Origin of the sequence: Accumulibacter sp. (genome assembly GCF_023806565.1) — a bacterium.
GTDB lineage: Bacteria > Pseudomonadota > Gammaproteobacteria > Burkholderiales > Rhodocyclaceae > Accumulibacter.
Genome location: NZ_JAMTDV010000132.1, coordinates 1 through 57,671, shown reverse-complemented (window position 1 = coordinate 57,671; position 57,671 = coordinate 1). Strand labels below are relative to the sequence as shown.

The following is a 57,671-nucleotide window of genomic DNA, read 5'->3' as shown; positions in this document are numbered from 1 at the left end:
TGATGCTTGCCAGACCAAGGCGGACGGCTGGGCTGCCCGTGGCCGTTGCCGGCTTTTCCAGCGTTGCCTCCCAGGCGCTTGCCTCGACCGTTACCGGAAGTACGACGACGCCGTGGCGGCGGGCGTCCTGGACCAGTTGCGCAGGCGCGTAGAAACCCATCGGCTGGCTGTTGAGCAGCGCGCAGAGAAAGGCCGCCGGATGGTGGCGCTTGAGCCAGGCCGAGACGTAGACCAGGAGGGCGAACGAGGCGGCGTGTGACTCGGGGAAGCCATATTCGCCGAAACCGCGAATCTGGGCGCAGACGCGTCGCGCAAAGGCTTCGTCGTGGCCGCGCTGGCGCATGCCGGCAATCAGCTTTTCCTCGAAGGGTTGCAGCCCGCCCTTGCGTCGCCAGGCAGCCATTGCCCGACGCAGTTGATCGGCCTCGCCGGGGGTAAAGCCGGCAGCGACGACGGCCAGTTGCATCACCTGCTCCTGGAAGATCGGCACCCCGCAGGTGCGGCCGAGAACGGCGGCGATCTCCCGCGGCATCGGGTCGATCGCTTCCTTGCCGTGCCGGCGGCGCAGGTAGGGATGCACCATGTCGCCCTGGATCGGTCCCGGCCTGACGAGCGCCACTTCGATCACCAGATCGTAGAACCTGCGCGGCTTGAGGCGTGGCAGCATGGCCATCTGCGCGCGCGATTCGATCTGGAAGACGCCGACGGTATCGGCAGCGCAGATCATTTCGTAGACGGCCGGGTCTTCGGGCGGGACGTCCTGGATTTGGCAGCCGATCAGGTCGAGCGCACGGTGGATCGCCGAAAGCATGCCAAGCGCCAGCACGTCGACCTTCAGCAGGCCGAGGGAGTCGAGATCGTCCTTGTCCCACTGGATTACCGTGCGTTCGGGCATCGCGGCGTTCTCCACCGGAACCAGGCGGGCCAGCGGACTGCGCGAAATCACGAAACCACCGACGTGTTGCGAGAGATGGCGAGGAAATCCGTGCAGCGCTTCGGCCAGCGTCAGCCACTTGCTCACCCGTGGCGCCGCCGGGTCGAGGCCGACGGCGCGCAGGCGTTCGGGCAGTTGCTCGCGCCGGTCCCACCAGGCCAGCGAGGTCGTCAGTGCGTCGATCTGCGCGTTGCCGAAAGCGAGAGCGCGGCCGACGTCGCGCAGCGCGCTGCGTGTGCGGTACGTGATCACCGTGGCGGTCAGAGCCGCGCGTTCTCGTCCGTACCTGGCGTAAAGATACTGGATCACTTCCTCGCGTCGTTCGTGCTCGAAATCGACGTCGATGTCGGGTGGCTCGCCACGTTCGCGGGAGAGGAAACGCTCGAAGAGGAGATGGGAGCGGGCTGGATCGACCTCGCTGATTCCCAGGCAATAGCACACCGCCGAATTCGCTGCCGAGCCCCGCCCCTGGCAGAGGATGTTGCGGCTGCGGGCAAAGTTGACGAGGTCGTACACGGTCAGGAAGTACGGCTCGTAGGAGAGTTCGCCGATCAGCAGGAGTTCGTGTTCGACGCGTTCGCGCACGCTGGCGGGAACACCGCCCGGGTAACGCCAGCGCAGACCCTTTTCCACTTCGGCACGCAGGAAGGACGACGGCGTCTGGCCGTCAGGGACCACCTCCTCGGGGTACTCGTAGCGCAGTTCGTCGAGCGAGAATTCGCAGCGCGCGGCGATCTCCAGCGTTGCGGCCAGCAGTTCGGGCGGGTAGATTCTGGCCAGGCGAAGGCGGCTGCGCAGATGGCGCTCGCCGTTGGCAAAAAGTGCGTGACCAGCGGCAAACAGCGTCGTGTTCAGGCGGATCGCGGTCAGCGTGTCCTGCAGCGGGCGCCGCGCGCGCAGATGCATGTGCACGTCGCCGGCGGCGACTGTCGGCAGGCCGCTCGCCCTGGCCAGTTCCCGCAGCATCGCCAGGCGGGAGGCATCGTCGGTCCCGGCGTGCAGTTCGACGGCGAGCCAGCAACGGTCCGGAAAGCGCGCCGCCAGCCAGCGGCCTTCCGCGGCGCTGCTGTTGGGCCCGGGTATCCAGAGCGCCAGGCAGTCGGGCAGTGCGCCGCTGCCGCAGGAATGGCTTCCGGCCTGCTGCAGGTCACTGCGAAGGAGGCGGTAGCCCCCCTTGGCGGAGCGCCGCCGTGCCAGGGTGATCAGTGCCGAGAGGTTGCCATAGCCGGCACGGTTCTGCGCCAGCAGGACCAGCCGGAAGCTACCGTCTGGTGCGTCGACGAGGCGGAACTCGGCGCCAAGCAGCAGCTTCAGGTGATGGCTCCTGGCTGCGTGGTGCGCCCGCACCACGCCCGCCAGTGAGGCTTCGTCGGTGATCGCCAGCGCGCTGTAGCCCAGCGCTTGCGCGCGTTCGACCAGTTCCTCGGGATGCGACGCTCCGCGCAGGAACGAGAAGTTGGTGCAGCAGTGCAGTTCGGCGTAGGCGGGGAGCGCGTCGGCCATGGCAGTTATACTGATTAAAAATACAGTATAACTGCTTACTGCTGCTTCAGATCCAGTTGTGCCAGGTCGATCCGCTTGCGGGCGCCGCGGAAGCGCTGCCAGGCCTTCCGCGCCAGATGTCGGGCGAGCAGTTCCGGTGGCATCCGCAACCAGTGCGAGCGAACGTAGATCAGCCAGCGGGCGATGCTTGCCCGGCGCAAGGGATGGTCCGGGTGTTCCGGCAACAGCGCCAGTTCGATCAGCATTTGCATGAGCTTCCGCAACGGCCGGGCGGGCGCTGCGTCGGCCAGATCGCGCAGCACCTGCGCGGGAACCGGTGTGCCGAGCAAGCGTTGTGCGTGGTGCAGACCGTGGAACAGTGGTCGCTCGAAACCCAGTTCGCGTGCCCGCGCTCCCAGGTCTTCCCAGAAACCGGACCGCTGCCCGAAATGGCCGAGCAGATCATGGACATCAACCAGATCACGCAGGCGCAGTCCCTCGTCCGGATCGCCCTCGAGGAACAGATGCACCAGCGCGTGCAGCACCATGTCGGTCGGCGCGAGCACACGCAGGCGCGGGTCGGCGAGCGGTACCGCCGCTGCAAACAATGGTCCGGGGTCGGACTTGATGCGGCTGGTGCGTGGCAGCAGGCGATGATGGAGGTCGATCTCGGTCCCTCGTTCGCCGTGGCGGAGAGGCGGAATTTCGTGCATCCAGACGCGATAGTAATGATCTGCGTAAGGGTCGATCTCCATTCTGAACCAGCCGCGGTCGACCAGCCTCTTTTCGACCTCGGCGAGCCTTTCCTCGGGAATCAGCAGATCGGCATCGGCAAAGATCCGGCCGTCCGCCGGCGGCAGACCCGCCAGCAGATAGCCGGTTCCTTTCAGCAGGATCAGCGCTACGTCGATCCCCTCGAGTGCCCAGAGGATGCGATCGATCTCCCAGGACACCAGCGTCCTGCGATGCGCGATGACGTTGCGTGCGGCCCGCAAATGGGCAGCTGCCCGTGGCGGGATGCCGGCGAGCAGGCACCGGCGCGACAGTTCGCTCTCCAGCCGCCCGAGCAGTCTGGCCTGCCGGGCGACGCGCAGCAGCAGCTCCCAGTCCGCCGGCGGCAAGGTCGGCAGCCTTTCCGGTGTTGTCAGGGCGTCGAGCAGCAGGCTCTGCGCCCGCCGATTCTGGGCGACCGCGCTAGCCACTGGCGAAACCGGACAGTTCGCCGAGCGCGGCGACTGCCTCGTCGAGATCGGAGTAGCTGAGCGAATAGCAATCACAGCCGGCGATCATCGCGCCGACCAGCCGGAAAGCGCCTTCATCGAGGACTTCGTAGTTGAAGGCATTGGTTGCGACCATCAGGAACGCCCGGCTTTTCGCTATCGGGTTCAAGAGCAGCGGTGAATTGGCGATCCAGCGCGGGAACACGAAGCAACGGGGCCGGGCAGTCTCCTGCGCACGCCGGATACTGTCGACCGGCGGTCGGACGTGTGCCACCGTACCCTTGCGCGTCCCGTGGAAGGAGGGGCCAATGTACGCTTCCGGCCGGAAGCGCCTGATCACTTCGATCGATTCGTTCTTCAGCGGGATCAGGCGCGGCATCGGCAGCAAGCGGCCATCCTCGGGTCGCACCAGGCCAAATTCGTCGGACAGCAGGCGCCAGCCCGAGTGTACCAGCGCCGTGCAAAGAGTCGATTTGCCGTCGCCGGGAGATGCCGGGAAGAGCATCGCGTGCCCGTTGCGCTCGACCACCGCTGAGTGGAGCATCAGCAGATGATGCGAGCGGGTGGCCACGCACCAGTTGACTCCCCACTCGAAGGCGGGAAAGGCATGCGCCAAGGTATAGGGGGCGAACGGCGAATGTCCGTCGAGTGCAAAACACGCCTGCTTGCGTATCCAGCGGCGCAGGCTGTGCGGCGGGCTGGCGATGCGGACGTGGAAGTCGGTGATCGATGTCTCGTCCGGCACCGGGTACGGTTCGTACAACGGGTACGCGAGCGAGGCGAACGAATCGAGGTTGGAGCGGATCAGCAGGTTGAAGGGGCCGAACTGGACTCTCAGCCCCTCTCCTGCCAGTTTTTCTCCGAATTCCCGGCGGCTCAGATCACCGATGATCATCAAGCGGCAACGGCTTCTTCCCGGCACACGAGCAGGCCCAATTCTTCCAGTCGCCAGACGGCGAAAGCAAAATCATTGGCGCCCAGGTCGCCATTGCCGATGCCAAGGGCCAATTCAACCGCTTCCTTCACCCGCCTGGCCGTCTGTGGGCCCTGTTCCAGAGAGCGGAGAATCCATGCGGTGGTTTCGTTGAAGACGTGGGTTTCGGCGGACGACGGCTGATACACAACGAAGACATCGTCCCAGTGTTGCCAGATCAGTGAGCGACCGGTGGAGATCAGAATCACCAGAAGCGCCGCAGTTGCCTGTTGCCCGTGATCAGCAATTTTCCGACGCTCATCCCGTGCGGGTTCGACCGGACTCTCGACTCGGTGCGTTTCTGTCCGCTAGCCGCCAGTCAGGGAAGAGGCACTGGTTGCGCTGAGGATTGCAATCGGCTGGTTGTTGAACTGGCTTCCGGTACCGCAGCGGAAGAACGGGTTGGTGGTGGTTCCCAACTGCTTGACCGGGGTGTGATCGGTGACCACGTTGAAGGCGTCCGTCGGATGCACTCTCAAGGCAATATCGGCATCGGTGCACTGGGCGACGTGCGTCACGCACTGATCCTGACCGTCCATCAGACCCGTGATGTTGAGTCCTCCCGCATCGACAATATGCCCGTTGTTGTCCACTCTCGCCAGAAGTTTTGCTCCCGTGCAGGAAGCCGCTGCCAGTGCACCGCTGCGCAAGGTCAGCACCAGCGGCGCCACGGCTGCCGCCCCACGCACCCAGCGCCTGCGGCCGATATCCAGCTCGCTGATGGAAGTCGTGTCTGCGATCATGGCGCTCTTGTCGACCGGCGACTGCTGTGTCGATTCTGTCGCTTCGCCAATTGCGTCCATAGTGTTCATCGTGCTTCTCCCACAGATTTCCGAACTCGGGTGGAACGTTCCAATGTCGCGGCCATCGCGTTGTTCACCAGTCGTCTTGTTGCCATTTGCTGGAGCAATGAAATCATTTTAGCTGCTGCAGCAACGGTCTGCATGTGGCTTACATCACGCTTTGATCCGCGAATCGGAGCAAGTTCCGTGTTTGCTCCCACCCATCGCTCGCCGGGCTAGGTCTGTTGTAAACCGAAGCAACTTCCATGCCCAAAACGGACGATGGTCGGAAACAGTGGTTAAATCATCGGACTATAAACGCCTTCCCGTCTCCAGTGGATGTCTCGCTCGCGTCAGTGTAAAAAAAACCGACACCCCACGCTGGATTGTTGCCGCTCTCGGTCCCGCTGCGGCGGCAGACCGGCCTACTTCCGTGCCCTTGGCGGCCGTACTCCGGAAGGCGGCAGTCAGAGTTTCAGACGGTCGAGCAGCTCGGTTTCCAGCTTGATGCGACTGGCAGTTTCGCCGAGGTCTCCACCACTGATCAGGAAGGTGTCTTCCACGCGCTCTCCGAGCGTCGAAATCTTTGCCGTGTGCAGATTAGCACCATGCGCAGCCAATGTCATGGCGATCGTGTAGAGCAGACCGGGGCGATCGGCAGCATTGACGGAGAGAACGTAGTGCGAGCCTTTTTCATCGCGTTCGATGGTGATCTGCGGCTGGATCGGGAAGTGCCTCACCTGTCGCGAGACACGCCCGCTGCCGGGCGCTTCCGGCGCAGTCTGGCGGCTCAGGCGCTCGGTGAGTTCGTGTTCTACATAGCTGATCATCGTGCGGTCACTGCCTCGATCGCTCAGGTCGAGCAGCATGAAGCTGTCGAGTGCATAGCCGTGGCGAGTGGTATGGATCTTGGCATCGACGATGGTATACCCGGCGCGGGCGAAAAAACCGACCACGCGTGCGAACAGGTCACGCTGGTCGCGCGTGTAAATCAGCACCTCCAGCCCTTCTCCCTGTGGATTCACTCTTGCCTTGACGACCGGCTGTTCGGTGCCGGTGCGGTAGTGCAGGGAGCGCGTGTGCCAAGCGATTTCCTCGGCCGAGTGGCGCAGGAAATACACCGTATCGAGCTGTTTCCACAGGCGCTCGTGGACGGTGTTGGTGAGCCCGAAGTAGCGCAGCAGGCGCAAGGCCTCCTGCTGGCGTTCCTCGATCAATCCCTGCCTGACCGGAGCCTTGCCGCCGGCGAGCAGAGTGCGGCAGGTGCTCCGGAAGAGCTGTTCGAGCAACTGTCCCTTCCAGGCATTCCACACCTTCGGGCTGGTGCCGCGAATATCGGCGACGGTGAACAGATAGAGTGCCACCAGATGTCGCTCGTCCGCCACCATCCTGGTAAAGGCGGCGACGACGTCGGGGTCGGCGATGTCCTGTTTCTGGGCGACCGTAGACATCAGCAGGTGCTGGCGAACCAGCCAGACGATCAGTTCGGTATCGTCGGCGGCAATGTCGTGCTCGGTGCAGAACTCGGCGGCATCCACCGCGCCAAGTTCCGAGTGGTCACCGCCACGGCCCTTGCCGATGTCGTGAAAGAGGGCAGCCACGTAGAGTACCCAGCAGCGTGGGAAATCCTTGATCAGCTCGCTGCACAGGGGATACTCGTGCGTGAACTCGTCGGCGAGAAAACGACGCAGGTTGCGCAGAACCTGCAGGGTGTGCTGGTCTACGGTATAGACGTGGAACAGGTCGTGTTGCATCTGACCGACGATCTTGCCGAACTTGGGCAGATAACGGCCGAGGATTCCGAACTGGTTCATTCGCCGCAGCTCGTGCAGCACGCCGCGAGGTTGCTGGAGAATCTCCAGAAAACAGGAACGATTGGCGTGGTCACGGCGAAACGTCTCGTCAATCAGCGTCCGCGCATGCCACAGTGCACGCAGGGTACGTGCCGTCATGCCCTGCAACGCCGCGTCTTTCTGCAGCAGCAGGAAGCCTTCCAGCATCGCGCCAGGATGCTTGTGGAAGACGTCCTCGTCGATCACGTCGAGCAGGTCATGTCGGTTCTGAAAACGGGGATTGATCTTCTGCGGCAACTGGTCCGGCGGCGGCGATATGGCGGCGCCCAGGTTGAGCAGCAGGATCGTGTTGATCTGCGTGATTTCCTTCGCCGTCCGGTAATAGCGCTGCATCAGCAGCTCGCTGGCACGGCGGGTCGCCGTCGGCGCGAAGCCCAATTGTTCGGCCAGCGCCGTCTGATAATCGAAAAGAAGGCGATCCTCGCGTCGACCGACGTGCAGGTGCAAACGCGTTCGCAGTCGCTGCAGAAAAGTGACGCTGCGCTGCAGCTGCTGTTCTTCTTCCGGGGTGATGAAGCCGTAGCGTGCGAGGTCTTCCCAGGAATCGCCGTAGCCGGCGGCACGGGCAATCCACAGGACCGTTTGCAGGTCGCGCAGGCCACCCGGGGCTTCCTTGCAATTGGGTTCCAGGGTATATGGCGAGTCCTGGTAGCGGCGGTGGCGTTGTTCCTGCTCCATCCGCTTGGCTTCGAAGAAAGCCCGCGGATCGAGGCTGGCCCGGAGCTCGCCGCAGGCCAGGTCGAACAGCTCGCGGCTTCCGGCCAGCAAGCGCGTTTCGAGCAAGGCGGTTTGTACCGTCAGATCGTCGCGGGCCACCTGCACGCAATCATGGATGGTGCGTACGCTTGGGGCCACCTCCAGACCGATGTCGAAGAAGGTCGCAACGGCCCGCTCGAGTTGGGCAGTCAGGGTTTCGTCGGGGGGGGTCGGCAAGAGCAGGAGAAAATCGACGTCTGAGGCAGGATAGAGCTCGCCGCGACCATAGCCGCCAACCGCGACCAAGGCCAGGGAATCCGGCAACCCCAGTGCTTGCCACAGGTCAGCCAGGACGGTGTCGATCAGACGGCAGCGTTCGCGCAGCAGGCGTGCGGCGTCGCCCTCGCGGAGATAGCATTCACGGATCGTCGCCTGCCCCGCCTGCAGGCGAGACCGGCAGGCGGCAACCAGCGCCGCACGTTCGAAGACGGCAGCCTGCACGCCGACTACCGGATCCATTCTGGCGGCGGGTCTGTCGCCTTGGACACGGTGAGAACTTCGTAGCCGGTGTCGGTGACCAGAATCGTGTGTTCCCACTGTGCCGACAGGCTGTGATCCTTGGTGACGATGGTCCAGCCATCGGCCATGGTCCGGATCGCCGCCTTGCCGGCGTTGATCATCGGCTCGATGGTAAACACCATGCCCGCTTCGAGCCGGATGCCGGTGTGCGGCCGACCATAGTGCAGGACCTGTGGCTCCTCGTGAAAACGCGCGCCGATGCCGTGGCCACAGAATTCGCGCACCACCGAGTAGCCCGATCTTTCGGCATGCTGCTGGATCGCGTGGCCAATGTCACCGAGCGTCGCGCCGGCGCGGACCTGTACGATGCCCAGCCACAGGCACTCGAAGGTGACTTCGCACAAGCGTCGCGCCTGCAGCGACGTTTCGCCTACCTGGAACATGCGGCTGCTGTCGCCGTGATAGCCGTCCGAGATCACGGTCACGTCGAGGTTGACGATGTCCCCATTCTTCAGCAGCCGGTCGCCGGGGACGCCATGGCAGACCTGATGGTTCACCGACGCGCAAATCGACTTTGGATATGGCCGGTAGCCTGGCGGAGCGTAGTTGAGTGGTGCTGGAATGCAGCCCTGAACATTCACGATGTAGTCGTGGCAGAGTTGATCCAGTTCCCCGGTGGTGATTCCCGATTTGACGTGAGGCGTGATGAAGTCGAGCACCTCGGCCGTAAGGCGACCAGCGACGCGCATTTTTTCGATTTCCTGCGGGGTCTTGCGCGTTATTCCCATGCGTCGAGGCCAGTGCCGAGGTGAAGAGGAGCGAAGGATAAAGGAAGCGGCAAGCTTAGGCAATTTGCCGATCGTCGCGGTCGATTCCGTAAGTGCAGGCACGATTGCTGAGGAAGATCTGCGCTGGAACGGCGTGCGACTGTTGTCCGAATTGAAATTCCTGCCACCTTGATGGTAGTATCGCCAGCTTTTGCTGACCTGCGTCAGCGAAATTGCGGCCTTGTGTCGCTACGGATGCGCCGCGGAGGCGAATCCGATCACGCACATTCGCTTGTCAAGGGTGCCTGCCATGACGGCGGTAGCGGGGCGAATGGTGGTCCAACCCTGATACGGAAAGTAGGAAATGTCTACAACGATGCGACAGATGCTGGAGGCCGGCGTTCATTTCGGCCATCAGACGCGATTCTGGAACCCCAAGATGGCGCCGTATATCTTCGGCGCCCGCAGCAAGATCCACATTGTCAACCTGGAAAAGACGCTTGCCAAGTATAACGAGGCGATGAACTTCGTTCGCCGCCTGTCGGCCAACAAGGGAACGATCCTGTTTGTCGGCACCAAACGGCAGGCGCGCGAGATCATGGCAGAAGAAGCATTGCGCTGTGGCTCACCGTTTGTCGACCAGCGTTGGCTCGGCGGCATGCTGACCAACTTCAAGACCATCAAGCAGTCGATCAAGCGTCTGAAGGAAAGGGAGACGATGAGCGAAGACGGCTCGCTCGATCGCCTCGGCAAGAAGGAAGCGCTGATGGTCACGCGCGAAATCGACAAGATGCACAAGTCGATCGGTGGCATCAAGGAAATGGGTTCCTTGCCGGACGCACTGTTCGTGATCGACGTCGGTTATCACAAGATCGCCATCACCGAAGCGAACAAGCTGGGGATTCCGATCGTTGCCGTCGTTGATACCAACCACTCGCCCGATGGCATCGATTACGTCATTCCTGGTAACGACGACTCTTCCCGCGCCATTCGCCTGTATGCCCGCGGGGTGGCCGATGCCATCCTCGAGGGTCGCAGCCAGTTTGTCGAGGAAATCCTCGACGCGGTCTCGGGCGAAGAGTTCATCGAAGAAGACGACTGAGCAGCGGATCTTCTGTGCGGTCGCCGGCAATCTGTCCGCGACCGCCTGTCTGGAACGTAGTGGGGAACGGCCGACATTTCTGGCCGGGCCGGCAAGTGGAGAGCGAGATGGCGGAAATTACCGCAAGTATGGTGAAAGAGTTGCGCGACCGGACCGACGCGCCAATGATGGAATGCAAGCGGGCGCTGACCGAGGCCGCTGGTGACATGAACAAGGCGGAAGAGATCCTGCGCGTCAAACTTGGCTCGAAGGCGAGCAAGGCGGCCAGCCGGATTACCGCTGAAGGCGTCGTGGCCATCCACCGGTCGGGCGACGACAAGCTCGGGGCGATGGTCGAAATCAACTGCGAAACCGATTTCGTCGGCAAGAACAGCGACTTTCTGAAGCTGGCCAGCGATTGCGCGGCACTCGTCGTCGCTAACAACCCGGCGGACGTGACTGCCCTCTCGGCGCTGCCGCTTGGCGACGGGACGGTCGAGTCGAACCGGACCTCGCTGGTCGGCAAGATCGGCGAAAACATGTCGATCCGTCGCTTCGTGCGAGTCGAGGCCAAGGGTCGGCTGGCTTCCTACGTGCATGGGGGGGCCAAGATCGGCGTCGTCGTCGATTATCTCGGCGGTGACGAGCAACTGGGCAAGGATCTCGCGATGCATATCGCGGCCGCCAAACCGAAGGCGCTCGATGCGTCCGGTGTCGCCGCCGACCTGATCGAGAGCGAGCGTCGAATTGCCACCGAGAAGGCGCGCGAGGCCGGCAAGCCGGAAGCGATGATCGAAAAGATCGTCGACGGCTCGATACAGAAGTTCCTCGGTGAAGTGACGCTGCTCGGCCAGGTATTCGTCAAGGCCGAAGATGGCAAGCAGACCATTGCCCAGTTGCTCAAGTCCAGGGGCGCGTCGGTGGCCGGTTTCGACCTGTACGTGGTCGGCGAGGGTCTTGCCAAACGGAGCAACGATTTCGCTGCCGAGGTCGCCGCACAGGCTGCCGCCGCAGCCCAGAAGTGAGTTCCGACGCCCGATTGGGAACCAGCAGAGGAGCCTGATGTCGATGTCCGGGAACACGCCAAGCTACAAACGCATTCTGCTCAAGCTCTCCGGCGAAGCGCTGATGGGCGGTGACGCCTATGGCATCAACCGGCAAACGATCTCGGCAATCGTCGCCGAGATCAAGGCGATTGTCGATCTGGGCGTGCAGGTTGGCGTGGTGATCGGTGGTGGCAACATCTTCCGCGGCGTGGCGCCCGCTGCGAGAGGCATGGATCGCGCGCAGGCGGACTACATGGGGATGCTGGCGACGGTGATGAATGGATTGGCGCTGCACGATGCCATGCGTTCTGCCGGAATGGTTTCGCGGGTGCAGTCGGCGCTGAACATCGAACAGGTGGTCGAGCCCTACATTCGCGCCAAGGCAATCCGTTATCTGGAGCAGGGCCGGACGGTCATCTTCTCGGGCGGGACCGGCAACCCGTTTTTCACCACCGACACCGCTGCTGCCTTGCGCGGTGCCGAAATCGGTGCGGAAATCGTGCTCAAGGCAACCAAGGTCGATGGCATCTACTCCGCCGATCCCAACAAGGATCCGCGTGCCACCCGCTACGATCGGATCAGCTTCGATGAGGCGATCGCGCAGAACCTGGCGGTGATGGATGCCACTGCCTTTGCCCTGTGCCGCGACCAGAAGCTGCCGATCAACGTCTTCTCGATTTTCAAGCAGGGCGCGCTGAGGCGGGTTACGATGGGCGAAAGCGAAGGCACGCTGGTCTATTGCTGAGGGAGAGATGGAGCTATGTCGATAGCAGACGTGAAGAAAACCGCTGAACACAAGATGCAGAGGTCGCTGGAGGCGCTGCGGGCCGACCTGGCCAAGGTGCGGACCGGACGTGCGCACACCGGCTTGCTGGACCACGTGCAGGTCGAGTATTACGGTTCGCTGGTGCCGGTCAACACGGTTGCCAACGTGACTCTGATCGATGCGCGCACACTCGGGGTGCAGCCGTGGGAGAAGGGGATGGCGGCAAAGGTCGAAAAGGCGATCAGGGACTCCGACCTGGGACTCAATCCCGCTGCCCAGGGCGAACTGATCCGCGTGCCGATGCCGCCGCTGACCGAGGAGAGGCGCCGCGACCTGATCAAGGTGGTCAAGGGCGAAGCCGAGGGCACGCGAGTGGCGGTACGCAACCTGCGACGCGATGCGATCGCGACGCTCAAGGAAATGCTCAAGAACAAGGAGTGCTCGGAAGATGACGAGCATCGTGCGCAGGATGACATCCAGAAGCTCACCGACCGCTACGTGGCGGAAATCGACAAGCAGCTCAGCCACAAGGAAACGGAGTTGATGGCCATCTAGCGACCGCCGAACGAGTTAGCGGGATGTCGCGCTTCGCCAGTTCAACCCGGGATGTGCCAGCCACGCTGGCAGTCCCGCGCCATGTCGCGATCATCATGGACGGCAATGGACGCTGGGCAAAGAAGCGCATGCTGCCGCGCTTTGCCGGGCATCATCGGGGCGTGGAGGCGGTGCGTGCCACGGTCAAGGCCTGTCTCGACCATGGCATCGAGTATCTGACCTTGTTCGCTTTCAGTTCCGAAAACTGGCGTCGCCCGCCCGAGGAAATTTCGCTACTCATGCAGCTCTTCGTGCGCGTCCTGAAGGAGGAGGTCAGCAAGCTCGATCGCAACGGCGTCCGCTTGCGGGTGATTGGCGACCTCCGCCGCTTCGAACCGGAATTGCAGACGCTGATCCAGGCTTCCGAACAACGGACGGCGGGCAACAGCCGACTGGTCCTGACGATCGCGGCGAACTACGGTGGCCGCTGGGACATTCTGCAGGCCGTCAACCGCATGTTGGCGAGCGAACCGGAGAAGTCCGGTGGCTGGCAGGAGTCCGACCTGGCACCGTATCTGGCGATGAGCTATGCGCCGGAACCTGATCTGTTCATTCGCACCGGCGGCGAGCAGCGCATCAGCAACTTCCTGCTTTGGCAGCTTGCCTATTCCGAGCTGTATTTCACCGAACTCCTGTGGCCAGAGTTCAATTCCCGTGCTCTGGACGCGGCGCTGCTTTCGTACCGGCAGCGCGAGCGGCGTTTTGGTCGCACCAGCGAACAGTTGAGCGGCACGACACCCCCTGCGGCAGCACCGACCGGCACGCGCTTCGATGCTTAGGACGCGGGTGATCACGGCGATCGTCCTGTTCGCCGCCTTCCTTCTCGCGCTCTTCTATCTGCCACCGCTGGGCTGGCTGGTCTTTGTCAGCCTGGTCGCCGCGCTGGCCGCCTGGGAGTGGGGCGGGCTGATGCGGCTCGCTGGGGCTGGGCGCATTCTGCTAGGCATCGCGCTCCTCGTGCTGTGTACCGGATTGGCTCTGCATGAGCCGGCGGCGCTTGGCCTTGGGTCAGACTTTGCCGACGCGGCATGGCGCCTGGGGGCCTTCTGCTACCTGCCGGCGGCAGCATTCTGGCTGATTCTGGTGCCGATCTGGCTGCTGCGACGCTGGTCTCTGTCCAATCGAATCCTGGCCGTTGCCACCGGCATCGTGCTCCTGCTGCCCCTGTGGCTGGCCTTGGTGCAACTGCGCCAAGCGGGTCCGCTGACGGTGCTGGCGATCATGGCCGTCGTCTGGCTGGCGGACATCGCTGCCTATTTCACCGGGCGAAGCCTCGGCAAGCACAAGCTGGCGCCCAGTATCAGTCCGGGCAAGACCTGGGAGGGGGCGATCGGTGCGACAGTCGCCGTAGTCATCTACGGCTGCCTGCTGGCAACCCGGCTGCCGTCCGTGGTGGCAGGGAGTTTCCCGTTGCTGGCGGCGACCCTCGTTGCGCTGACGGCAATCAGTATCCTCGGTGACCTGTTCGAGTCGTTGCTCAAGCGGCAGGCAGGGGTGAAGGATAGCAGCAGCGTGCTGCCGGGTCACGGAGGGCTGCTGGACCGCATCGACAGTCTCACGTCCACCCTGCCGCTGGTTGCCCTGGTTTGGCTGGTGACGCAGCGTTGATGGCTGGCGGGAAGGCGGTGCAGCAACTCACGATTCTCGGATCGACCGGGTCGATCGGGGCAAATACGCTGGATGTCGTGCGTCGCCATCGACAAGGCTATCGCGTCGTGGCGCTGTGCGCGCATCGCCAGGTGGATCAGTTGTTCGCGCAATGCATCGAGTTCCAGCCACGTTACGCGGTGCTTGGCGACGCCGCTCTGGCCGCCGACCTGGGCAGACGGCTGTCTGCCGCCGGCTGCGCGACCGAAGTCGAGCACGGACCCGACGCGCTGGTCCGCATGGCGCGGCTCCCCGAAGTCGATACGGTGATGGCGGCCATCGTCGGTGCCGCCGGGCTGCCGGCAACCCTGGCTGCGGCCGAGGCCGGGAAGAAGATCCTCCTCGCCAACAAGGAAGCGCTGGTCATGGCGGGAGCCTTCTTCCTGCGCACCGTGCGCGAAAATGGTGCCGTTCTGTTGCCGATCGATAGCGAACACAACGCAATCTTTCAGTCGCTGCCCGTCGACTATGCGGGTGATCCGGTCGCCAGTGGCGTGCGTGCCCTGTTGCTCACGGCGTCCGGCGGGCCGTTTCGTGGAATGGGTGCAGCCGAACTCGCCTCGGTCAGCCCGGAGCAGGCCTGTGCGCATCCGAACTGGGTCATGGGACGCAAGATTTCGGTCGATTCGGCGACCATGATGAACAAGGGCCTCGAGGTTATCGAAGCTCATTGGTTGTTCAACGTCCCGGCCGACAGGATTCAGGTGATCATCCATCCGCAAAGCGTCATCCACTCCCTCGTTCAATACGTCGACGGTTCGGTGATCGCCGAACTGGGCAATCCGGATATGCGCACGCCAATTGCGCATGCGCTCGCCTATCCACAGCGCATTGCGGCGGGCGTCGAAGCGCTCGACCTCTGCCAGGTTGCCTCGCTGCAATTCGAGCAACCGGATCTCGCGTGCTATCCGTGTCTGACGCTCGCGTATCGGGCGCTCGGCGAAGGCGGGAGGGCGCCGACGACGTTGAATGCCGCCAATGAGGTGGCAGTGCAGGCCTTCCTCGAGCGGCGGATCGCGTTCACGGAGATTCCGCGGGTGATCGGCGAAGTGATGGATCGAATGCCGGCAGGAGACGAATTGAACTCTCTCGCGGAAGTCCTTGCGGCGGACCAGGAAGCGCGATTGATGGCGGAAGATGCGGTGGCTCACCGCTTTTCCCGATGAGCGGTTTTCTCTACTACCTCGCGGCCTTTGCCCTGATTCTGGGAATCCTGGTCGTCGTCCACGAGTTCGGCCACTATCTCGCGGCGCGCCTGGTCGGCGTCAAGGTGTTGCGCTTTTCGGTCGGTTTCGGGCGGCCACTGTGGGCGCGGCGCTTTGGCCGGGATGGCACCGAATGGGCGATCGGCGCCTTTCCGCTCGGCGGCTATGTGAAGATGCTCGACGAGCGGGAAGGGGACGTTGCGCCTGCGGAGTTGCCACGCAGCTTCAACCGGCAGCCGGTGCAGTGGCGGATGGTGATCGTTGCCGCCGGGCCAGTGGCCAACTTTCTGCTCGCCATCGTCCTCTACTGGGGCCTCTACTGGCACGGAACGGAGGAATTCCGGCCAGTCCTCGGCGCTCCGGCGATTGCCAGCCCGGCCGCCGCGGCAGGCTTCGAAGAGGGCGAACTGGTGCGACAAGTCGCCGGCGAGGAGGTGCAGACCTGGCAGGAGATGCGTTGGCTCCTGCTGCAACGGGCCGCCGAGCAGGATCAGGTGGAACTCGAAGTGATCAATCCGCAAAGCGAGATTGCGCTGCGCCATCTGGATGTGTCGGCGGTGAGACGCTCCGGGTGGGAGGGGGATGCGCTCGACCGGCTGGGTCTCACACTCTATCGCCCGCACCTGCCGCCGGTGCTCGGTCTGATCAATCCGAACAGCCCGGCCGAAGAAGCCGGGTTGCGCGTGGGTGACGAAATCCTGCGCATTGACGATCAGGAAATCGATAGCTGGGCCGACGTGGTGCGCACGGTGCGTCAGTCGCCCGGCAAGGAACTGCAGCTGGAAGTTCTGCGCGATGGAGCTTTGCTTGCCGTGACCGTGACGCCGCTCAGCGTCGACGAACGCGGGCAGGAGGTGGGTCGCATCGGTGCGGCGGTCCGCGACAGCGGCGACTTGCGCGCCACGTTGATGATCACCGTCAGCTACGGGGTCTGGCAGGCGCTGACCAAGGCCGTCGCCGAAACCTGGGACAAGTCGGAATTCACTCTGTTGATGATTGGCCGGATGATCACTGGCGAAGTGTCGTGGCGAAACATCAGCGGGCCGGTTACCATTGCCGATTACGCGGGCCAGTCGGCGCGACTCGGAATCGACTATTACCTCAAGTTTCTGGCGCTGGTGAGCATCAGCCTGGGGGTCCTCAACCTGCTGCCCATCCCGATTCTGGATGGGGGGCATTTGTTGTATTATCTTGTCGAAATCATCAAGCGTGGGCCGGTTTCCGAGAGAACCATGGAAATCGGCCAGCAGATCGGCCTGACCCTGCTGCTCATGCTTATGGCGTTCGCCTTCTACAACGACATCAATCGATTGTTCTCCGGCTGAGCTTATGAAGAAAAACCTGTTCGCAGGTCTGGTGGCCACCCTTTTTGTCTCGGGGGCAGCGGCGGTAGAGCCGTTTACGATCAAGGACATTCGGCTCGAAGGCATTCAACGCGTCGAAGCCGGTACGGTTTTCAGTTACCTGCCGCTCAAGGTGGGCGAGACGATGACCGACGAGAAGGCAGCGCAAGCGATCAAGGCCCTGTTTGCCACCGGGTTTTTCAAGGATGTGCGGATTGAAATCGATGGCCAGGTGCTTATCGTCGTGCTCGAGGAACGCCCGGCGATCGCGCAGATCGATTTTGTCGGCCTGCACGAGTTCGAGAAGGACCAGTTGATCAAGGGCCTGAAGGAAGTCGGCGTGGCGGTCTCGCGCACTTTCGACCGAGCCACTCTCGAAAAGGCAGAGCAGGAGTTGAAGCGGCAGTATCTGTCGCGTGGCAGGTATGCGGCGACGATCACCACGACGATCACGCCGCTCGATCGCAACCGCGTAGCGATCAATTTCAACATCGACGAAGGCGATGCGGCAAGAATCAAGCAGATCAACATCGTCGGTGCGCAGGCGCTGCGCGAAAAGGATCTGCTCGCCGCGCTGCAGCAGACGACTCCCACCTGGATGAGCTGGTATACGAAGAGTGACCAGTATTCGAAACAAAAGCTCTCTGCCGACCTGGAAACCCTGCGTTCCTATTATCTCGACCGGGGTTTCCTGGAATTCAGCATTGAGTCGACGCAGGTATCGATCACTCCCGACAAAAAGGAAATCTACATCACGATCAGCATCAATGAAGGTGATCGCTACGTGGTTTCGTCGGTGAAACTGGCGGGTGACCTCACCACCCTGCCGGAGGAAGATCTCAAGCAGGCAGTCAAGGTCAAGCCGGGAGACGTATTCTCACGCGAGAAATTGAACGAGAGTACCAAGGCCATCAGCGACAAACTCGGTGCACAAGGCTACGCCTTTGCCAATGTCAATGCTGCTCCCGAGATCGACAAGGAGAAGCGACAGGTGGCTTTCACCATCTTCGTCGATCCGGGAAAGCGGACTTACGTACGCCGGATCAATGTCACGGGCAACACCAAGACGCGTGACGAGGTGATTCGTCAGGAAATGCGCCAGATGGAAGGCGCATGGTACGACGCCGACCGGGTTGCGGCGTCGCGCGAGCGGATCGACAAGACCAATTATTTCAGCGAAGTGACCGTCGAAACGCCGCCGGTGCCGGGGACGATCGATCTGGTCGACGTCAATGTGAATGTCGCCGAAAAATCGACCGGCAACATATCGGTGGGTGCCGGCTATTCGAGTGCGGAAAAGGTGATCCTTTCGGCTTCGATCTCGCAGTCCAACATTTTCGGCAGCGGCAAGTTTCTGGCCCTGCAGGTGAACACCGGCAAGCTGAACCGGACGCTCGGCATCAACTACACGAATCCGTATTTCACCGTGGACGGCATCAGCCAGGGTTTCGACCTGTATGACCGCCGGCTCAATCCGACCTCGCTCGGCTACGCTTTCCAGTCCGAGTCGATCGGCGGCGGTGTCCGATTCGGTTACCCGATCGGCGAGAAGCAGACGATCAACGTCGGCCTGGCGATCGATCAGACGACGGTCAACATCAACCCGATCACGATCGCCACGCCGATTCAGTACATCCAGTTCGTGGCGCAGCACGGGGACAGCAACATAACCGTCCCGGCGACCCTTTCCTGGACGAGCGACACCAGGAACAGCGCGATCTACACGACGAGCGGCGGCATGCAGCGCGCCGGGATCGAGGTGGCCATTCCTGGTGCGGATCTGTCGTACTACCGATTGACCTACAAGAACGAAAGGTATTTCCCGCTTACCAAGGACATCGTGCTGATGGTCATGGGCGAGCTGGGCTACGCCAACGGCCTGAACGGTCAGTCCCTGCCGTTCTACAAGAACTTCTACGCGGGCGGTATCGGTTCGGTGCGGGGCTACCAGACGGCCAGCCTGGGTCCCGTGGATCCGCAGTATCCGGATACCTATCTGGGTGGCACGAGCAAGGCGGTGATCAACGCCGAGTTGCTGTTCCCGTTTCCCGGACTCGACAAGTCGTTCCGCTTTGGCCCATTCTTCGACGCCGGCAACGTCTTCACCAGCAACTACACCTACGCCAAGGAAGGCTTGGCCATGTCCGCCGGTCTGACCGGCACCTGGGTTTCGCCGCTTGGCCCGTTGAAATTCAGCTTTGGTCAGCCGATCAATCAGGTAAGTACTGCTAAACTGCAGAAGTTCCAGTTCCAGATGGGGACAAACTTTTAAATGGGAGAATTAGCTTGAAGAAGACGATTGCCAGGCTGCTGGTTGCGTTGATGGCCTCGCTGCCGGTGACTTACGCGTCGGCGGATCAGTTGAAGGTGGGTTACGTCAATACGCAGCGCCTTTTTCGTGACGCGCCAGCGGCCGTGAAGGCGGCGAAGAAGATCGAGCAGGAATTCTCCAAACGCGACCAGGATTTGCAGCGTCTGGCCAAACAGGTGCAGGGCCTGCAGGAGTCCCTCGAGAAAGGCGGGCTGACTATGGCCGAATCGGAGCGTCGCGCCAAGGAGAAGGATCTCGCCGAGTTGTCGCGCGAGTTCCAGCGCAAGCAGCGCGAATTCCGCGAGGACCTCAACCTGCGCCAGAACGAGGAAAATGCTGCGATCATCGAAAAGGCCAACAAGGCAATCAAGCAGCTCGCCGAGAACGAGAAATACGATCTCATCGTCCAGGATGTCGTCTGGGTCAGCCCGCGACTCGACATCACCGACAAGGTCATCAAGGCCCTGTCCGATCCGCAGAGCGTGAAATAAGCGGCGCCTGCGGCCGGATTGCGGGAGTTCTTGTGTCGGGAGGTCTGCGACTGGACGAGATCGTCGCCCGTCTGGGTGGCGAACTGCACGGGGATGGATCGCTGCTGGTCTCGCAGGTCGGCAGTCTGCTCTCGGCAGGGGAGGGGCAGATCGCCTTTCTCGTCAGCCCGAAGTACCGCGAGCAACTGCAGAGGACGCGGGCGACGGCGGTAATCGTCCCGCCCCAGTTCGCCGAAGACACGGCGCTGTCACGCATCGTCCATCCGAATCCCTATGCCTACTATGCGCGGGTGGTGGCGCTGCTCAACCCGGCAGTGCACGGTCCGCGTGGCGTTCATCCCAGTGCGGTGGTCAACTCGCCGCTGCCGGCATCGGCCAGGGTCGGCGCCAACGCCGTCGTCGGCGAAGGCGTGACGATTGGCGAGAATGTCATCCTCTATCCCGGATGCGTGGTCGGTGACCATGTTTCGATTGGCGACGATTCCCTCCTGTACGCCAACGTGGTCGTCTACCCGAACTGTATCGTCGGCAAGCGCGCGATCATTCACGCCGGCGCGATCATCGGCGCGGACGGCTTCGGGTTTGCCAGGGACGGCGCGCACTGGATCAAGATCCCGCAGATCGGTCGCGTGCGGATCGGCGACGACGTCGAGATCGGTGCCAACACGTCGATCGACCGGGGAGCGCTCGACGATACGGTGATCGGCGACGGCGTCAAGCTCGACAACCAGATTCAGGTCGCGCACAACGTCCAGGTCGGCGAGAACACGGCAATGGCCGGCTGTGTGGGAATCGCCGGCAGTGCCCGCATCGGTCGCCGCTGCACGATCGGCGGCGCGGGAATGATCAGCGGTCATCTGGAGATCGTCGACGACGTACATGTTTCGGCCGGGAGCCTGGTCGCCAAGAGCATCAGCCGGGCCGGAGCCTACACCGGCTTCTTTCCAATCGCGACCCACCAGGAGTGGTTGCATAACGCGGCACAGATCCGGCGCCTGGCGAAACTTGCCGAGCGTGTTGCCGAACTCGAGAAAAGTCTCGAAACGATGGGGAAAAAATCTTGAACGCAATGGACATTCACGAGATCATCGGGCAGTTGCCGCATCGCTATCCCTTTCTGCTGGTCGATCGCGTGCTCGACTGCCAGCCGGGAAAATCGATCCACGCCTACAAGAACGTGACGATCAACGAGCCGTTCTTCGTCGGCCACTTTCCGCATTACCCGGTGATGCCCGGCGTGCTGATCCTCGAATCGCTGGCGCAGGCAGCCGGCATCCTGTCTTTCAAGACCCTGGGCGAGAAGCCCGACATGACTTCGTTGTTCTACTTTGTCGGGATCGACAAGGCACGTTTCAAGAAGACCGTGGCGGCCGGCGACCAGTTGCACCTGCATGTCGAAATCCAGCGCCAGTTTCGCAACATCTGGAAATTCCAGGCCGAGGCGAGGGTCGATGGCGAGGTCGTCGCCGATGCCGAACTGATGTGCGCCAAGAGCAATCTGGTGAAAGCGCCGGGATGAGCCAGGCGATGATCCATCCCAGCGCCATCATCGAGGCCGGCGCCCAACTGGGCGCCAATGTTTCGGTTGGCGCCTTTTCGATCATCGGCGAGCAAGTCGAGATCGGCGACAACACGGTGATCGGCCCGCATGTCGTGATCTCGGGGCGGACGCGCATCGGTTGCGACAACCATATCTATCAGTTCTCTTCGCTGGGCGGCCCGCCGCAGGACAAGAAGCACGGGGGCGAGCCGACGCGGCTGGAGATCGGCGACCGCAACACCATTCGCGAGTTCTGCACCTTCAACCTGGGCACCGCGCTGGACGCAGGGGTGACGCGCATGGGCGACGACAACTGGATCATGGCCTACGTGCACATTGCGCACGATTGCCAGGTCGGCAATCGCACGGTGTTCGCCAACAATGCGCAACTCGCTGGTCACGTACACATCGGCGACTGGGCGATTCTCGGCGGCTATACCGGCATCCACCAGTTCTGCCGCGTTGGCGCGCATACCATGACCGCCGCCGGAACCGTGGCCGTACAGGACATTCCGCCGTACGTGATGGCCGCCGGCAACACCGCCAGTCCCTTCGGCATCAATGTCGAGGGTCTGAAACGTCGTGGCTTTTCTCCGGAAGCGATGCTCGCGCTGAAACGCGCTTACCGCACGCTGTACAAATCCGGCCTGATGCTCGAAGAGGCGCGGGCCAAGCTCATCGAAGACGCCGTCGCGCATCCCGAAGTACAGCCGCTGGTCGACTTTCTCGCGGTCTCCAGGCGCGGCATCATCAGATGACTGCCGCCGCGTTGCGGATCGCCATGGTGGCCGGCGAGGCATCGGGCGATCTGCTGGCCAGTCAATTGATGGAGGCGCTGCGCCGGCGTTTGCCAGACGCCGTTTTTTTCGGTATCGGCGGTCCGCGCATGCTCGGCCTTGGCTTCGACGCCTGGCACCCGCTGGAGAAGCTCGCCGTCCGCGGTTACGTCGAGGTGCTCCGGCACTATCGCGAAATCGTCGGCATTCGACGCGATCTGCGGCGCCGGTTGCTGGCCGATCCGCCCGACGTCTTCATCGGCGTCGACGCGCCCGACTTCAACCTCGGCCTCGAAAAGGCACTCAAGCGGCGTGGCATCGCGACCATTCATTACGTCAGTCCGTCGATCTGGGCATGGCGCGGCGGGCGTATCCACAAGATCGGCGCAGCCGTTTCGCGGGTGCTGGCACTCTTCCCTTTCGAGCCGGCACTCTATGAGAAGCACGGCATTCCGGTGAGTTACGTCGGTCATCCCCTGGCCGATCTGCTGCCCGTGGAGGATGGCCGCAAGGAAGCGCGCGAACTGCTCGGCCTTTCGCTGCAGGACGAGGTTTTCGCGTTGTTGCCGGGAAGCCGGCAATCCGAACTGCAGTACATGGCCGATACCTTCGTCGAAACCGCCCGCCTCATTCACCAGCAGGTTCCCGCTGCGGTATTTCTCGTCCCGCTCGCCACGCGCGAAACACGCGAACTCTTCGCCGGCGCGCTGCAGCGCTGTCAGGCACAGCAACTGCCGATTCGCCTGCTTTTCGGGCACGCCCATCAGGCGATGATGGCCGCCGACCTGGTGCTCGTGGCAAGCGGTACCGCCACACTGGAGGCGGCGCTGCTGAAGCGCCCGATGGTCATCGTGTACAAGATGGCGCCGCTGTCGTGGACGCTGATGCAGTGGATCGGCGGCTATCTGCCCTACTGCGGCCTGCCGAACGTGCTCGCCGGCCGCTTCGTCGTTCCCGAGTTCATCCAGGACGACGCGACTCCCGAGAACATCGCGCAGGCGCTGCTCAACCTGTATGCCGACCGGAGCGTGCGCGCCGCACTGCAGGCAGGATTTCGCGCGCTGCACCTGCAGTTGCGGCAGAACGCGGCCGAGAAAGCCGCCGTCGCGGTCATCGGCAGTCTGCCGCGGGCGCTTGCCGCGCATGCTACCGCCTGAAGGCATGCTCTGCGGCGTCGATGAAGCCGGCCGCGGACCGCTCGCCGGACCGGTCGTCGCCGCTGCCGTGATTCTCGACCCGGCGCGTCCGATCGCCGGTCTCGACGACTCGAAAAAGCTCTCCGCCAGGCGCCGCGAGGCGCTTGCCGCCGAGATCCGCGGCACGGCGCTGGCCTGGGCCGTGGCGCAGGCCAGCGTCGAGGAAATCGACCGGATCAACATCCTGCAGGCCAGCCTGCTGGCGATGCAGCGCGCGGTCAGCGGACTCGTCGAGCGGCATGGTCTGCCGCCCGAGCGGGTGTTGATCGACGGCAATCGTTCTCCGACGCTGCCGTACCCGGTCGAAGCCGTGATCGGTGGCGACGGCAGGATCGCCGCCATTGCCGCCGCCTCGATTCTCGCCAAGACCGTGCGCGATGCCGGAATGATCGAGCTGCACGCGATCTATCCGCAATACGCTTTCGATCGGCACATGGGTTACCCGACGGCGCAGCATCTGGCGGCATTGCGCGCATTCGGCGCGACTCCGGAGCATCGCCGCAGCTTCGCTCCGGTCGCCCGCCTTGGTCGCGCATGAGGCGCATCGCCTCGCGCGACAATCCGCACTACAAGGCGCTGAAAAGGCTCTCCGAGAGCGGCCGCGAACGACGCCGGAGTGGTCGCGTCCTGCTCGATGGCATGCACCTGCTCGAGACCTATCGGCAGCGCTGCGGAGAACCGGACGAGGTCCTGGTCGGCGAGGGCGGCGCCACGCGGCCGGAAATCGCCCGTTACCTGGAGGGCGCGGCCGCCGCGACGAACATCACCGTCCTTGCCGATCCGCTGTTCGCCGGTCTGGCGATGGTCGATGCGCCGAGCGGCATCATGGCCGTCGTTCGTCTTCCGCAACCGGCGCGGATGCTCGATCACGATGCCGATGCGGTGCTCCTGGACGGCCTGCAGGACCCCGGCAACGTCGGCTCGATCCTGCGCAGCGCCGCCGCCGCCGGCTTTCGCCAGGTTCTGCTCTCGGCCGACTGCGCGCAGGTCTGGTCGCCGAAGGTGCTGCGCGCGGCAATGGGCGCGCATTTCCAGATCGACCTGCACGAAAGCGCCGATCTGGCGGATTTTCTTGCCGCGTATCGCGGGCAGGCGGTGGCGACCTCGCTCGCCGCCTCGCGCAGTCTCTACGAAGCCGAACTCCGGGCAGCCGTCGCCTGGGTCTTCGGCAGCGAGGGCAGCGGCGTGCGGCCGTCGTTGCTCGCGGCGACTCGCCAGCACCTGCGCATCCCGATGCCCGGAGGCAGCGAGTCGTTGAACGTCGCCGCCGCAGCAGCGATCTGTCTGTTTGAAACGGTGCGGCGTCGGACAGGTACACCCGGCAACGCAACGATCCACGAACACCATCACGCGAGCGGCGCGACCGCCGCGAAAGACTGAAGGTCACGAGGCGCCATGCCCACATTGAACTGGATTGGCAAGGAAGCCGTCGTCAGGCACCACCGGGAAGTGCCGTTCCGCCTGCTGGAGCCGGTGCCCGAGCTGTCCTGCGGCGCGGCGGAGTCCGGCAACCTGATCGTGCAGGGCGACAACCTGCACGCACTCAAGGCGTTGCTGCCGCGCTACGCCGGTCAGGTGAAGTGCATCTACATCGACCCGCCGTACAACACGGGCAACGAGGGCTGGGTCTACAACGACAACGTCAACAGTCCGGAGATTTGCAAATGGCTGGGCGAAGTCGTGGGCAGGGAAGGCGAAACGCTGGATCGGCACGACCGCTGGCTGTGCATGATGTATCCGCGACTGGTGCTGCTGAGGCAGTTTCTGTGCGAGGACGGGGCGATCTTCGTGTCGATCGACGATAACGAGGTGGCGACACTTCGACTGTTGATGGACGAGATCTTCGGGGCGAAGAACTTTGTGGCGACTGTGCTTTGGCAGAAGGTCTATTCGCCCAAGAACTCGGCACGTCATCTCTCAGAGGATCACGACTACATCGTCGTCTACGCGGCCAAAGCCGATAGCTGGAAGCCGAACCTGCTGCCTCGCACGGAAGAACAGAACGCCGCGTACAAGAATCCGGACAAGGACTCGCGCGGAATCTGGAAGACGAGTGATTTGTCTGCCCGTAACTACTACTCGGAAGGAACATACTCCGTCACATCTCCCACAGGACGGGTCATCGACGCCCCGCCAAAAGGAAGATATTGGACTGTTTCAAAGGCAAAATTCGAGGAACTGGATCGCGACAGCCGGATCTGGTGGGGCAAGGACGGCGGCGCGATCCCACAGATCAAGCGTTTCCTGCACGAAGTCAAAGACGGCCGCGTCCCTCAGACCATGTGGTTCTACGGCGAAGTCGGACATACGCAAGAGGGCAAGAAAGAACTGCTCGAACTGGTCGACTTCGATACTTCGGCCGATGTTTTCATTACGCCGAAGCCCACTCGACTGATCCAGCGCATCTTGCAGATCGCCACGGACAGAGACTCGATCGTCCTCGACAGCTTCGCGGGCTCCGGCACCACGGGGCACGCGGTGCTCAAACAGAATACCGAGGATGGTGGAACCCGTCGCTTCATTCAGGTAGAGATGGACTCGGGGATTGCCAGAACCGTCACTGCCGGGCGAATGCAACGCGTCATCGCTGGCTACTGCAACGACAAAGTCGCTGCCATTGAAGGCTTGGGCGGCGGCTTCCAGTTCTGCCGCTTGTCGGCTGAACCGCTGTTCGACGCCGAAGGCCAGATCCGGCGCGACGTGACGTTCGCCCAACTGGCCGAGTTCGTCTGGTTCGCCGAGACCGGCACCGGCTACGCGGGTCAGAGCGATTCCCCGCTGCTCGGCGTGCACGACGGCCGCGCAATCTACCTGCTCTACAATGGCATCCTCAAGGACCGCTCGGTCGCCGGCGGCAACGTGCTCACCGGCCCGGTGTTCGACCTGCTGCCGAAGTTCGCCGGCCCGAAAGTGATCTACGCCGCCGCCAACCGCATGGGCGGCCGCGCGGCACGCTTGGGGCTCACCTTCAAGCAGACGCCTTATGCGCTGGACGTGTGAGATGAACCGTGAACCGCCACTGCTGCGCGTACAGGAAGCGAACTTGCTTTGCGCCTGCAGCACACGGACGCGCAGGCAGCAATGCCGTCAACCAGCTGGAGCAAGCAAGGAGTCTCGAAATGAATCTGCCTGACACCATACATGCCCATGCGCGGGGGCTGCCTGCCGACCTGCAGCGGGAAGCGCTCGATTTTATCGCCTGGCTCGAGATGCGCTATCACATACAGCCAGCCGACAGCAACGCGCTGACCACCGAGGCATTCATCGAGCGCTTTGCCGGCAGCATTGGCGACGATTTCCCGGACGAAATCGACGATTCTGGACTGGCCGGTGACCTGCCACGCGGGACGCTGTGATGAGCGGCTTCTTGCTCGATACCAACGCCTGGATCGCCCTGTTGAAAAACAACCCGGCGGTCGTGGGAGGCGTGCGTCGCGTGGGTATCGCGGCACTGTACCTGTGCGCGCCGGTATGGGCGGAGTTGTGGTTCGGCGCCTGCAATAGCCAACGTGTGGTCGAAAACCAGGCACGCATCCGTGAGTTGGCGTCCCATGTGACGAGCCTGCCCTTCGATGACCGCGCGGCGGAGCATTGTGGCGAGATTCGCGCGCTGTTGGCGCGCCAAGGCTGCCCCATCGGTCCCTATGATCTGCAGATTGCGGCTATTGCCCGGTCCTCGGGATTGCGTTTGGTGACACACAATGTCTCGGAGTTTTCGCGCGTCCCGGGCCTGTCCATCGAAAACTGGCAGGGGCAGGCATGACGGGGTTTTCGCCCAAGACCTACCAGCAGCAGGTGCTCGAAAGCATCGAGGCCTATTTCAGGGCCTGCCACGAGCTGCCTTCGCCGTCGATCGCCTTCACCGCAACCACCGAGCGCCTGTGGGGGCGTGGCAACGCGTACCACCCGCTGTCGGGCTTCCCGGCCGACATGCCGTACTTCTGCCTGCGCGTTCCCACCGGCGGCGGCAAGACCTGGCTGGCCGCCAGGAGCGTCGCGCTCGCCAACACGCACCTGCTGCGCTGCGAGCACAGCGTGATCCTCTGGCTGGTGCCGAGCAAGCCGATCCGCGAGCAGACCTTGCGCACCCTGCGCGACCGCCGGCATCCGTACCACAACGCGCTGCGCGCGGCCGGGCCGATCACGGTGATGGATCTGGACGAGGCCAGGAGCGTGACCCGTGCCACACTCGACACCTCGACCACGATCATCGTCGCCACGCGGCAGGCGTTTCAGGTCGAGGACGAGGAATCCCGCAAGGTGTACCAGAGCAGTGGCGCGCTGATGCATCATTTCGAGCACCTGTCGCCGATCCAGCGCGAGGCGCTGCTGAGCGAAGGCCTTGGCAGCGAACGCACGACGCCGTGCTCGCTGGCCAACGTGTTGCGTCTGCGCCGGCCCTTCGTGGTCGTCGATGAGGCGCACAACAGCCGCACCGAACTGGCCTTCGACATGCTGGCGCGCTTCCGTCCGAGTGGCGTCCTGGAGTTGACCGCGACGCCCGACCTCGAGCGCACGCCGAGCAACGTGCTGCACAGCGTCTCCGCCGCCGAGTTGAAGGCGGAGGAAATGATCAAGCTGCCGGTGGTGCTGGAAACCGAGCCGAACTGGCAGCAATGCCTGGCCGATGCCCTTGGGCGCCGCGACGCCCTGCACAGACTCGCCGATGAGGAATGCCGTGCAGGCAGCCCTTACCTGCGCCCGATCGTGTTGATTCAGTCCGAGCCGCGCCGCCCCGGAGTGGAGACGCTGGATTTCGAGCGCGTGCGCAACGAACTGATCACCAACCATGGCATCCCGGCCAGTGAGATCGTCGTCGCCACCGGCGAGGAAAAGGGGCTGGAGCAGGTCGACGCCGACTACAAGCAGGGCATCGCCGATCCGGCCTGCCCAGTGAAGTTCGTCATCACCCAGAAGGCGCTGGCCGAGGGTTGGGACTGCCCCTTTGCCTACATCCTCGTGAGCATGGCGTCGCTGTCATCGGCCACGGCGGTGGAGCAATTGCTCGGGCGCGTGCTGCGGCAACCCTATGCCAGGCATCGGCAGGCCAGGGCCTTGAACCAGTCCTATGCCTTCGTGGTGTCGCGCAACTTTGCCGATACGGCGGGCGCGCTGCGTGATCGCCTGGTTGCGGGCGCCGGTTTCGAACGGCGCGAGGTGGCGGAGTTCGTCACCGCCGCCAGGTCGGAGCAGGCGCGGCTGGATCTGGAGGGTCACGCCGGGCGCGTCGTCGTGCGGCCGGTGGCGATCACCTTGAGCGAGAAGCCCGACCTCAGGAGCGTGCCGAAGCCGGTGCGCGACAAGCTGAGCTGGGACGGCAAACGCAATACGCTGACCATCACCGCGCCGCTGACCGAGGAGGAAGCCGAGCGGCTCCGGACTACCGTCAGCAGCGACTCGGCGGCGGCGGCCATCGTCGAGGCCGCCGAGATCAGCCGCAGCACGGCCATCGAGTTCTTCCAGACGCCGGCCGAACTGGGCGAACGCTTTCGCGTGCCGCAACTTGCCTTGCGCGTGCAGGGGGAGTTGCAACTGTTCGACGACCCGGAATTGTTGGACTACGCGTGGGACCTGTCGCGCTACGACGCGGCACCGACCGGCGACGAGCTGATGGTGCTGGGTACGGGCCTGAAAGTGTCCGAGGGCGGCGAGATCGATGTCGATGGCGAGAACGGCAAGGTCATCGCGCGCTTCCTGCCCGAGCTGCAGCGCGATCTGGGGCTGATCTACCAGCCCGAGCGCTGGGATGCGGTGCGGCTGGCCACATGGCTGTGTCGCAACCTGCCGGAACCCTCGCTGACCCACGCCAGCAAGCAAGCCTTCGTCGCCAGGTGGCTGAGCGAACTGATGCGCCGGCAGGACTGCACGCTCGCCCGCGCCAATCTGCAGAAGTTCCTGCTGCGCAATCTGCTGGAAGCGCGCATTCGCGCTCTGCGCCGGCAGGCGGTCGGCAAGGCGTACCAGCAGGCGTTCGGCGACGATGCCGCATCGCGTGTTGCGGTGACGGATCAGCACCCGTTCGAATTCCATGCGCAGGCCTACGCGCCCAGCCGTGACTACGACGGACGTTTCGGGCACTTCGACTTTTGCCGGCACTTCTACGGGCGCATCGGCGATTTCGACAGCAAGGAGGAGTTCGAGTGCGCCTGCTGGCTGGACATTCAGGCGCAGCGCGGGCGCGTCCGGTTCTGGGTACGCAACCTGGTTCGCCGCGAAGGCTGTTCGTTCTTCCTGCAGAAAGCGGACGGTCGGTTCTACCCGGACTTCCTCTGCCAACTGCCCGGCAGCGCGGACCAGCCCGGCCCGATCCTGGCCGTCGAATACAAGGGCGCGGATCGCTGGGCTGGCGCAGACGATGACCGGATGATCGGCGGCCTGTGGGCGAACCTGTCCGCGGGGCGCTGCCGTTTCGTGATGGTCAGCGACCGGCGGTGGGAGTGGATCGAGGAGAAATTGCCCCCACTATCGGGTGGAAAGTACTGACTCTGCGAGTTCACCGCATTGGACCACTCCACCCTCGCCACCCTGCGCGACCGCCACCCCGCCTGGCGGCTCCTGGCGTCTCCGCACGCGCCGCTGGTGGCGAGCTTTCTGCACCGCGTTTTCGTGCTGCCGAACGTACGCGTGATGAGCGAGGCCGATCTCGCGGAGGCACTCGAGGACGAGCTGTTCGCGCTGCGCGAACAGGTTGGGATGGACGCGTATCCCAAGCGCGCCGTCGAATACCTGAACGACTGGGCGGCGCCCGACAGAGGCTGGCTGCGCAAGTTCTACAAGCCGGGTACGGACGAGGCGCAGTTCGACCTGACCGCGGCCACCGAGAAGGCCATCGCCTGGCTGCAGTCGCTGACTGAGCGGCCGTTCGTGGGCACCGAGTCGCGCCTGCTCACGCTGTTTGCGCTGCTGGAACAGATCAGCGCCGGCACCGAGGCCGACCCGATCAAGCGCGTGGACGACCTCTGCAGGAAGCGCGACGAGCTCGATGCCGAGATCGCCCGTATCCTGGCGGGCGACGTGCCGCTGCTCGACGACACGGCGGTCAAGGATCGCTTCCAGCAGTTCCAGCAACTGGCACGCGAGCTGCTGGCCGACTTTCGCGAAGTGGAGCACAACTTCCGCCAGCTCGACCGCAAGGTGCGCGAGAAGATCGCGCTGTGGGAAGGCGCCAAGGGCGCGCTGCTCGACGAGATCATGGGCGAGCGCGACGCCATCGGCGACTCCGACCAGGGCCGCAGCTTCCGCGCCTTCTGGGACTTCCTCATGTCCAGTCGCCGGCAGGAAGAGTTGTCGGAGCGGCTGGACCAGGTGCTGGCGCTGCCCGCCGTCGCTCAGCTTTCGCCCGAGCCGCGCACCCGCCGCGTCCACCACGACTGGCTGGAGGCGGGCGAGCACACCCAGCGCACCGTGGCGCAGCTATCCCAGCAGTTGCGCCGCTTCCTGGACGACCGCGCCTTTCTCGAGAACCGGCGCATCCTGGACCTGCTGCACGCTATCGAGAGCAAGGCACTGCTGCTGCGCGAGGCGGCGCCCAGCGGCGCCTTAATGCACATCGACGCGATGGGCGCGGATGTGGAACTGCCTCTGGAGCGACCCCTGTTCACTCCGAGCGTGAAACCGCTGCTCACCGAACTGGCCCTGGCGGTTGGCGACGACGACATCGATACCGCGCGTCTGTTCGACCAGATCGTCGTGGACAAGGGCCGTCTGCGTTCGCTGGTCCAGCGTGCACTGCGTCGCCAGCCGCAGATCACGCTGCGTGAACTGCTCGATGCCGAGCCTCTGCGCCAGGGTCTGGCCGAACTGGTCGCCTATCTGGAGCTGGCCCATGGCGGGGAGGGCAGCGACGCGCGGGATTGCGTGTGCGCGGTCGTCGACGAAGCCGTGGAGGAACCGATCCGCTGGCCGGCACGCAACGCCGCGGGTGAAGCCGTGACGCGCGAGGCGCGCCTGCCCCGCGTCATCTTCACGCGCTGAAGTCCTGGTCGGCCAGGGAGAGAGGAACATGGACGAGACTCGGCACGAAAACGAGCGCGGCGAATTTCGGCGAAGCGAGAACGATCCGGAAACGGCCCCGCCCGGCGCGCTGCCCGAGCTGTCGCAACTGATGGTGCATCTGCTCAAGGGCGTGCTCTATCGCGAGGACGATGAGCGGCTTTGGGCGAGCCTCTTGCGCCTGCAGGCGCGCGTGCGCGAACAGGCGGCGGTGTTGCTGCTCGACCTGGTGCTCGATGAGGCCGAGCGCCACGCCTTCCTGAAAAGCCGGCCGGACCCCGATGAGTGCGAGGGTGCGCCGCGCCTGCCCCGGCTCATCGCGCGTCGGCCGCTGTCCTATCCGGTGAGCTTGATGCTGGCGTTGCTGCGCAAGCGCATGGCCGAGTTCGACGCTGGCGGCGGCGACACCCGGCTGGTGCTCTCGCGCGACGAGATCGCCGAGCTGATGCGGGTATTCCTGCCCGATGGCACGAACGAGGCGCGGCTGATCGACCAGGTGGACGCGACGATCGGCAAGGTGGTCGATCTGGGCTTCCTGCGCCGGCTCAGGCCCACCGTCACCAGCGCACAGGAGCGGGGCCACTACGAGGTTCGGCGCATCCTGAAATCCTTCGTCGACGCGCAGTGGCTGGCAGAGTTCGACGCGCGGCTGGAGGTCTACCGCACGGCGCTTTCGGGCACGAGCGCGGAACGCGGGGCGGCACGGGAGGCGGCCGATGCCTGAGGCGCAGACGCTCGCCCTGGATTTTGTCGCCGACGACAGCCGTGTGGGCTTCCGGCTGCAGCGCCTGGAGGTGCTGAACTGGGGTACCTTCGACAGGCGCGTCTGGTGCTACCGGCTCGACGGCCGCAATGGCCTGCTCACGGGCGACATCGGCTCAGGCAAGTCCACCCTGGTCGACGCGATCACCACCCTGCTGGTGCCGGCGCATCGTGTAGCCTACAACAAGGCGGCCGGGGCGGATGCCCGCGAGCGATCCTTGCGTTCCTACGTGCTCGGCCATTACAAGAGCGAGCGCAACGAGATCACGGGCAGCGCGCGTCCGGTGCCGCTGCGCGATGCGTCGAGCTACTCGGTCATTCTCGGCGTCTTCCGCAACGAGGGCTATGACCAGGCCGTGACGCTGGCCCAGGTGTTCTGGTTGAAGGACCCGCAGGGACAGCCGGCACGCCTGTTCGTGGCGGCCGAGCGGCCACTCTCGATCGCCGAGGATTTCCGCGGCTTTGGCAGTGACATCACCGCCCTGCGCAGGAAGCTGCGCAGCTCGGGCGGCGAGCTGTTCGACAGCTTCCCGCCCTATGGGGCCTGGTTTCGTCGGCGTTTCGGCATCGAACACGAGCAGGCCCTGGAGTTGTTCCACCAGACGGTATCGATGAAGTCCGTGGGCAACCTCACCGACTTCGTGCGCAACCACATGCTGGAGCCATTCGATGTCGCCAGTCGCATCGAGGCCCTGATCCGTCATTTCGACGACCTCGACCGTGCGCATCAGGCCGTGCTCAAGGCCAAGCGGCAGGTGGACCTGCTGACGCCACTGGTCGAGGACGGTCAACGCCATCAGGAGCTGGTGGCCGAAATCCAGCGCTGGCGCGAAGGGCGCGACGTGTTGCGGCCGTACTTCGCGCGCTTCAAGGGCGAGCTGCTGGACCGCCGCCTTGCCTTGCTGGCGGAGGATGCCGCCCGACTCGACGCGCAGATCGAACGCCTGGACGCGCAGCACGAGGCCGAGCGCATCGAAGTCACCCGTCTGGAGCGCGCCTTGCGTGACAACGGCGGCAACCGTCTGGAGGAGCTGACCGCCGAAATGCACGCCATGGAGCAGGAAAAGGCGCAACGCCAGAAGAAGTCGGACCGCTACCTGCAGTTGCTCGGCCGCATCGACGAGGCGGCGCCGGCCGATGAGGCAGACTTTCTCGCCCAGCAGCAGAGCGTCGGCAAGCGGGCCGAAGGCTTGCGTGAGCGCATCGCCGATCTGGACAACCGCGAGCGCGAGGAGGACTTCGCTTTCCGCAAGGGGCGTGAACAGCACGCGGCCTTGTCGGAGGAGATCGACAGCCTGCAACGACGCCGGAGCAATATCGACGCCGCGCAGGTGCGCATCCGCGACGGGCTGCGAACGGCGCTGGGCATTGGCGAGGACGAGCTGCCCTTCGCGGGTGAGCTCATCCAGGTCCGCGACGACGAGCGCGAGTGGGAAGGTGCCGCCGAGCGGCTGCTGCGCGGCTTTGGCCTCGCGTTGCTGGTACCCGACGAGCACTACAAGGTCGTCGCCGACTGGGTGGACCGCCAGCATCTGGGGGCACGACTGGTGTACTTCCACGTGCGGCCGCGAAAGGCGGTGCAGGGTGCCGGTCTGCATCCGCAATCGCTCGTGCGAAAGCTGGTCGTCAAGCCGGATTCGCCGCACTACGAGTGGCTGGAGCAGGAGCTTCGCCAGCGCTTCGACGTCGCCTGCTGTGACACCGGCGAGCAGTTCCGCCGCGAGGCTCGCGCCGTGACACGCGCCGGCCAGATCAAGGACCCGAGCGGGCGCCACGAGAAGGACGACCGCAGCCGCATCGACGACCGCAGCCGCTACGTGCTCGGCTGGAGCAATGCCGACAAGCTGCGGGCCTTGCGCGATCAGCGACAGCGGCTGGAGGAAAAGCTTGCCACGCTGGGGCAGCGCATCGGCGAGATCCAGCAGGCGCGCCGGGAGCTGCGGGGCCGCCTGGAGACACTCGCGCGGCTGGAGGAGTTCACGCGCTTTGCGGAGATCGACTGGATGAGCCTGGTCCGCCAGATCGCCGCCATCGGCGAGGAACGCGCGCGGCTGGAAGCGGCATCGGACATCCTGCAAGTGCTGGGCCGCCAGCTGCAGGCGGTGCAGGAGCGGCTGCGCGCGAGCGAAGGCCGGCGCGCCGAGGCGCTGGGCAGGCGTGGCGAGCTACGAGCCAAACGGGCGGCAGCCCAGGAACTTCGGAACCAGGCGAGCGCGGTGTGTGACGCCACGCCGCTCGACGATGCCCAGATCGAGCGCCTGGAAGCCTGGCGCGCGGCAGCCTTGGGCGAGCATCACCTATCGGTCGAATCCTGTGACAACCGCGAACAGGAAGTGCGCAAGTGGCTGCAGGAGCGCATCTACGCCGAGGACAAGTGCCGCGCTCGCCTCACCGAGCGCATCGTCAATGCCATGCGCGGCTTCAAGGAGGAGTTCAAGGCCGAGACCGTCGAGATGGATGTCAGCCTTGCGGCGCTGCCGGAGTACGAGCGGATGCTCGGCGCTGTGAAAAGCGATGACCTGCCGCGTTTCGAGGCGCGTTTCAAGGAGTTGCTGAACGTCAACACGATCAACGAGATCGCCAACTTCAACGCCCAGCTCGCGCGTGAGCGGGCGACGATCAGGGAGCGCGGCGACCTCATCAACCAATCGCTGCAGGCCATCGACTACAACCCGGGCCGATACATCAGGCTGGTGGCCCAGCCCAGCCCGGATGCCGAGATCCGCGACTTTCAGCAGGATCTGCGGGCGTGTACCGAGGGCGCGACGGGGTCGGCCGATGAGCAGTATTCGGAAGCCAAGTTCCTGCTGGTCAAGGCCATCATCGACCGCTTCCGGGGCAGGGAAGGGCTGTCGGATGCCGACCGCCGGTGGACCGCCAAGGTTACCGACGTGCGCAACTGGTTCCTTTTTTCGGCCAGCGAACGCTGGCGCGCCGACGGTGCCGAGCACGAGCATTACTCGGATTCCGGCGGCAAGTCCGGCGGCCAGAAGGAAAAGCTGGCGTACACCGTGTTGGCCGCGAGCCTGGCCTACCAGTTCGGGCTGGAGTGGGGCGCCGTGCGTTCGCGGTCGTTCCGCTTCGTCGTCATCGACGAGGCCTTCGGGCGTGGGTCGGACGAGTCGGCGCACTACGGGCTGCGCTTGTTCCAGCAGCTCAATCTGCAGTTGTTGATCGTGACGCCGCTGCAGAAGATCCACATCATCGAGCCCTTCGTTGCCAGCGTGGGCTTCGTGCACAACGAGGGCGGGAAGGACTCGCGGCTGCGCTGCCTGTCGATCGAGGAGTACCGGGCGCAGAAGGTTGTGGGCAGCGGCGCGGCATCATGAGCTGGACGACGTCGGCAGATCTGCGCGCCCAGGTGCAGCGACTGTGGGATCGTGGCGACCTGCTGCGCGCTGTGGCTTCGGACGCCGTGTCCTGGCCCCTGCGCCTGTCCCTGAAGACACCGGGCGCCGCCGATCTGTCCGACCGCTTCGAGGCGGTGCGTGACTGGGTCCGCGCGCTTGCTGACACCCCGCACGTACGGATCGAATGGCGCGATTGGAATCATCGGGTGCAGGGAATGCAGCGGCTGCCGGCAGCGGTTTGGGTCGACTCGGCTCACGACGCCTTGGCCGTCATCGGCATGGCACGCGAGGCCCGACGATTCGATGCGCTGTGGCAGCAGACGGCCGCCGCGCAGCCGGCGCTGCTGTCGTGGCTGTCCAGGCGTCCGCGCCAGGCGTTGGATCTGGCCGACCGCTGGCAGCGCCTCCTGGCCGTGGTCGCATGGCTGCAAGCCCATCCTCGCCCGGGAGTGTACATGCGCCAGGTGGATGCGCCGGGAGTCGACAGCAAGTTCATCGAAACCCATCGGGGCGTGCTCGGCGAACTGCTGGACTTGGCTTTGCCGCCTGCGACCATCGATAGCGGGGCGACCGGGATTACCCAGTTCGCCCGTCGCTTCGGCTTTCTCGACAAGCCCGTCCGCATTCGCTTTCGTCTGCTCGACCCGGCGCTGCCGGGCCTGCCTGGCTGCACGGGGCTGCCGGACATCACCCTGGACGCGGGCAGCTTTGCCGACCTGGCGCTGCCTGTCGAGCGCGTGTTCATCACCGAGAACGAAACCAATTTCCTGGCTTTCCCGCCGCTGGCCGGCGCCATCGTGGTATTCGGCGCCGGCTACGGCTGGGAGGCGCTGGCGCGCGCTGCCTGGCTGCATCCCTGTCGTCTGCATTACTGGGGCGACATCGACACGCACGGTTTCGCCATCCTCGATCAGTTGCGCGGCCATTTTCCGCAGGTGGCGTCGTTCCTGATGGATCGGGACACGCTGCTCGCACATCGCCTGCACTGGGGCGAGGAGCCCGAGCCTGCGCGGCAGGACCTGCTCCGACTGACGACGCAGGAGGAGGCAGTCTACGACGAACTCCGCTTCGATCGGCTGCAGTCCAGGCTGCGCCTGGAGCAGGAACGCGTCGGATTCGGCTGGCTGAACGAGCGCCTGCGCGGATTTCCGTAGGTGGCGACCAGGAAGCAGAGCACGCCGACATCGTGCAGACGCGAATCAAAGTGCTCTTCGCGACTGGCGCTTCCAGTGATGGCTTTCCCTGCCCCGAACCACCCGCAACTGCGTTGTTGCGACCAGCTTTGGCCAGTGGTCGGTCCGCGCTTTCGTTCGCCCCCGCAGTGGCAGCGCCTGCTTCGGGGTGAGCCTGGGCAGCGCTTCCATCGCGGCCTCCGTCACTCGCTGGGGCATCGACGATGGCAGGCAAATCGTCGAGGGCCTGCTCGACCCCCCCTTTCGCCCGCTTCGCCGAGGTGGCGCGAGTGGTCGGCGTTCGCATCTTGATGAGGCAAGCTGCTTGCGTCGAATGACCAACGAATCGTCGCTATCTGGTAAGGTCGCGCTCATGCAGAACATCATCTCCGTATCCGGCCTCTCCAAGACCTACGCCTCCGGCTTCCAGGCGCTCAAGAGCGTCCACCTGGACATTCGCAGGGGCGAAATCTTCGCCTTGCTGGGCCCCAACGGTGCCGGCAAGACGACGCTGATCAGCATCATCTGCGGGATCGTCAACGCGAGCGAGGGCGAGGTTCTGGTCGATGGTCACGACATTGTCCGCGACTACCGTGCCGCCCGCTCGAAAATCGGCCTCGTGCCGCAGGAACTCACCACCGACGCCTTCGAGTCGGTCTGGGCGACGGTGTCCTTCAGCCGTGGGCTCTTCGGCAGGCGGGCGGATCCCGCGTACCTCGAAAAAGTCCTGCGCGATCTCTCGTTGTGGGACAAGAAGGACAGCAGGATCCTCACCCTGTCGGGCGGCATGAAGCGCCGGCTGCTGATCGCCAAGGCGCTCTCGCACGAGCCGCAGATCCTCTTTCTCGACGAGCCGACGGCGGGAGTCGACGTCAACCTGCGGCGCGACATGTGGCAACTCGTGCGCTCGCTGCAGGCGGCCGGGGTGACCATCATCCTCACCACCCACTACATCGACGAAGCCGAAGAAATGGCTGACCGGATCGGCGTGATCAGCAGGGGCGAGATCGTTCTCGTCGAGGAAAAGAGCGAGTTGATGCGCAAACTCGGGAAGAAACAGATGACCCTGCAACTGCAGTCGCCGCTGGAGCGGATTCCGCCCGGACTCGATGCCTACCGGCTCGATCTGTCGAGCGACGGCAGCGAGCTGACCTATACCTACGACAAACAGGCCGAACGCACCGGGATCATCGCCTTGCTCAGGGACCTCAACGACGCGGAGATCGCGTTCAAGGACCTGCATACGACGCAAAGCTCGCTGGAGGATATTTTCGTCACTCTGCTCAAGGACGCCAAATGAATCTGTTTGCCATCCGTGCCATCTACCGCTTCGAGATGGCACGCACCCGACGCACGCTGTTGCAAAGCATCGTCTCGCCGGTGATCTCGACTTCGCTGTATTTCGTCGTTTTCGGCGCTGCCATCGGCTCGCGCATTGCCGAGGTCGACGGGGTCAGTTATGGTGCCTTCATCGTGCCCGGGCTGATCATGCTGTCCTTGCTGACGCAGAGCGTTGCCAATGCTTCCTTTGGCATCTACTTTCCCAAATTCACGGGGACCATTTACGAGCTCCTGTCGGCGCCGGTATCGTATCTCGAGATTGCCGCCAGTTACGTCGGGGCGGCGGCGACCAAGTCGATCCTCCTCGGGCTGATCATTCTGGCGACCGCTGGCCTGTTCGTGCCGATCCGCGTCGCGCACCCCTTCTGGATGATCCTCTTCCTCGTGCTGACGGCGGTGACCTTCAGCCTTTTCGGTTTCATCATCGGCATCTGGGCCGACAACTTCGAGAAGCTGCAGCTCGTGCCGCTGCTGATCATCACTCCCCTGACTTTCCTGGGCGGCAGCTTTTACTCGATCAGCATGTTGCCGCCGGTCTGGCGGACGATCACCCTGTTCAACCCCGTCGTCTATCTGGTCAGCGGTTTCCGCTGGAGCTTCTACGACCTTGCCGACGTGCATGTCGGCGTCAGTCTCGGCATGACCGTCCTGTTTCTTGCCTTGTTCCTGATGATCGTGGCGTGGATCTTCCGCACCGGCTATCGGCTCAAGACCTAGATTTCCCGGAAATGACCCTCGCCGAAGCTTGCGTGGCGAAGCCCATGGTGCAAGTTGCCGTGCTCGCGTGCTGGCCTGCGAGCCGGGGGCGGCTGCGTCAGCCGGAAAGCGAGCGCGCACGGATCGAGGAGTGGCGGTGAGCAAGGCCGTGCCGCCCGCCTGCGTCCTGATCACCGGCGCCACCGGCGGCATCGGCGGCGCCCTGGCGATGGTCTACGCCGAGCCGGGCAGGACGCTGATCCTGCACGGGCGCAATGCCGTTCGCCTGCGCGAAGTGGCGGCGCTCTGCGCAGCGCGCGGTGCTCGCGTGCTCACGCAGGTGCTCGATGTGCGTGACACGGCGGCGCTGCGGGCGTGGCTGGCAACGCTGTGCGCGCAGGAGTCATTGGACCTGGTGATCGTCAATGCCGGTGTGAACACGAATATCGGTCCGCAAGGCGCTGGTGAGCGCTGGCAAGACGTGCAGGCCTTGTTCGAGGTCAACCTGCTCGCCGCGCTTGCCACAGTCGATGCGGTGTTGCCGGCGATGCGCGCGCGCGGCAGCGGACAGATCGCGCTGCTCAGTTCGCTGGCGGCGTATCACGGCTTGCCGGTGACGCCCAGCTACTGTGCCAGCAAGGCCGCACTGAAGGCCTACGGCGAGGCGATCCGCGGCTGGCTGGCAGCGCAGGGGGTGCGCGTGAGTGTGGTCATGCCGGGTTACGTGGAATCGCGGATGTGCCGCGAAATGCCCGGTCCGAAGCCTTTCCTGTGGTCGGCCGAGCACGCCGCGCGGCACATCCGGCGTGGATTGCACGACGACCGGGCGCGCATCAGCTTTCCCTTTCCGCTCAATCTGGGTACCTGGCTTCTGGCCGTACTGCCGGCAGCCGTGTCCCAAAGAATCCTGCGCTGGCTCAAGTACGGTGGCTGATTCGTTCTGGTTTGCCGTGGCGCCGGCGGTGATGAGCGGTGCCGGTCTGTCGCTGCTCGTCGAGCGTTTTCTCGTTCCGCCGCCGCTGCCGGTCTGGCGGCGACCGGCCGCGACTCTGGCCATTCATCTCGGACTCTGGCTCTGGCTGATGGCCTGCTTGCTGCTGGTCCTGCAACGGCCGGTTTTTTCCGCTGCGCTCTTGCTCGCCGGATTGCTCTTCCTGATCCTGGTCAGCAACGCGAAATATGATTCCTTGCGCGAGCCGTTCCTCTTCCAGGACTTCGAATACTTCCGGGACGCCCTGCGCCACCCGCGTCTGTACCTGCCGTTCCTGGGTATCGGGCGGGCGGTGTTGGCGCTGCTGGCGGTGGCCGGCGCGCTGGGCGCCGGACTGGTCATCGAGCAGCCCTTGACCGCGTCGCTGGCGGTGCGGGATTTCCTGGGTGGGTCGGCGATCCTCGCGCTGTCCGGTCTGGCCTTGCTCTGGATCGGTCGCAGGAAAGCCGTGCCGGTCAGTTACGAGGCGACTGCCGACCTGCAGCGTCTGGGTCTGATGGCTGCCATGTGGCGCTATGGCGAGGACGAACTGCTCGCTGCGCCGGTCTCCCAACCCTATGCGCTCCTTGCTGCCAGCCCACCAGGCGCCGCAAATGCGGACCATCTGGTGGTCGTACAGAGCGAGTCCTTTTTCGACGTGCGACGGCTGTTTTCCGGCGTGCGTCGTGAAGTCCTCAGCGAGTTCGATGCACTGCGGGCCGGATCCATTGCGCATGGGCAACTGGAAGTTGCCGCCTGGGGTGCGAATACCGTGCGCACCGAGTTTGCCTTTTTCTCGGGCCTCTCCAGCGAGTCGCTGGGAGTGCATCGTTTCAATCCGTATCGGCGGCTGGCGCGACGGCCGATGACGACGCTGGTTGGCTTCCTGAAAAGCTGCGGTTACCGCACCGTCTGCGTACACCCCTACCATGCCGGTTTCTATGCCCGCGACAAGGTTTTCCCGCTGCTCGGCTTCGATGAGTTCATCGACATCCGCGGCTTCGCCGGCGCCGCCAGGAGCGGGCCCTATATTGGTGACCTGGCGGTCGCCGAGAAGGTCTGTTCGCTGTTGCGCACGGCGGGCGGGCAGCGCTTGTTCGTCTTCGTGATCACCATGGAAAACCACGGGCCTCTGCATCTGGAGAAGGTGCTGCCCGGCGAAGCGGAACGATTCTATACCCTGCCGCCGCCTTCCGGCTGCGACGATCTGGCGGTTTACCTGCGCCATTTGTGCCATGCCGACCGGATGGCAGGGATGCTGCGGGCCGAACTGGAGAACCTGCCCGGCAACGGCAGCCTGTGCTGGTTCGGCGATCACGTGCCGATCATGCCCGAGGTCTATCGACGGGTCGGACCACCGGGCGAGAACACCGATTACTTCTTCTGGCAGAAGGGTCGCCAGACAGATCAGGGAATTCGCCACGATCTGGCCGTCGAGAATCTCGGCTGCCTGCTGCTGCAGGAAATGGGTCTGCTCGTGGCACCCGGCGAGGAGGCGCAAGATCGCGCCCCGCGGCGCCACTGACCTCAGCTTTGCGCCAGTTCTTCGGCGAGGATGGCAACCGTCCCCCGAATCTGCTCCTCGCTGTGCTGGCAGGAGACGAAGAAACGCAGGCGCGCCGACTTTTCCGGGACAGCCGGGTACAGGATCGGCTGCACGTTGATACCGCGCTCGAACAGGGCGGTCGCCAACCGTGCGGCTTTGATCGAACTGCCGGTAATCGCGGGGATGACGGCAAAACCGGCACTGGTGCCGGTGTCCACGCCGGCGGCCAGCGCTTCCCGCAGGAACAGCCGTCCCCTTTCCTGCAAGGTGGCGACGCGCTCGGGCTCGCGCTGCAAACATTGCAAGGCGGCGAGCGCCGCCGCCGCATTTGCCGGCGGCATGCCGACGCTATAGAGGAAACCGGGTGCGAGAAACTTGAGATGTTCGACGAGCGCCGCTTCGCCGGCGACGTAGCCGCCGCAACTGGCCAGGGACTTGCTCAGGGTGCCCATCCAGATGTCCACGTCGTTGCCGCGCAGCGCAAAGTGCTCCCGGATGCCGAGGCCGGTTCGACCCATGACGCCGAAGGAATGCGCTTCGTCCACCATCAGGAACGCACGAAAACGGTTCTTGAGCTCGACGAAGCGCGGCAGCTCCGGGTAATCGCCATCCATTCCGTAAATTCCCTCGAGCACGATCAGCACTCTCTGAAAGTGCCGGCGTTGCTGACCGAGAACGCTTTCGAGTGCAGCCCAGTCGTTGTGCGGGAAGGGAAGGCGGCGCGCGCCCGAGAGAGTGATTCCCTGGACGACGCTGTTGTGGATCAGTTCGTCGTGCAGAATCAGATCCTGCGGACCGAACAGATGGCCGATCGTCGTGACGTTGGTGGCATGGCCGCTGACGAAGGTGATCGCGTCCTCGACGCCGTAGATACGCGCGATCTCCTGTTCGAGTTCGCGATGTACCGGTCGCTCTCCCGAGACGAGTCGGCTGGCGGATACCGAAGTGCCGTAGTCGTCGATGGCCCGCTTGGCGGCAGTTGCGATGTCGGGGTGGCCCGAAAGCCCGAGATAGTTGTAGCTCGCGAAATTGACGAATTCGCGGCCGGCGATTCGCGTCGTCGCGCCGGCGATCCCTTCGTGCAGCATGAAGAAAGGGCTGCCAATTCCAAGCCGTGTCGCGCCTTCGCGAATGATGCGGATCTGCTGGTAGCCCGGATGCAGGTCGAAGCGGCAGTGCTGCTCCGGGATGCCGGAAGCCGCCTCCGGGGTCCGCGCCGGTGGCTCGATACGCCCCGCCTGTTCGACTTGCCGGAGCCGTCGCTCGAGCGCCTGCTGGATCAGCTTGTCCTTGATCTGTGCGCTGAGTCCGGGTAAGCCCTTGCGTGCCATGTCATTAGATTTCCGGTTGGACGGGTGTTCCAGCCCGAAGGTCCCGGGCCACGTCGGCGATCGTTTCCGGGGAGGCTTCGACCCCCTGCTGTCTGGCGACCTCGGCAGTTTTCGCCAGCAGCCCTTCGGCATCGTCGCTGGCAGGATGGTCGCTGCTGCCGCGTAGGAGGCGGATGACGTGCGCCGCAAGCTTCATGATCGATGGATTCTGACTGATGGCCATCACCGGTAGTCGGACACCGAAGCGTGCTTCCAGGGCGAGGACCAGCTCGACGCCCATCAGCGAATCCAGACCCATGTCGTACAGCGAACGGTTGGGGTCGATCTTGTCCGGCGAGACGCGCAGGATCTCGCCGATTTCCTTCCTGACCAGGTCGACAAAGGTGACCAGCAACTGCTCGTCCGGAAGTTCGGCGAGCAGCCGCTGGACGTCTTCCGCATGGTCCTCGCGAGCGCTGCCGCCGTTCGCCTGCCACGCCAGTTCGCGGAACTTGGGGGCACTGGCTGTCGGCAGGAAGCGCCGCAGCGCCTGCCAGTCGAGTTCGAGTACGGCGAGGCCGGAACGGTCGCTGAGCAGCAGGAGTTCGAGGACATCGAGTGCCATCTCCGAGTGCAGCGCCGCTCCTCCCATGCGGTCCTGCAGGGCATCGCGGATCTTTTCGTTGCGTGCAAGAAAGCCGACATCCTCGATCGGTCCCCAGCCGACACTGGTCGCGCACAGTCCGCTGGCCCGTCGATACGCGGCCAGCGATTCCAGGCAGGCGTTGGCTGCGACGTAGCTGGCCTGTCCCGGGTTGCCGAACGGTGTCGTTGCCGACGAAAAAACAACGAACAAATCGAGTTCCCGATCGCGCGTCAGATCGTGCAGGTGATACGCTCCGAGGACCTTGGGGGCAAGCACGCGGCGGATCTGATCGGCGTCGACGTTGCGCACGAGGCGATCATCGATGACCGCTGCCGCATGCACGATCCCTTTCAGTGGTGGCAAATTCGTCGCTGTCTCTGCCAGCAGGGCGGCGAGCGCCTGGCGGTCGCTTACGTCGCAGGCAGCGGCATGCACTTTCACTCCCTGCTTCCCGAGTCGATCGATCGCCTCGCGGGCGACCGTCGACTGCGGACCGCTGCGGCTGATCAGGATCAATTGGCGGGCACCCTTGCTGGCCAGCCACTCGGCGGTGCGCAGTCCGAAGCCGCCGAGCCCACCGGTGACCAGATACGAGGCGTCGACAGAGAGTCGGAGTGGCCGGCGTTCGTGCTTTTCCGGGTGGTACGGACGGTGAATGCCGTGGTGGTAGGTGACGACGATCTTGCCGATCTGCCTGGCCTGCTGCATGTAGCGGAAGGCATCGACCACATCCTCGGCCTCGAAGGTGTGATAGGGCAGCGGGTGGAACAGCCCCTCGGCAAAATGGGCCATGATCTCCGCGAACAGCAAGCGCGTGAGCTCGGGGAAGACGAGCATCAACTGGTCGGCGTCGATACCGAAGTAGCTGATGTTGTTGCGGAAGGGACGCAGGCCAACCTTGGTGTTCTCGTAGAAGTCTCGCTTTCCCAGTTCGAGAAAGCGACCAAACGGCTTCAACACCTGCAGATTGCGGTTGATGGCTTCGCCGGCAAGCGAGTTGAGGATGACGTCCACGCCCTCACCTCCGGTCTGCTCGAGTATCTGGTCGGCAAAGGCCAGCGAGCGAGAGTCGTAGATGTGCTCGACGCCGAGCAGGCGCAGGAAATCACGCTTTTCGTCGGATCCGGCTGTTGCGTAGATTTCGGCACCGATCCACTTGGCAACCTGGATGGCGGCAATCCCGACGCCACCGGCAGCACCGTGAATCAGAACCTTCTCGTCCGCCGCGAGGCGTGCCAGGTGATGCAGTGCGTAGTAGGCGGTCAGGAATGTGCTCGGGATCGTCGCTGCCGCGGCAAAGGACATTCCCGGCGGAATGTGCGAAACCGCCGCGGTCGGCGTCAGTACGCGGTTGCCGAAGCTGGAAGGGCCGAAGCCGACGACCGCATCGCCGGGACTGAAATCGCCGTGCATGCCACCGACACGGCTGACGACGCCCGCGAACTCGAAACCAAGCGTTGGGCCCGCAAAACCGTTCTCGATTGCTTCGTCGGAGAGCAGTCCGAGCGCATACATGACGTCGCGAAAGTTGAGACCGGTCGCCTGGACATCCACCTCGATCTGATCGGGCTCGAGATCAGGACGCGGACGTGCCTCCCAGCGCAGGTTGCGCAATTGCCCCGGGAACTGGAAGCCGAGCGACAAGGTCGGCGTTTCGATCGGCGTCGGCACCTGCGGATCCGGGCGCTGTTCGGCGCGCAGGCGCAGCGCATACCGTTGGCCAGTGCGGGTGAAGGCGATTTCCCGTTCGCTGTCCGGTTGTTCGAACTCCCGGTCGAGCGCCACTGCGGCCGTCTCGGCGGCCATCGGGAGCTGCAGGTCGACGAGGCGGATGTCGCAGCCATCCGCCTCGTTGAGCATCGTTCGCCCGAATCCCCAGAGCGCCGCGTCAGTGGCCAGACCGCCGGCCTCCGCATCGGGTAGCAGCGCGGTCACCGCGTTGGCAGTCAACAGCCAGCAGGTGGTTTTCGTTTGCGAGCGATCGCAGGCCTGGGCGATGCGGGCGGCCGTCGCACAACGATCGAGCTGACGATCGAACGTTGCGGTCGCCGTCTCCGTGAACTGCTCGCCGTCAAGCCCGGCGAGATATACCAGGCCGTCGAGTTCGCCAAAATTGCTTCGCGTTTTGCGGAGCAACGACTCGAGCTGCGAGGCATCGCCACCGGGGCGTGCCTGGATCACCATATCGCCGCGGGCCTGCAACTTCTTCGTCAGTTGATCCGAAAGCGTCGCTGAATAGCCGTCCGGGTCGGCCAGCAGGATCCAGCTGCGCAGGGCTGACCGCGGCGTGTTCGTGGGTACGTAGTCGCTAGCGGGCAGGCGGCCGAGAAGGAGGTAGGGGCCGGAGAGGGTGTTGGGCGAGAACTCGAATGGTTCGGGACATTCCGGAAAAACGAAACCGATCGACTCGATCTGCGCCCGCCAGAAGGCGCTCGCCCGTTGACCGGACAGCCATCGATCGTCTCCCGACGACGCCCAGCCGGCCCGCTGGGCACCGAAGACGAGGTCGAACCAGCGCGACGGGTGCTGTCCGATGACGATCAGTGATCCGCCCGGAGTCAGGCAGGAGCGGGCGTGTTCGAGTGCCAGCAACGCCTTGTCCACGGTGTCGAAGTCGAGCGTCACGATCGCCATCGAGCAGGTGGATCCCAAGCAGGGGTTGCCGCTCTGCTCTGGCGGGCCGCCGAGCAGGCGGGTTTCGGCGCGTGGAAACGATTCCAGCAATCGGCCTGTCGCGTCTTCCAGGGTCGCTGCCGAAGTGCTGGCGAAGCAGTAGTCGCCGCGGTCGAAATCCAGGTGGACGCAGGCATCCAGGGCAAACGACGGCGCTCCCTCGCTGATCTCCACAATTCCCAGGCGCTGGCCGGCGGGGAGAGCGTGCAGCCCCCGCTCGATCAGGTCACGCAGTATCTGCCCCAGTTGGTGCTTGCCGCGGGCACCCAGTACCTGTTGCAGCAGGCTCGTTCTGGATGACTCCTGCGGGCAGATTTCCGCCAGACTGGCGCTGCCGTCGAGCAGCCGGTGCAAATGCATTCCGATTCGACCGACGGAGTGGACGATCTGGAAGTAATCGGGATCGTCGGCAACCAGGCTGTTCCAGATGTCTTCGGCCGACGGTTGATCATCCTGGTCGGGCACCATTTCCCAACCGTCGCCGGTTGCCCTGATCGTCTGGTCATCGGTCGCCAGCGCGAGCAGATGGGCCAGCAGCGGCTCGGTTTCCGGGTTGGTGGCCTGCAGCGCACGCACGGCCGCTCGCGTCAGAAGTCCCTTGTCATCAGCAAGGTTGTGCAGTGCGCGACGGGTGAAGCGGCTGCACAGGCTGTCGAGGAGTGGATCGACCTCCTCCGAATAACGACGATGGCTGCCTTTCAGTGCTGCGCGTCTGACCAGTTCGGCAACGGCCGCGCGTACGCTGGCGAAAGCGATGTTCGCTTCGCCCGGCGGGGTCAAGGCGTGCGGCTGCGGGATCGCGTGATACGCGAGAAAGCGCAGACGGTCTGCGGCACCGCGGCTGAGGCGAATGCTGCGAAAACGGACGTCCTTGACCACGGCAATCGGCTTGCCATCAGCGGCAAATATCGCAAACTCGGCATGCAGCGAGCGCGGACTTGCCTTGAGCAGTGTCGCGCGTGCCAGACAGGGGCTGCTCTGGCCAACATGGAAGGCGATGCGTCCCATGCTGGTGGGCACGAAGGCGACCCCTTCGTGCCCGCCGATGACGTCGTGCAGGATCTGGAAGACGAGCTGGAATGCTCCATCGAGCAGCGACGGGTGCAGGTGTGCCGGCTGGCCCACGACGCTTTCCGGAATCCGGTACAGGGCGAGCGCAGAGTTGCCCTCGACCCAGCCGTGATCGACGCACTGGAACGCCGGGCCGTAGCTGATGCCGACTGTCCGCGTCAGTTCCGCGTGGCTGGCGCCGGTGAAGTCGGGCGGGCGTTCCGGCAGTCTCGGGCACCGCTCGTGCAGCAGGGTGTGCTGCGCCTCTCGCCGGATACGGGCGACTGCATGCAGGGTCCAGGGCGCGTCGCTGAGCTGTTCCCGGCCGGTGATCGTGATACCGCCGTCCTGCGCGTCGATTCGCGAGCGGATGGTGGTCGATCGCTCGTCGTCGACAAGCAGGGGAGAGCGGATTTCGAGGTCCTCGATTTCGGTAACCTCGCCGGCATGCCATGCCAGGGCTGCTGCCAGTGCCAGTTCGGCAAAGCCCGAGCCGGGGAAGACGATCGCCTCGCCGACGACGTGGTCGGCAAGCAGCGGATGCAGTTGGCTGTCGAGCTGGTTTTCCCAGGTCAGTTCCTGTTGTCGAAGCGGGTAGCCGAGCAGCGGGTGCACCCGCTGTCGGTAGATCAGACCGATCGCTTCGCTCGTCACTGGATGCCAATGACGTTCCCTTTGCCAGGCATAGTTTGGCAGTTCGACGAATCGGCCCGGCCGGGGGAAAAAAACCTGCCAATCGACGCTGCCACCGGCCAGCATGGCCTGGCTGGCGGCTTCGGCAATCCGCTGCGGAGGATCGTCGTCGCGCATCACCGTGGCGATGACCCGGCCCTCGACCGCGCGCGTCCTGAGGCATTCGTTGATGTAACCGCGCAGCACCGGATGCGGTCCGATCTCGATGAAGAGCTGGGTACCGGCGTCGACGAGGCCGAGGATCGTCTGCTCGAACAGCACCGGTTGGCGAATGTTGCTCCACCAGTATTCCGCGTCGAGACGATTTCCGGGCAATGGCGTGCCGCTGACCGTGGAGTGGAACGGCACGCGAGCCGCGCGCGGTTGCAGCCGGGCGAGCGCCCGTCGGATGCCGTTTTCGATCGTGTCCATCGCCTGGCTGTGAAAGGCGTAGTCCAGATCGAGGCGCTGGTGGGCTATCTGCCGCTCGGCCAACGTCGCCTCGAACCGGCTGAGGAGCTGCGAGTCTCCGGCGAGGGTGACGCCACGGGCGCTGTTGACGCCGGCGATGGCCAGCGAAGAATGCAGCCCGAGCTGTTCGAGCAGACTGCGCGTCGCCGCCTCACCCAGTGCCACTGCGCTCATCTGTCCCCGACCCTTGGTGGTCCCCTGCAGTCGACTGCGCTGATAGATCACCTCGACCGCTTCGGCCAGTGTCAGCGCACCCGATGCCCAGGCGGCAGCGACCTCACCGACGCTGTGGCCGGCCACCGCCAGCGGCCGGATGCCCCGCTCTGCGAGCATCCGTGTGATCCCGACCTGCAACGCGAACAGCGCTGGCTGGGCAATTTCGGTGAAGGCGTAGCGGTCGTCGCCGTTCCTGCCCGTGAGTTCATCGACCAGCGAGTAATCCGCATGGCGCTGGAAAAGCACATCGACTTCCTCCACGGCCTCGCGGAAAACGGGTTCTTCGAGCAGGCGCCTGCCCATCCCTGCCCATTGCGATCCGTTTCCAGAATAAACGAAGGCCGGTCCGCCGGCCTGCGCCAATGCGCTGGCGGTAGCCAGGCGAGCGGGCCCGGGAGCGTCGTCGGCAAATTCGAGCAGCGTCCGGGCAATGACCTGTGCATCGCTTCCGAAGACGACTGCTCGCTGCTCGTGCCACTGGCGGTGGAATGCTGCACTGTAGGCGACGTCGTACAGCGCGCTTGCCGCCTGCCCGCGCAGGAAACCGGCAAACTCGCGTGCCGCCGCTTTCAGCGCGACGTCGTCCCGGGCCGAGACGATTATCGGCAGTGACGAGGTCGGTGCTTGCCCGGCCGCAACCCTTGCCTCCGGCGGACTCTCAAGAATGACATGCGCATTCGATCCGCCGAAGCCGAAAGAGTTGATGCCAATGATGATCTTCCCGGTCCGCCGCAGTTCGCGGTTGCTGGTCACCAATTCGAGGTTCCAGTCGGCCAGCTTGATGTTCGGATTGACCTTTTCGACGCCGATCGTCGCCGGGACGACGCGGTGCCGCAGGCAATGCAGCGCCTTGACCAGCCCGGCAACACCGGAGGCGGTTTCCAGATGCCCCATGTTGCTCTTCACCGAACCGATCGGCAGTGGCTCGCCGATGGCGCGGTGCCTGCCCAGCGCCTGGCCGATGGCGAAGGTCTCGATCGGGTCGCCGACCGCAGTACCGGTGCCATGGGCTTCGAGGTAGTCGATGGCTGCCGGATCGATTCCCGCTTCGGCATAGGCCTCGGAGAGCAGCGCCGACTGCACCTGCGGACTGGGTACCGTGAGACCGGTCTTGCGACCATCGGTATTGACCAGAGATCCGGCGACGATCGCCAGGATCGGGTCGCCGTCGGCGACGGCACGATCGTGCTCCTTGAGGACAAAGACGCCACCGCCTTCGGAGCGTACGTAACCGTCCCCCGACGCATCGAAAACCCGGCAGCGGCCCTGCCGCGAGAGCATCGTCGCCTTGGCAAAACCCACGAAGCCGTAGGGGTGCAGGTGCAGGCTGATGCCGCCGGCCAGCGCCTGCGTGCTTTCCCCGCAGCGAATCGACTGGCAAGCCTGGTGAAATGCGACCAGTGACGATGAGCAGGCGGTGTCGATCGCCAGGCTGGGGCCACGCAGATCGAAGAAGTAGGAAATTCGGTTGGCGGCAATGCTGGCGGTATTGCCGGTGGCCATCGTCGAATCGGCGACGAGCAGGTCGTCGGCCATTCGATACGCGTAGTCGGCGCTGGAAATTCCCATGAAGACGCCAGTGCGACTTGCACGCAGGCTGGCAGGAACAACGCCCGCATTCTCCAGCGCTTGCCAACTGAGTTCGAGCAGCAGGCGCTGCTGCGGATCCATCAGCGCTGCTTCACGCGGCGAGATGCCGAAGAACGAGGCATCGAAAGCGGTGACGTCGCCGATCGAACCGGCTGCGAAAGTGTACGTCGTTCCCGGATGATTTCGGTTCGGATGCAGAAAGGTATCCTGTGCCCAGCGCTTCGGATCGACCTCGGTGACCAGGTTGCGGCCATCGAGCAGGTCCTGCCAGTAGCGGCTCGCGCTCGTTCCCGGCAGCCTGAATGAGTAACCGGTGATGACGACCCCCTTGCTCATCGTTCCTTGCTTCCTGAAATCGTGCGGTGTGCGACGTTGCCTTGGCGGGATACTTCGCTTCCGTCCAGGACGCGGGCTGGCGCAGCGTCGTCGCCTTGTTCCGTGGCGGACACTTTGCCGATGGCTGCCGGCGGCAGGCTGTTGTGCGTGTCGTCGCCCAACACTAGAACCCGAGCCGTGGAGGAATGGCTGCTTCTTCGAGAAAGCAGCTCGCGCCAGCGAGGCGCCCTTCCGAGAAGGGCGTCGGCGGGGGAGTGCCTCGCCCCGAGTCAGCTGGACGCCGGGAAGGCACGAAAAAGCGGGGGACCACCGACAAATTGCTGCGCATGTGCGAGGTTTGGGCTAATTGGGGCGATGTACGGGATTCGAACCCGTGACCACTGGAATCACAATCCAGTGCTCTACCAACTGAGCTAACACCGCCACTGTTCTGGCGCGCCCGGCGAGACTCGAACTCACGACCCCCGGCTTAGAAGGCCGGTGCTCTATCCGGTTGAGCTACGGGCGCGAGCGCGACACCTGCAGGGCACTGCTTTTCCGCTGGGTATCGCATCCTGCTTTTCCTGGCGACTGCTGCCTGTCCAACTGGTCGGGGCGGTGGGATTCGAACTCACGACCCTCTGCTCCCAAAGCAGATGCGCTACCAGGCTGCGCTACGCCCCGAGGAAGCGCGCATTCTACAAGCTGGCACTTTGCTGGTCAATGATGCGCGCGGGATGTGGCACGCGGGGAGCACGAGTGACCGAATACGGCCGGTGCACGGGCGCTTCGTTCGCCGACCGCAAGTGTTGGTCCGGCTTTGGTCGCGCGACAGCCATTGCGGCGCCGACGGGTGACCGGCTTCGTTCAATGACCAGCAGCCGATTCACGCTCCCGGATTTCCATCTGAGACAGCGCCAGCGCCAGGATGGGCACCTCGATTCCCGTTGCCAGCGCCCGGTCGAGGAGGTCGCCGAGCACGTGGCGGTGCTCGGTACGCTGACCTGCCTGCAGATCGCGAAGCATCGAGGCGGTCAGGGGCAGGCCGTGCTGGGTCAGAATCTTCAGGGCCGCGGCGCGTGCCGCGGGCCCGATTTCTACGCCTTGTGATGCGGCCACCGCCAGGCATTCGGCGTACGCCTGCCGAATCAGCGATTCGCCTAGCGCCGTCTCCATGATCTGACCGACGCTCGCCCGCATGAGGGTGGTGACAGTGGCCAGAGTGGCGAGGAAGACCCACTTCTCCCACAGGCTGAGCACGATGTCGGGCGAGAGTCGGGAATCGAAATTAGCTGCCTTGCAGATCTCGACAAAGCGGGCGGCCATCGCCTGCGTTTCCGCAGTGCGGCCGCCGGCGGTCAGCGAATGCATCGGAGTGAGTTGCCGGATTGCACCGTCGGACTCGAGCACCACCGCCACCTGCACCAGACCGCCAAGCACGCGCTCGGCGCCGAAGCGTCGGTCGAGCACATCCATGTGCGAGAGGCCGTTGAGCAGCGGCAGGACGAAGGTTGCTGGCGTCACGAAGCTGGCCACCGATTCGATCGCATCGGCGAGGTCGAAAGCCTTGGCGGTCAATACGACGAGATCGTAACTCTCCCCGATGGTGTCGGTGTCGCGGGTGACGCAGTTTACCGGTACGGCGAAGTCGCCGTGCGGGCTATTTACGCGCAGTCCGTCCGAGCGGAGACGTGCGGCACGCGCCGGTCGCACCAGGAAGGTCACGTCGGCTCCTGCTTCGACCAGTCGGCCACCAAAATAGCCGCCGACACCGCCGGCCCCGAGAAAAAGCATTTTCATGTTGGCTCCTTTGCTTGCGGCGACCGCCACGCATTCAGTGGGTATTTTGGCGAATGCCGAGCCGGTTTCGGCGGACTCGAGCTGTGGGCGATTATAGGCACGATCCCGGCGTCTCGTGGCAATCATCCGCGCCGCCTGGCACGCCCGACGATTGCTGCCGGCTCCGCCGTCGCCAATGGCCATGGCGATGGTCGAGAGGCATACCCTGTAAGACTTTCGCACGCGGGGTTCGGGCGAGCGCGCGACCTAGGCCACCCTGGGTCAGGATGGCACCGTGGCGAGGTGTTCGCTCTGGCCAAGATGCGGCGGATGCGGTAGACTGCCGCCTCCATGCTTCGGTCACGGAACGGGTGCTTAGCTCAGTTGGTAGAGCGCTAGCCTTACAAGCTGGATGTCGGCGGTTCGAGCCCGTCAGCACCCACCACCAAGAGCGGTTTTTCAGCGCGTTCGGGAGTGGTGGTTCAGTTGGTCAGAATACCGGCCTGCCACGCCGCGCGCGGGTGCTTGTGCCGTCCACTCTGCCGCTGCCGAAGGGCGAATGCGTGTTCGCTTCGCTTCGACATTCCAGTGAGTTAGCGGGCCACCACCATGTTCTTTGACGCCGTTCGCACCAACAAGAGAGTCGTCCAGATATTTCTTGCCCTGATCACCTTGCCCTTTGCGTTCTGGGGAGTGGATTCGTACGTTCGCAACATGGGGGCAGGCAGCGACCTGGCCAGTGTCGGCGACTCGAAAATCACCATGCCGCAGTTTGATCAGGCCTGGCGTGCACAACAGGAACGCATGCGGCAGGCTCTCGGCGCGAATTTTCGCCCCGAAGCGATGAACACGCCGGCTGCCAAGCTTGCCGTTCTCAATTCGTTGATCGATCAGCGTCTGCTGCTCCTTGAGGCAGCGAAGGGCCGGCTGGCCGCCGGCGACGATCAACTGCGGGCGGTGATCGGAAAGATTCCGGCATTACAGGAAAACGGGCAGTTTTCGCTGGCCCGCTATCAGGCGGTACTGGCGGCGCAAGGCATGTCGCAAGCGCAGTTCGAGGGGCAGCTGCGACAGGATCTCACGTTGCAGCAACTGATCGCGGCAATTGGCGAGACCAGCATCGTCGGCGATGCGGTCCTCGACCGACTCCTGCACATCCAGGCCGAGGAGCGGCAGATCGCCGAATCGCGCATCACTCCGGAGCAGTTTGCCGGTCAGGTGAAGGTCGACACGGAGTCGGTTCGCAAGTATTACGAAGAAAACGGCAAGCGTTTCGAAGTCGCGGAACAGGCCCGGGTCGAGTACGTGGTGCTGTCCCTCGAAGGACTGCTGGCACAGGTCAAGCCGGCGGATGCCGAAGTGAGCGCCTGGTACGATAGCCACAAGGATCGCTATCAGCAGGCCGAGGAGAAGCGGGCGAGTCACATCCTTATTGCGACCGGCAGTGATGTGGAGCAGGCGAAGCAGGCGAAGGCGAAGGCGGACGAGGTGCTGAAGGAGGTACAGAAGTCGCCGGCGAGGTTTGCCGAACTCGCCAGGCAGTACTCGCAGGACCCTGGTTCGGCCGACAAGGGGGGCGACCTCGGTTTTTTTGCCCGCGGCACGATGGTCAAGCCGTTTGAGGAGGCTGCATTCAAGCTGCGCGAAAGTGACGCGCCGGTGCTGGTCCAGTCCGATTTCGGGTATCACATCATCAAGGTGACGGGAAGCAAGCCGGGTAGGCAGCGTGCGCTCGCCGAGGTGCGACCGGAGATCGAGGAAGAGCTGAAGCGCCAGACGGCATCGCGACAGTTTGCCGAATCGGCCGAAGCGTTCAGCAACATGGTTTATGAGCAACCTGACAGTCTGCAGCCGGCTGCCGAGAGGTTCAAGCTGAAGAGCCAGCAATCCGGCTGGTTGCCGCGCAACGCGACGCAGGAAATGCTGCCTGCGCTGGGGCAGCTCGGCAATCAGAAGGTGCTGGCTGCGGTGTTCTCGGAAGATTCGCTGAAGAACAGGCGCAATACCGAAGTGGTCGAAATTGCGCCGAATACCTTGCTCGCGGCGCGAGTGGTCGACTATCGACCGGCAAGCGTCAAGCCGCTGGAGGCCGTCAAGGCCGACATCGAGGCCGCGCTGAAGACGCGCGAGGAAGCAGCGCTGGCGCGCGCGGCGGGCGAGTCGCGGCTGCGAGAGTTGCAACAGGGGGCCGACGACAAAGTGGCCTGGGCGACGATCGGGAACGTTTCCCGTCAGGAAACGCGCCGGCTGCCACCGGCGGCGCTGAAGGCGATCTTCAAGGGCGATGTGTCCAAGCTGCCGGCGTACGTCGGTGCAGAGGTCGGCGGCGGCACTTACGCGCTCTTCAGGATCACGAAGGTCAGCTATCCGGAGAAAGTCGACGATGGTCGGCGCAAGGCGTTGCAGCGCGAGTACGGGACGATTCTTGGGCAGGAGGATTTTGCCGCCTACCTCGCCGGTTTGCGGCAACGTTACAAGATCGACATCAATCGGTCGGCACTGGAGAGCAAGGAGCGCTAGGCGGTTCTTGGCCTGGAGCTTGGCAGCCGATCCTGTTGGCAGGGGGGCGGGTCGTCGGCGCGTGGGCGTAGTCTGGCGAGTCCCGGTGTTCTTGGCAAGCAGATGCAAAAAACCCCGCCGAAGCGGGGTTTTTCATGCATGGCTGGTGCCCAGGAACTACATGTCCATACCGCCCATGCCACCCATACCGCCCATGCCGCCCATGCCGCCCATGCCGCCTGGACCCCCCATGGCCGGCTTTTCCTCGGCCAGTTCGGCGACCATGCAGTCGGTGGTGAGCATCAGGCCGGCGATCGACGCGGCGTTCTGCAGTGCGGTGCGGGTCACCTTGGTCGGGTCGAGGACGCCCATTTCAACGAGGTCACCATATTCGCCGGTGGCCGCGTTGTAGCCGAAGTTGCCGTTCCCCTGCAGCACGGCGTTGACCACGACCGAAGGTTCATCACCGGCATTGGCAACGATTTCGCGCAGCGGTTGCTCCATCGCACGCAGGACAATCTTGATTCCGGCGTCCTGGTCGTGGTTGTCGCCCTTGAGCTCGGCAAGGCCGGCACGCGCGCGCAGCAGGGCGACGCCACCGCCGGGGACGATGCCTTCTTCCACCGCCGCGCGGGTGGCATGCAGCGCATCCTCGACGCGAGCCTTCTTCTCCTTCATCTCGACTTCGGTAGCGGCGCCCACCTTGATCAGGGCCACACCGCCAGCAAGCTTGGCAACGCGTTCCTGCAGCTTCTCCTTGTCGTAGTCGCTGGTTGCGGTATCGATCTGTGCGCGGATTTGCTTGACACGCGCTTCGATGTTGACGGAAGCGCCGGCGCCATCGATGATCGTCGTGTTCTCCTTACCGATTTCGATGCGCTTGGCTTGGCCGAGATCGGCCAGCGTCGCCTTTTCGAGCGTCAGACCGACTTCCTCGGCGATGACCTGTCCGCCAGTCAGAATGGCGATGTCTTCGAGCATGGCTTTGCGCCGATCGCCGAAGCCCGGAGCCTTGACTGCACAGGTCTTGAGGATGCCACGGATGTTATTGACCACGAGCGTGGCGAGCGCTTCCCCGTCCACGTCTTCGGCGACGATCAGCAGGGGGCGGCTGGACTTCGCGACCTGTTCAAGAACGGGCAGCAGGTCACGGATGTTCGAGATCTTCTTGTCGAAGATCAGAATGTACGGATTGTCGAGGACCGCGTTCTGCTTCTCGTTGTTGTTGATGAAATACGGGCTGAGGTAGCCACGGTCGAACTGCATGCCTTCGACGACATCGAGTTCGTTGTTCAGGGACTTTCCGTCCTCGACGGTGATGACGCCTTCCTTGCCGACCTTGTCCATTGCCTTGGCGATGATGTCGCCGATGTCTGCATCGGCGTTGGCGGAGATTGCGCCCACCTGGGCAATTTCCTTGCTGGTCGAGCACGGCTTGGAGAGGTTCTTCAGTTCGTCTACGGTGGCGATCACCGCCTTGTCGATGCCGCGCTTGAGATCCATCGGATTCATACCCGCAGCGACATACTTCATTCCCTCACGGACGATCGACTGCGCCAGCACGGTTGCGGTCGTCGTGCCGTCCCCCGCGATGTCGGAGGTCTTCGAGGCAACTTCCTTGAGCATCTGGGCGCCCATGTTGGCAAACTTGTCCTTCAGTTCGATTTCCTTGGCGACCGAGACCCCGTCCTTGGTGACGGTGGGGGAGCCGTACGAACGTTCGAGAACGACGTTGCGGCCTTTCGGACCGAGGGTGATTTTGACCGCGTCGGCCAGGATATTCACGCCCTCGACCATGCGAGCGCGCGCGCTGTCGCCAAACTTGACATCTTTCGCTGCCATAGATAACTCCTAGATTTCTTTAGTGAATGGAATCGTGATCGGAAAATTGGACGAGTGCCGAGGACTAGACCTCGATGACACCCATGATGTCTTCTTCGCGCATGACCAGCAGCTCTTCGCCTTCCACCTTGACGGTCTGCCCGGCGTACTTGCCGAACAGGACGCGGTCACCAACCTTCACGGCGAGCGCGCGAACGCTGCCGTCCTCGAGAATCTTGCCATTGCCAACGGCGCGAATTTCGCCTTGGTCAGGCTTCTCGGCGGCCGTATCGGGAATGACGATACCGGAAGCGGTCCTCCGCTCTTCCTCAAGACGCTTGACGATTACGCGATCATGCAACGGACGGATTTTCATGCAGCTTCTCCTTGTTTTACAAACATTTAATGAAATCTACGACGGAACTCCCGAGGCACCGACAGGGGCCCGGGTTCAGAATTATTAGCACTCACGACTAACGAGTGCTAATAATAGGGCTGCGTCGCGCAAATTTCAAGGACCCGCCACTCGGAGACCGTCGTTCGTCGATCGCCTGCGCCCTGGTGCTCGTGTCGACCGGGCGGAATGGCAGGAATTTGTTGTCGCGAAAGCGTCGAGGGCTAATAATTCGGTCGCCGGTTTGCGCTGCGACAAGAGATCGCGGCGTCGCGCAGGCGAGTCGCCAGCAGCAACTCTTGGCGAAGAGGCGGCGCAAGACTCGCCGGCCAGACCGAGACGACTCTGCTTGCAGGAGCGACAGGTGCGTGCCTGGCGCGGGGGGTGGGGTCACTTACCTTGCAGATCTTTACTAGAGGAGGGGGCGTATGGGCGATATCAAGGATTCGATCGACGAAGTGGTAGAGAACGCGGACAACGCTTCCAGTCGTCTCAACAGCGTCATCGCCGTACTCGTTGCGGTGCTGGCGACGGTGATGGCTCTATTCAACATCAAGGATGGGAACATCGTGCAGGCGATGGCCCAAGCCCAGGCGAGAAGTGTAAACGCCTGGGCATATTTTCAGGCTAAGAGCACCAAGCAGAGTCTCGCAGAAAACATGCTCGATCAACTGATCATCGAGCGTGAGCGCAGCGGCCGGCTGACGCCGGAGGAGGCCGCCCTGCTTGACAAGAAGATCGCCCTCTACCGCGAAAAGGTGGCTCGCTACGAAGGCGAAAAGGAAGAAATCAAGAAGCAGGCAGAAGGCTTTGCCCAGGAGTATGATCGTTTGAACTACCACGATGACCAGTTCGATATTGCCGAAGCGGGGATCACCGTTGCCCTGGCGGTGCTGGGTATCGCGGCGTTGACGCGGCGGCAGTGGCTGGTCTGGTTCGCCGCGGTGTTCGCCGGTGTCGGCCTGGCCTCGGGAATAGCCGGCTTTCTAGGCGCTGGCTTTCATCTGGATTTCGTAGCGACAATGTTGAGCTGAAGGGCGAGGCGGATAGACGGCGAAGCTATCGGGGCGATCGCCGCCGCCCGGATAGTCTGCGCACTTAACCTGTATCCCCAAATTTTTCGATCGGACGTGTTGGCAACAAATAGACCTGTCCGGTTTTGTAGCACATGAATTGTCCGCTTT

The 57,671-nt window shown here is 63.9% G+C and carries 42 protein-coding genes and 5 tRNA genes (1 of these 47 running past the window's edge); 32 read left to right on the top strand and 15 right to left on the bottom strand.

Annotated features, from left to right (window positions below; all coding sequences use genetic code 11):
* From NFV80_RS16150 to map, 7 genes are all read right to left on the bottom strand, one after another.
* Positions 1–2,437 carry the 5' portion of an error-prone DNA polymerase gene (locus tag NFV80_RS16150; RefSeq protein WP_295331277.1) on the bottom strand. Its footprint begins 674 nt before the window's first position, so 2,437 of the gene's 3,111 nt are visible here — the first part of the coding sequence; the start codon lies at positions 2,435–2,437; its stop codon lies off the left edge, out of view.
* A 35-nt stretch (positions 2,438–2,472) separates the two neighbouring features.
* The gene (locus tag NFV80_RS16145) at positions 2,473–3,618 is read right to left on the bottom strand and encodes a nucleotidyltransferase family protein (RefSeq protein WP_295331276.1); all 1,146 of its coding nucleotides are present in this window, start codon (positions 3,616–3,618) and stop codon (positions 2,473–2,475) included.
* On the bottom strand, positions 3,611–4,531 hold the full coding sequence (locus tag NFV80_RS16140) for an HprK-related kinase A (RefSeq protein WP_295331275.1): 921 nt from the start codon (positions 4,529–4,531) through the stop codon (positions 3,611–3,613). Before NFV80_RS16140 ends, NFV80_RS16145 begins: the two co-directional genes overlap by 8 nt.
* A complete protein-coding gene (locus NFV80_RS16135; RefSeq protein WP_295331274.1) occupies positions 4,531–4,818 on the bottom strand; it encodes an HPr-rel-A system PqqD family peptide chaperone in 288 nt (95 codons plus the stop codon). Before NFV80_RS16135 ends, NFV80_RS16140 begins: the two co-directional genes overlap by 1 nt.
* 99 nt (positions 4,819–4,917) lie before the next feature.
* Positions 4,918–5,421 carry a hypothetical protein gene (locus NFV80_RS16130; protein WP_295331273.1) on the bottom strand — a complete coding sequence of 168 codons (504 nt, stop codon included), beginning with the start codon at positions 5,419–5,421 and terminating at the stop codon, positions 4,918–4,920.
* A 437-nt stretch (positions 5,422–5,858) separates the two neighbouring features.
* Entirely contained in the window at positions 5,859–8,459 is a 2,601-nt protein-coding gene (locus tag NFV80_RS16125) for a [protein-PII] uridylyltransferase (protein WP_295331272.1), read from the bottom strand.
* Positions 8,447–9,286, bottom strand: a complete 840-nt coding sequence (map, locus tag NFV80_RS16120; RefSeq protein ID WP_295331284.1) for a type I methionyl aminopeptidase — start codon at positions 9,284–9,286, stop codon at positions 8,447–8,449. Before map ends, NFV80_RS16125 begins: the two co-directional genes overlap by 13 nt.
* Positions 9,287–9,590: 304 nt before the next feature.
* Between map and rpsB the strand changes: the two genes are divergently transcribed.
* The 28 genes from rpsB to NFV80_RS15980 all read left to right on the top strand — a co-directional run bounded on the left by rpsB (position 9,591) and on the right by NFV80_RS15980 (position 41,030).
* Positions 9,591–10,328: a 30S ribosomal protein S2 gene (rpsB, locus tag NFV80_RS16115; protein WP_295331271.1), complete on the top strand. Its 738-nt coding sequence runs from the start codon at positions 9,591–9,593 to the stop codon at positions 10,326–10,328.
* A 107-nt stretch (positions 10,329–10,435) separates the two neighbouring features.
* Positions 10,436–11,332, top strand: coding sequence for a translation elongation factor Ts (tsf, locus tag NFV80_RS16110; RefSeq protein WP_295331270.1), 897 nt, complete (start codon positions 10,436–10,438; stop codon positions 11,330–11,332).
* A gap of 43 nt (positions 11,333–11,375) precedes the next feature.
* Positions 11,376–12,098: a UMP kinase gene (pyrH, locus tag NFV80_RS16105; protein ID WP_295331269.1), complete on the top strand. Its 723-nt coding sequence runs from the start codon at positions 11,376–11,378 to the stop codon at positions 12,096–12,098.
* A gap of 15 nt (positions 12,099–12,113) precedes the next feature.
* Positions 12,114–12,674, top strand: a complete 561-nt coding sequence (gene frr / locus NFV80_RS16100; RefSeq protein WP_295331268.1) for a ribosome recycling factor — start codon at positions 12,114–12,116, stop codon at positions 12,672–12,674.
* 23 nt (positions 12,675–12,697) lie between these two features.
* Positions 12,698–13,492: a polyprenyl diphosphate synthase gene (gene uppS, locus NFV80_RS16095; RefSeq protein ID WP_295331267.1), complete on the top strand. Its 795-nt coding sequence runs from the start codon at positions 12,698–12,700 to the stop codon at positions 13,490–13,492.
* Positions 13,485–14,321 carry a phosphatidate cytidylyltransferase gene (locus tag NFV80_RS16090; RefSeq protein ID WP_295331266.1) on the top strand — a complete coding sequence of 279 codons (837 nt, stop codon included), beginning with the start codon at positions 13,485–13,487 and terminating at the stop codon, positions 14,319–14,321. The genes uppS and NFV80_RS16090 overlap by 8 nt, the downstream gene beginning before the upstream one ends.
* Positions 14,321–15,526, top strand: a complete 1,206-nt coding sequence (gene ispC, locus NFV80_RS16085; RefSeq protein WP_295331265.1) for a 1-deoxy-D-xylulose-5-phosphate reductoisomerase — start codon at positions 14,321–14,323, stop codon at positions 15,524–15,526. The genes NFV80_RS16090 and ispC overlap by 1 nt, the downstream gene beginning before the upstream one ends.
* Positions 15,523–16,890, top strand: a complete 1,368-nt coding sequence (rseP, locus tag NFV80_RS16080) for an RIP metalloprotease RseP (protein WP_295331264.1) — start codon at positions 15,523–15,525, stop codon at positions 16,888–16,890. Before ispC ends, rseP begins: the two co-directional genes overlap by 4 nt.
* A 4-nt stretch (positions 16,891–16,894) precedes the next feature.
* Positions 16,895–19,180, top strand: coding sequence for an outer membrane protein assembly factor BamA (bamA, locus tag NFV80_RS16075; protein ID WP_295331263.1), 2,286 nt, complete (start codon positions 16,895–16,897; stop codon positions 19,178–19,180).
* A gap of 14 nt (positions 19,181–19,194) precedes the next feature.
* Positions 19,195–19,710 carry an OmpH family outer membrane protein gene (locus NFV80_RS16070; protein WP_295331262.1) on the top strand — a complete coding sequence of 172 codons (516 nt, stop codon included), beginning with the start codon at positions 19,195–19,197 and terminating at the stop codon, positions 19,708–19,710.
* A 32-nt stretch (positions 19,711–19,742) separates the two neighbouring features.
* Positions 19,743–20,774 (top strand): UDP-3-O-(3-hydroxymyristoyl)glucosamine N-acyltransferase, encoded by a 1,032-nt coding sequence (gene lpxD, locus NFV80_RS16065; protein WP_295331261.1) that lies wholly within the window; start codon positions 19,743–19,745, stop codon positions 20,772–20,774.
* A 5-nt stretch (positions 20,775–20,779) separates the two neighbouring features.
* Positions 20,780–21,229 carry a 3-hydroxyacyl-ACP dehydratase FabZ gene (fabZ, locus tag NFV80_RS16060; protein WP_295331283.1) on the top strand — a complete coding sequence of 150 codons (450 nt, stop codon included), beginning with the start codon at positions 20,780–20,782 and terminating at the stop codon, positions 21,227–21,229.
* A gap of 8 nt (positions 21,230–21,237) precedes the next feature.
* On the top strand, positions 21,238–22,008 hold the full coding sequence (gene lpxA / locus NFV80_RS16055; protein WP_295331282.1) for an acyl-ACP--UDP-N-acetylglucosamine O-acyltransferase: 771 nt from the start codon (positions 21,238–21,240) through the stop codon (positions 22,006–22,008).
* Positions 22,005–23,183 (top strand): lipid-A-disaccharide synthase, encoded by a 1,179-nt coding sequence (lpxB, locus tag NFV80_RS16050; RefSeq protein WP_295331260.1) that lies wholly within the window; start codon positions 22,005–22,007, stop codon positions 23,181–23,183. Before lpxA ends, lpxB begins: the two co-directional genes overlap by 4 nt.
* A complete protein-coding gene (gene rnhB / locus NFV80_RS16045) occupies positions 23,170–23,760 on the top strand; it encodes a ribonuclease HII (protein ID WP_295331259.1) in 591 nt (196 codons plus the stop codon). Before lpxB ends, rnhB begins: the two co-directional genes overlap by 14 nt.
* Positions 23,757–24,602, top strand: a complete 846-nt coding sequence (locus NFV80_RS16040; protein ID WP_295331258.1) for an RNA methyltransferase — start codon at positions 23,757–23,759, stop codon at positions 24,600–24,602. The genes rnhB and NFV80_RS16040 overlap by 4 nt, the downstream gene beginning before the upstream one ends.
* A gap of 15 nt (positions 24,603–24,617) precedes the next feature.
* The gene (locus tag NFV80_RS16035) at positions 24,618–26,222 is read left to right on the top strand and encodes a site-specific DNA-methyltransferase (protein ID WP_295331257.1); all 1,605 of its coding nucleotides are present in this window, start codon (positions 24,618–24,620) and stop codon (positions 26,220–26,222) included.
* Positions 26,223–26,341: 119 nt separating this feature from the next.
* Positions 26,342–26,578, top strand: a complete 237-nt coding sequence (locus tag NFV80_RS16030) for a DUF2281 domain-containing protein (protein WP_295331256.1) — start codon at positions 26,342–26,344, stop codon at positions 26,576–26,578.
* Positions 26,578–26,985 (top strand): type II toxin-antitoxin system VapC family toxin, encoded by a 408-nt coding sequence (locus NFV80_RS16025; protein WP_295331255.1) that lies wholly within the window; start codon positions 26,578–26,580, stop codon positions 26,983–26,985. The genes NFV80_RS16030 and NFV80_RS16025 overlap by 1 nt, the downstream gene beginning before the upstream one ends.
* Positions 26,982–29,705: a DEAD/DEAH box helicase family protein gene (locus tag NFV80_RS16020; protein WP_296759330.1), complete on the top strand. Its 2,724-nt coding sequence runs from the start codon at positions 26,982–26,984 to the stop codon at positions 29,703–29,705. Before NFV80_RS16025 ends, NFV80_RS16020 begins: the two co-directional genes overlap by 4 nt.
* Before the next feature lie 18 nt (positions 29,706–29,723).
* Positions 29,724–31,196: a DUF3375 domain-containing protein gene (locus NFV80_RS16015; RefSeq protein ID WP_295331253.1), complete on the top strand. Its 1,473-nt coding sequence runs from the start codon at positions 29,724–29,726 to the stop codon at positions 31,194–31,196.
* 130 nt (positions 31,197–31,326) lie between these two features.
* Positions 31,327–31,938: a DUF4194 domain-containing protein gene (locus NFV80_RS16010; protein WP_295331281.1), complete on the top strand. Its 612-nt coding sequence runs from the start codon at positions 31,327–31,329 to the stop codon at positions 31,936–31,938.
* On the top strand, positions 31,931–35,305 hold the full coding sequence (locus NFV80_RS16005; RefSeq protein WP_296759327.1) for an ATP-binding protein: 3,375 nt from the start codon (positions 31,931–31,933) through the stop codon (positions 35,303–35,305). The genes NFV80_RS16010 and NFV80_RS16005 overlap by 8 nt, the downstream gene beginning before the upstream one ends.
* Positions 35,302–36,480: a DUF3322 domain-containing protein gene (locus NFV80_RS16000; protein WP_295331251.1), complete on the top strand. Its 1,179-nt coding sequence runs from the start codon at positions 35,302–35,304 to the stop codon at positions 36,478–36,480. Before NFV80_RS16005 ends, NFV80_RS16000 begins: the two co-directional genes overlap by 4 nt.
* 391 nt (positions 36,481–36,871) lie before the next feature.
* Positions 36,872–37,798, top strand: coding sequence for an ABC transporter ATP-binding protein (locus tag NFV80_RS15995; protein WP_296759326.1), 927 nt, complete (start codon positions 36,872–36,874; stop codon positions 37,796–37,798).
* Complete coding sequence (locus NFV80_RS15990) at positions 37,795–38,556, top strand: ABC transporter permease (RefSeq protein WP_295331250.1); 762 nt, start codon at positions 37,795–37,797, stop codon at positions 38,554–38,556. The genes NFV80_RS15995 and NFV80_RS15990 overlap by 4 nt, the downstream gene beginning before the upstream one ends.
* A gap of 136 nt (positions 38,557–38,692) precedes the next feature.
* Positions 38,693–39,469: an SDR family NAD(P)-dependent oxidoreductase gene (locus NFV80_RS15985; protein WP_295331249.1), complete on the top strand. Its 777-nt coding sequence runs from the start codon at positions 38,693–38,695 to the stop codon at positions 39,467–39,469.
* Positions 39,462–41,030 carry an LTA synthase family protein gene (locus tag NFV80_RS15980; RefSeq protein WP_295331248.1) on the top strand — a complete coding sequence of 523 codons (1,569 nt, stop codon included), beginning with the start codon at positions 39,462–39,464 and terminating at the stop codon, positions 41,028–41,030. The genes NFV80_RS15985 and NFV80_RS15980 overlap by 8 nt, the downstream gene beginning before the upstream one ends.
* A gap of 2 nt (positions 41,031–41,032) precedes the next feature.
* Here NFV80_RS15980 and NFV80_RS15975 read toward each other — a convergent pair whose 3' ends face one another.
* The 6 genes from NFV80_RS15975 to NFV80_RS15950 form a co-directional block, all read right to left on the bottom strand.
* On the bottom strand, positions 41,033–42,382 hold the full coding sequence (locus NFV80_RS15975; RefSeq protein WP_295331247.1) for an aminotransferase class I/II-fold pyridoxal phosphate-dependent enzyme: 1,350 nt from the start codon (positions 42,380–42,382) through the stop codon (positions 41,033–41,035).
* Positions 42,383–42,386: 4 nt separating this feature from the next.
* Positions 42,387–50,015, bottom strand: a complete 7,629-nt coding sequence (locus NFV80_RS15970) for a type I polyketide synthase (protein WP_296759322.1) — start codon at positions 50,013–50,015, stop codon at positions 42,387–42,389.
* 347 nt (positions 50,016–50,362) lie between these two features.
* Positions 50,363–50,438 (bottom strand) — tRNA-His (locus tag NFV80_RS15965).
* An 8-nt stretch (positions 50,439–50,446) separates the two neighbouring features.
* Positions 50,447–50,523: transfer RNA gene (locus NFV80_RS15960), tRNA-Arg, on the bottom strand.
* A gap of 78 nt (positions 50,524–50,601) precedes the next feature.
* A tRNA-Pro gene (locus NFV80_RS15955) sits at positions 50,602–50,678 on the bottom strand.
* A gap of 183 nt (positions 50,679–50,861) precedes the next feature.
* A complete protein-coding gene (locus tag NFV80_RS15950) occupies positions 50,862–51,794 on the bottom strand; it encodes a ketopantoate reductase family protein (RefSeq protein ID WP_295331244.1) in 933 nt (310 codons plus the stop codon).
* Positions 51,795–52,142: 348 nt separating this feature from the next.
* Between NFV80_RS15950 and NFV80_RS15945 the strand changes: the two genes are divergently transcribed.
* From NFV80_RS15945 to NFV80_RS15935, 3 genes are all read left to right on the top strand, one after another.
* Positions 52,143–52,218: transfer RNA gene (locus tag NFV80_RS15945), tRNA-Val, on the top strand.
* A 26-nt stretch (positions 52,219–52,244) separates the two neighbouring features.
* Positions 52,245–52,315 (top strand) — tRNA-Gly (locus NFV80_RS15940).
* Positions 52,316–52,382: 67 nt separating this feature from the next.
* Positions 52,383–54,293, top strand: a complete 1,911-nt coding sequence (locus NFV80_RS15935) for a SurA N-terminal domain-containing protein (protein ID WP_295331243.1) — start codon at positions 52,383–52,385, stop codon at positions 54,291–54,293.
* A gap of 156 nt (positions 54,294–54,449) precedes the next feature.
* Here the strand turns inward: NFV80_RS15935 and groL are convergent, their stop codons facing one another.
* Both groL and groES read right to left on the bottom strand, forming a co-directional pair.
* Complete coding sequence (gene groL, locus NFV80_RS15930; protein WP_295331241.1) at positions 54,450–56,114, bottom strand: chaperonin GroEL; 1,665 nt, start codon at positions 56,112–56,114, stop codon at positions 54,450–54,452.
* 64 nt (positions 56,115–56,178) lie between these two features.
* Positions 56,179–56,469: a co-chaperone GroES gene (gene groES, locus NFV80_RS15925; RefSeq protein ID WP_295331239.1), complete on the bottom strand. Its 291-nt coding sequence runs from the start codon at positions 56,467–56,469 to the stop codon at positions 56,179–56,181.
* Positions 56,470–56,915: 446 nt separating this feature from the next.
* On the opposite strand from groES, the gene NFV80_RS15920 reads away from it, so the two are divergent.
* Complete coding sequence (locus tag NFV80_RS15920) at positions 56,916–57,521, top strand: DUF4337 domain-containing protein (RefSeq protein WP_295331237.1); 606 nt, start codon at positions 56,916–56,918, stop codon at positions 57,519–57,521.
* Positions 57,522–57,671 lie beyond the last annotated feature (150 nt).

What these genes read in the sequence shown, in the direction of transcription:
- NFV80_RS15935 (WP_295331243.1), top strand. Translation starts at nt 52,383, where the DNA reads ATGTTCTTTGACGCCGTTCGCACCAACAAGAGAGTCGTCCAGATATTT.
- bamA (WP_295331263.1), top strand. Translation starts at nt 16,895, where the DNA reads ATGAAGAAAAACCTGTTCGCAGGTCTGGTGGCCACCCTTTTTGTCTCG.
- pyrH (WP_295331269.1), top strand. Translation starts at nt 11,376, where the DNA reads ATGTCCGGGAACACGCCAAGCTACAAACGCATTCTGCTCAAGCTCTCC.
- lpxB (WP_295331260.1), top strand. Translation starts at nt 22,005, where the DNA reads ATGACTGCCGCCGCGTTGCGGATCGCCATGGTGGCCGGCGAGGCATCG.
- groL (WP_295331241.1), bottom strand. Translation starts at nt 56,114, where the DNA reads ATGGCAGCGAAAGATGTCAAGTTTGGCGACAGCGCGCGCGCTCGCATG.
- NFV80_RS15990 (WP_295331250.1), top strand. Translation starts at nt 37,795, where the DNA reads ATGAATCTGTTTGCCATCCGTGCCATCTACCGCTTCGAGATGGCACGC.
- NFV80_RS16040 (WP_295331258.1), top strand. Translation starts at nt 23,757, where the DNA reads ATGAGGCGCATCGCCTCGCGCGACAATCCGCACTACAAGGCGCTGAAA.
- uppS (WP_295331267.1), top strand. Translation starts at nt 12,698, where the DNA reads ATGTCGCGCTTCGCCAGTTCAACCCGGGATGTGCCAGCCACGCTGGCA.
- rpsB (WP_295331271.1), top strand. Translation starts at nt 9,591, where the DNA reads ATGTCTACAACGATGCGACAGATGCTGGAGGCCGGCGTTCATTTCGGC.
- frr (WP_295331268.1), top strand. Translation starts at nt 12,114, where the DNA reads ATGTCGATAGCAGACGTGAAGAAAACCGCTGAACACAAGATGCAGAGG.
- NFV80_RS15950 (WP_295331244.1), bottom strand. Translation starts at nt 51,794, where the DNA reads ATGAAAATGCTTTTTCTCGGGGCCGGCGGTGTCGGCGGCTATTTTGGT.
- NFV80_RS16000 (WP_295331251.1), top strand. Translation starts at nt 35,302, where the DNA reads ATGAGCTGGACGACGTCGGCAGATCTGCGCGCCCAGGTGCAGCGACTG.
- fabZ (WP_295331283.1), top strand. Translation starts at nt 20,780, where the DNA reads ATGGACATTCACGAGATCATCGGGCAGTTGCCGCATCGCTATCCCTTT.
- NFV80_RS16035 (WP_295331257.1), top strand. Translation starts at nt 24,618, where the DNA reads ATGCCCACATTGAACTGGATTGGCAAGGAAGCCGTCGTCAGGCACCAC.
- NFV80_RS16125 (WP_295331272.1), bottom strand. Translation starts at nt 8,459, where the DNA reads ATGGATCCGGTAGTCGGCGTGCAGGCTGCCGTCTTCGAACGTGCGGCG.
- groES (WP_295331239.1), bottom strand. Translation starts at nt 56,469, where the DNA reads ATGAAAATCCGTCCGTTGCATGATCGCGTAATCGTCAAGCGTCTTGAG.
- NFV80_RS16030 (WP_295331256.1), top strand. Translation starts at nt 26,342, where the DNA reads ATGAATCTGCCTGACACCATACATGCCCATGCGCGGGGGCTGCCTGCC.
- NFV80_RS16010 (WP_295331281.1), top strand. Translation starts at nt 31,327, where the DNA reads ATGGTGCATCTGCTCAAGGGCGTGCTCTATCGCGAGGACGATGAGCGG.
- NFV80_RS16130 (WP_295331273.1), bottom strand. Translation starts at nt 5,421, where the DNA reads ATGAACACTATGGACGCAATTGGCGAAGCGACAGAATCGACACAGCAG.
- ispC (WP_295331265.1), top strand. Translation starts at nt 14,321, where the DNA reads ATGGCTGGCGGGAAGGCGGTGCAGCAACTCACGATTCTCGGATCGACC.
- NFV80_RS15970 (WP_296759322.1), bottom strand. Translation starts at nt 50,015, where the DNA reads ATGAGCAAGGGGGTCGTCATCACCGGTTACTCATTCAGGCTGCCGGGA.
- NFV80_RS15975 (WP_295331247.1), bottom strand. Translation starts at nt 42,382, where the DNA reads ATGGCACGCAAGGGCTTACCCGGACTCAGCGCACAGATCAAGGACAAG.
- lpxA (WP_295331282.1), top strand. Translation starts at nt 21,238, where the DNA reads ATGATCCATCCCAGCGCCATCATCGAGGCCGGCGCCCAACTGGGCGCC.
- NFV80_RS16140 (WP_295331275.1), bottom strand. Translation starts at nt 4,531, where the DNA reads ATGATCATCGGTGATCTGAGCCGCCGGGAATTCGGAGAAAAACTGGCA.
- rseP (WP_295331264.1), top strand. Translation starts at nt 15,523, where the DNA reads ATGAGCGGTTTTCTCTACTACCTCGCGGCCTTTGCCCTGATTCTGGGA.
- NFV80_RS16025 (WP_295331255.1), top strand. Translation starts at nt 26,578, where the DNA reads ATGAGCGGCTTCTTGCTCGATACCAACGCCTGGATCGCCCTGTTGAAA.
- NFV80_RS15995 (WP_296759326.1), top strand. Translation starts at nt 36,872, where the DNA reads ATGCAGAACATCATCTCCGTATCCGGCCTCTCCAAGACCTACGCCTCC.
- tsf (WP_295331270.1), top strand. Translation starts at nt 10,436, where the DNA reads ATGGCGGAAATTACCGCAAGTATGGTGAAAGAGTTGCGCGACCGGACC.
- NFV80_RS16090 (WP_295331266.1), top strand. Translation starts at nt 13,485, where the DNA reads ATGCTTAGGACGCGGGTGATCACGGCGATCGTCCTGTTCGCCGCCTTC.
- NFV80_RS15920 (WP_295331237.1), top strand. Translation starts at nt 56,916, where the DNA reads ATGGGCGATATCAAGGATTCGATCGACGAAGTGGTAGAGAACGCGGAC.
- NFV80_RS16020 (WP_296759330.1), top strand. Translation starts at nt 26,982, where the DNA reads ATGACGGGGTTTTCGCCCAAGACCTACCAGCAGCAGGTGCTCGAAAGC.
- NFV80_RS16005 (WP_296759327.1), top strand. Translation starts at nt 31,931, where the DNA reads ATGCCTGAGGCGCAGACGCTCGCCCTGGATTTTGTCGCCGACGACAGC.
- rnhB (WP_295331259.1), top strand. Translation starts at nt 23,170, where the DNA reads ATGCTACCGCCTGAAGGCATGCTCTGCGGCGTCGATGAAGCCGGCCGC.